This is a genomic window from Sphingobacterium sp. G1-14 (assembly GCF_002196555.1).
Lineage (GTDB): Bacteria > Bacteroidota > Bacteroidia > Sphingobacteriales > Sphingobacteriaceae > Sphingobacterium > Sphingobacterium siyangense.
In genome coordinates this window covers 1,211,101-1,268,771 of record NZ_CP021381.1, presented here as the reverse complement: position 1 = coordinate 1,268,771, position 57,671 = coordinate 1,211,101, and the positions used below count along the sequence as shown (strand labels likewise).

Annotated in this window: 48 protein-coding genes and 1 tRNA gene (2 of these 49 only partly in view); 19 read left to right on the top strand and 30 right to left on the bottom strand. The window is 39.5% G+C overall.

Annotation, left to right across the window (positions count from 1 at the left end; translation table 11 throughout):
• Window positions 1–403, top strand: partial view of an EamA family transporter gene (locus CBM24_RS05380; protein WP_088160442.1) — the final stretch only. 494 nt of this gene lie to the left of the window's left edge; only the last 403 of its 897 coding nucleotides appear in the window; its start codon lies beyond the left edge, outside the window; the stop codon is at window positions 401–403.
• A gap of 117 nt (window positions 404–520) precedes the next feature.
• Here the strand turns inward: CBM24_RS05380 and mtaB are convergent, their stop codons facing one another.
• Window positions 521–1,843 (bottom strand): tRNA (N(6)-L-threonylcarbamoyladenosine(37)-C(2))-methylthiotransferase MtaB, encoded by a 1,323-nt coding sequence (mtaB, locus tag CBM24_RS05375; RefSeq protein WP_075991309.1) that lies wholly within the window; start codon window positions 1,841–1,843, stop codon window positions 521–523.
• A gap of 267 nt (window positions 1,844–2,110) precedes the next feature.
• On the opposite strand from mtaB, the gene CBM24_RS05370 reads away from it, so the two are divergent.
• The 3 genes from CBM24_RS05370 to CBM24_RS05360 all read left to right on the top strand — a co-directional run bounded on the left by CBM24_RS05370 (window position 2,111) and on the right by CBM24_RS05360 (window position 4,869).
• On the top strand, window positions 2,111–2,932 hold the full coding sequence (locus tag CBM24_RS05370; RefSeq protein ID WP_088160441.1) for a thymidylate synthase: 822 nt from the start codon (window positions 2,111–2,113) through the stop codon (window positions 2,930–2,932).
• 65 nt (window positions 2,933–2,997) lie between these two features.
• Window positions 2,998–3,492, top strand: a complete 495-nt coding sequence (locus CBM24_RS05365; RefSeq protein ID WP_088160440.1) for a dihydrofolate reductase — start codon at window positions 2,998–3,000, stop codon at window positions 3,490–3,492.
• 168 nt (window positions 3,493–3,660) lie between these two features.
• The gene (locus CBM24_RS05360) at window positions 3,661–4,869 is read left to right on the top strand and encodes a serine hydrolase (protein WP_232475687.1); all 1,209 of its coding nucleotides are present in this window, start codon (window positions 3,661–3,663) and stop codon (window positions 4,867–4,869) included.
• Window positions 4,870–4,985: 116 nt separating this feature from the next.
• Here CBM24_RS05360 and CBM24_RS05355 read toward each other — a convergent pair whose 3' ends face one another.
• Complete coding sequence (locus CBM24_RS05355; protein WP_088160438.1) at window positions 4,986–5,993, bottom strand: D-alanine--D-alanine ligase family protein; 1,008 nt, start codon at window positions 5,991–5,993, stop codon at window positions 4,986–4,988.
• A gap of 146 nt (window positions 5,994–6,139) precedes the next feature.
• Here CBM24_RS05355 and CBM24_RS05350 point away from each other — a divergent pair, with 146 nt between their 5' ends.
• The 6 genes from CBM24_RS05350 (at window position 6,140) to CBM24_RS05325 (ending at window position 12,784) form a co-directional block, all read left to right on the top strand.
• Window positions 6,140–7,126, top strand: coding sequence for a PASTA domain-containing protein (locus tag CBM24_RS05350; protein WP_088160437.1), 987 nt, complete (start codon window positions 6,140–6,142; stop codon window positions 7,124–7,126).
• 143 nt (window positions 7,127–7,269) lie between these two features.
• Window positions 7,270–8,310: an endolytic transglycosylase MltG gene (gene mltG / locus CBM24_RS05345; RefSeq protein WP_088160436.1), complete on the top strand. Its 1,041-nt coding sequence runs from the start codon at window positions 7,270–7,272 to the stop codon at window positions 8,308–8,310.
• Window positions 8,310–8,717 (top strand): acyl-CoA thioesterase, encoded by a 408-nt coding sequence (locus CBM24_RS05340; protein ID WP_088160435.1) that lies wholly within the window; start codon window positions 8,310–8,312, stop codon window positions 8,715–8,717. Before mltG ends, CBM24_RS05340 begins: the two co-directional genes overlap by 1 nt.
• Before the next feature lies 1 nt (window position 8,718).
• The gene (locus CBM24_RS05335; protein WP_088160434.1) at window positions 8,719–9,684 is read left to right on the top strand and encodes a YihY/virulence factor BrkB family protein; all 966 of its coding nucleotides are present in this window, start codon (window positions 8,719–8,721) and stop codon (window positions 9,682–9,684) included.
• A 228-nt stretch (window positions 9,685–9,912) separates the two neighbouring features.
• The gene (gene rpsA / locus CBM24_RS05330) at window positions 9,913–11,844 is read left to right on the top strand and encodes a 30S ribosomal protein S1 (protein WP_075991301.1); all 1,932 of its coding nucleotides are present in this window, start codon (window positions 9,913–9,915) and stop codon (window positions 11,842–11,844) included.
• A 100-nt stretch (window positions 11,845–11,944) separates the two neighbouring features.
• Window positions 11,945–12,784 (top strand): sulfurtransferase, encoded by an 840-nt coding sequence (locus CBM24_RS05325; RefSeq protein ID WP_088160433.1) that lies wholly within the window; start codon window positions 11,945–11,947, stop codon window positions 12,782–12,784.
• Window position 12,785: 1 nt separating this feature from the next.
• On the opposite strand, the gene CBM24_RS05320 is transcribed toward CBM24_RS05325, so the two are convergent.
• The 4 genes from CBM24_RS05320 to gyrB form a co-directional block, all read right to left on the bottom strand.
• Window positions 12,786–14,687, bottom strand: a complete 1,902-nt coding sequence (locus CBM24_RS05320) for an ATP-dependent DNA helicase RecQ (protein ID WP_088160432.1) — start codon at window positions 14,685–14,687, stop codon at window positions 12,786–12,788.
• On the bottom strand, window positions 14,684–16,669 hold the full coding sequence (locus CBM24_RS05315; RefSeq protein ID WP_198386041.1) for a ComEC/Rec2 family competence protein: 1,986 nt from the start codon (window positions 16,667–16,669) through the stop codon (window positions 14,684–14,686). The genes CBM24_RS05320 and CBM24_RS05315 overlap by 4 nt, the downstream gene beginning before the upstream one ends.
• A 95-nt stretch (window positions 16,670–16,764) precedes the next feature.
• On the bottom strand, window positions 16,765–18,801 hold the full coding sequence (locus tag CBM24_RS05310) for a helix-hairpin-helix domain-containing protein (protein WP_088160430.1): 2,037 nt from the start codon (window positions 18,799–18,801) through the stop codon (window positions 16,765–16,767).
• Window positions 18,802–18,959: 158 nt separating this feature from the next.
• Window positions 18,960–20,918 (bottom strand): DNA topoisomerase (ATP-hydrolyzing) subunit B, encoded by a 1,959-nt coding sequence (gene gyrB / locus CBM24_RS05305; protein WP_088160429.1) that lies wholly within the window; start codon window positions 20,916–20,918, stop codon window positions 18,960–18,962.
• Window positions 20,919–21,109: 191 nt separating this feature from the next.
• On the opposite strand from gyrB, the gene CBM24_RS05300 reads away from it, so the two are divergent.
• Window positions 21,110–21,727, top strand: a complete 618-nt coding sequence (locus tag CBM24_RS05300; RefSeq protein WP_088160428.1) for an OmpH family outer membrane protein — start codon at window positions 21,110–21,112, stop codon at window positions 21,725–21,727.
• Window positions 21,728–21,815: 88 nt separating this feature from the next.
• Window positions 21,816–22,721: a CorA family divalent cation transporter gene (locus CBM24_RS05295; protein WP_088160427.1), complete on the top strand. Its 906-nt coding sequence runs from the start codon at window positions 21,816–21,818 to the stop codon at window positions 22,719–22,721.
• Here CBM24_RS05295 and tsaB read toward each other — a convergent pair.
• The 5 genes from tsaB to mscL all read right to left on the bottom strand — a co-directional run bounded on the left by tsaB (window position 22,716) and on the right by mscL (window position 24,937).
• Window positions 22,716–23,423 (bottom strand): tRNA (adenosine(37)-N6)-threonylcarbamoyltransferase complex dimerization subunit type 1 TsaB, encoded by a 708-nt coding sequence (gene tsaB, locus CBM24_RS05290; RefSeq protein ID WP_088160426.1) that lies wholly within the window; start codon window positions 23,421–23,423, stop codon window positions 22,716–22,718. The genes CBM24_RS05295 and tsaB overlap by 6 nt on opposite strands.
• 14 nt (window positions 23,424–23,437) lie before the next feature.
• Window positions 23,438–23,692 carry a membrane protein insertion efficiency factor YidD gene (yidD, locus tag CBM24_RS05285; RefSeq protein ID WP_075991293.1) on the bottom strand — a complete coding sequence of 85 codons (255 nt, stop codon included), beginning with the start codon at window positions 23,690–23,692 and terminating at the stop codon, window positions 23,438–23,440.
• Window positions 23,655–24,071 carry a ribonuclease P protein component gene (locus CBM24_RS05280; protein WP_088160425.1) on the bottom strand — a complete coding sequence of 139 codons (417 nt, stop codon included), beginning with the start codon at window positions 24,069–24,071 and terminating at the stop codon, window positions 23,655–23,657. The genes yidD and CBM24_RS05280 overlap by 38 nt, the downstream gene beginning before the upstream one ends.
• 60 nt (window positions 24,072–24,131) lie before the next feature.
• Complete coding sequence (gene rpmH / locus CBM24_RS05275; RefSeq protein WP_075991291.1) at window positions 24,132–24,290, bottom strand: 50S ribosomal protein L34; 159 nt, start codon at window positions 24,288–24,290, stop codon at window positions 24,132–24,134.
• Window positions 24,291–24,529: 239 nt separating this feature from the next.
• Window positions 24,530–24,937, bottom strand: coding sequence for a large-conductance mechanosensitive channel protein MscL (gene mscL, locus CBM24_RS05270; RefSeq protein WP_046673978.1), 408 nt, complete (start codon window positions 24,935–24,937; stop codon window positions 24,530–24,532).
• 277 nt (window positions 24,938–25,214) lie between these two features.
• Between mscL and CBM24_RS05265 the strand changes: the two genes are divergently transcribed.
• Entirely contained in the window at window positions 25,215–25,856 is a 642-nt protein-coding gene (locus CBM24_RS05265; protein ID WP_088160424.1) for a response regulator transcription factor, read from the top strand.
• Between the two features lie 29 nt (window positions 25,857–25,885).
• On the opposite strand, the gene CBM24_RS05260 is transcribed toward CBM24_RS05265, so the two are convergent.
• The 14 genes from CBM24_RS05260 to mraZ all read right to left on the bottom strand — a co-directional run bounded on the left by CBM24_RS05260 (window position 25,886) and on the right by mraZ (window position 42,913).
• Window positions 25,886–27,028: a sugar phosphate isomerase/epimerase family protein gene (locus CBM24_RS05260; RefSeq protein ID WP_088160423.1), complete on the bottom strand. Its 1,143-nt coding sequence runs from the start codon at window positions 27,026–27,028 to the stop codon at window positions 25,886–25,888.
• Window positions 27,029–27,116: 88 nt separating this feature from the next.
• Window positions 27,117–28,814, bottom strand: a complete 1,698-nt coding sequence (gene ftsZ / locus CBM24_RS05255) for a cell division protein FtsZ (protein WP_088160422.1) — start codon at window positions 28,812–28,814, stop codon at window positions 27,117–27,119.
• A gap of 140 nt (window positions 28,815–28,954) precedes the next feature.
• Window positions 28,955–30,331: a cell division protein FtsA gene (ftsA, locus tag CBM24_RS05250; RefSeq protein WP_070564959.1), complete on the bottom strand. Its 1,377-nt coding sequence runs from the start codon at window positions 30,329–30,331 to the stop codon at window positions 28,955–28,957.
• Window positions 30,332–30,356: 25 nt separating this feature from the next.
• Window positions 30,357–31,193, bottom strand: coding sequence for a cell division protein FtsQ/DivIB (locus CBM24_RS05245; RefSeq protein WP_075991288.1), 837 nt, complete (start codon window positions 31,191–31,193; stop codon window positions 30,357–30,359).
• A complete protein-coding gene (gene murC, locus CBM24_RS05240; protein WP_088160421.1) occupies window positions 31,186–32,541 on the bottom strand; it encodes a UDP-N-acetylmuramate--L-alanine ligase in 1,356 nt (451 codons plus the stop codon). The genes CBM24_RS05245 and murC overlap by 8 nt, the downstream gene beginning before the upstream one ends.
• A 7-nt stretch (window positions 32,542–32,548) precedes the next feature.
• Window positions 32,549–33,649 carry an undecaprenyldiphospho-muramoylpentapeptide beta-N-acetylglucosaminyltransferase gene (gene murG, locus CBM24_RS05235; protein WP_088160420.1) on the bottom strand — a complete coding sequence of 367 codons (1,101 nt, stop codon included), beginning with the start codon at window positions 33,647–33,649 and terminating at the stop codon, window positions 32,549–32,551.
• Window positions 33,650–33,662: 13 nt separating this feature from the next.
• Window positions 33,663–34,862 carry an FtsW/RodA/SpoVE family cell cycle protein gene (locus CBM24_RS05230; RefSeq protein WP_088160419.1) on the bottom strand — a complete coding sequence of 400 codons (1,200 nt, stop codon included), beginning with the start codon at window positions 34,860–34,862 and terminating at the stop codon, window positions 33,663–33,665.
• 30 nt (window positions 34,863–34,892) lie between these two features.
• The gene (murD, locus tag CBM24_RS05225) at window positions 34,893–36,266 is read right to left on the bottom strand and encodes a UDP-N-acetylmuramoyl-L-alanine--D-glutamate ligase (protein ID WP_088160418.1); all 1,374 of its coding nucleotides are present in this window, start codon (window positions 36,264–36,266) and stop codon (window positions 34,893–34,895) included.
• A gap of 2 nt (window positions 36,267–36,268) precedes the next feature.
• On the bottom strand, window positions 36,269–37,513 hold the full coding sequence (gene mraY / locus CBM24_RS05220; RefSeq protein WP_075991283.1) for a phospho-N-acetylmuramoyl-pentapeptide-transferase: 1,245 nt from the start codon (window positions 37,511–37,513) through the stop codon (window positions 36,269–36,271).
• A gap of 4 nt (window positions 37,514–37,517) precedes the next feature.
• Window positions 37,518–38,978 (bottom strand): UDP-N-acetylmuramoyl-L-alanyl-D-glutamate--2,6-diaminopimelate ligase, encoded by a 1,461-nt coding sequence (locus tag CBM24_RS05215; RefSeq protein ID WP_088160417.1) that lies wholly within the window; start codon window positions 38,976–38,978, stop codon window positions 37,518–37,520.
• A complete protein-coding gene (locus tag CBM24_RS05210; RefSeq protein ID WP_088160416.1) occupies window positions 38,978–41,095 on the bottom strand; it encodes a penicillin-binding protein in 2,118 nt (705 codons plus the stop codon). Before CBM24_RS05210 ends, CBM24_RS05215 begins: the two co-directional genes overlap by 1 nt.
• A gap of 8 nt (window positions 41,096–41,103) precedes the next feature.
• Entirely contained in the window at window positions 41,104–41,517 is a 414-nt protein-coding gene (locus CBM24_RS05205; RefSeq protein WP_075991280.1) for an FtsL-like putative cell division protein, read from the bottom strand.
• Window positions 41,518–41,532: 15 nt separating this feature from the next.
• On the bottom strand, window positions 41,533–42,447 hold the full coding sequence (rsmH, locus tag CBM24_RS05200) for a 16S rRNA (cytosine(1402)-N(4))-methyltransferase RsmH (RefSeq protein ID WP_088160415.1): 915 nt from the start codon (window positions 42,445–42,447) through the stop codon (window positions 41,533–41,535).
• Window positions 42,448–42,451: 4 nt separating this feature from the next.
• On the bottom strand, window positions 42,452–42,913 hold the full coding sequence (gene mraZ, locus CBM24_RS05195) for a division/cell wall cluster transcriptional repressor MraZ (protein ID WP_070564930.1): 462 nt from the start codon (window positions 42,911–42,913) through the stop codon (window positions 42,452–42,454).
• 435 nt (window positions 42,914–43,348) lie between these two features.
• Between mraZ and aspS the strand changes: the two genes are divergently transcribed.
• From aspS to CBM24_RS05180, 3 genes are all read left to right on the top strand, one after another.
• Window positions 43,349–45,100 carry an aspartate--tRNA ligase gene (aspS, locus tag CBM24_RS05190; RefSeq protein ID WP_088160414.1) on the top strand — a complete coding sequence of 584 codons (1,752 nt, stop codon included), beginning with the start codon at window positions 43,349–43,351 and terminating at the stop codon, window positions 45,098–45,100.
• 96 nt (window positions 45,101–45,196) lie between these two features.
• Window positions 45,197–46,585: a LutB/LldF family L-lactate oxidation iron-sulfur protein gene (locus CBM24_RS05185; protein WP_070564924.1), complete on the top strand. Its 1,389-nt coding sequence runs from the start codon at window positions 45,197–45,199 to the stop codon at window positions 46,583–46,585.
• 7 nt (window positions 46,586–46,592) lie between these two features.
• Window positions 46,593–46,976: an acyltransferase family protein gene (locus tag CBM24_RS05180; protein ID WP_088160413.1), complete on the top strand. Its 384-nt coding sequence runs from the start codon at window positions 46,593–46,595 to the stop codon at window positions 46,974–46,976.
• A 187-nt stretch (window positions 46,977–47,163) separates the two neighbouring features.
• On the opposite strand, the gene CBM24_RS05175 is transcribed toward CBM24_RS05180, so the two are convergent.
• Window positions 47,164–47,700 (bottom strand): hypothetical protein, encoded by a 537-nt coding sequence (locus CBM24_RS05175; protein ID WP_088160412.1) that lies wholly within the window; start codon window positions 47,698–47,700, stop codon window positions 47,164–47,166.
• Window positions 47,701–47,800: 100 nt separating this feature from the next.
• Complete coding sequence (locus CBM24_RS05170; RefSeq protein WP_088160411.1) at window positions 47,801–48,709, bottom strand: energy transducer TonB; 909 nt, start codon at window positions 48,707–48,709, stop codon at window positions 47,801–47,803.
• A gap of 72 nt (window positions 48,710–48,781) precedes the next feature.
• Here CBM24_RS05170 and CBM24_RS05165 point away from each other — a divergent pair, with 72 nt between their 5' ends.
• Complete coding sequence (locus tag CBM24_RS05165) at window positions 48,782–49,603, top strand: hypothetical protein (protein ID WP_088160410.1); 822 nt, start codon at window positions 48,782–48,784, stop codon at window positions 49,601–49,603.
• A gap of 68 nt (window positions 49,604–49,671) precedes the next feature.
• Here CBM24_RS05165 and tsaD read toward each other — a convergent pair whose 3' ends face one another.
• On the bottom strand, window positions 49,672–50,673 hold the full coding sequence (gene tsaD, locus CBM24_RS05160; RefSeq protein ID WP_088160409.1) for a tRNA (adenosine(37)-N6)-threonylcarbamoyltransferase complex transferase subunit TsaD: 1,002 nt from the start codon (window positions 50,671–50,673) through the stop codon (window positions 49,672–49,674).
• A 52-nt stretch (window positions 50,674–50,725) separates the two neighbouring features.
• Here tsaD and CBM24_RS05155 point away from each other — a divergent pair, with 52 nt between their 5' ends.
• Window positions 50,726–55,105, top strand: a complete 4,380-nt coding sequence (locus CBM24_RS05155) for a translocation/assembly module TamB domain-containing protein (protein ID WP_157698374.1) — start codon at window positions 50,726–50,728, stop codon at window positions 55,103–55,105.
• 335 nt (window positions 55,106–55,440) lie between these two features.
• Here CBM24_RS05155 and CBM24_RS05145 read toward each other — a convergent pair whose 3' ends face one another.
• Together CBM24_RS05145 and CBM24_RS05140 are read right to left on the bottom strand one after the other, a co-directional pair.
• On the bottom strand, window positions 55,441–56,766 hold the full coding sequence (locus CBM24_RS05145; RefSeq protein WP_088160406.1) for a trigger factor: 1,326 nt from the start codon (window positions 56,764–56,766) through the stop codon (window positions 55,441–55,443).
• Window positions 56,767–56,834: 68 nt separating this feature from the next.
• Window positions 56,835–56,916 (bottom strand) — tRNA-Leu (locus tag CBM24_RS05140).
• A 149-nt stretch (window positions 56,917–57,065) separates the two neighbouring features.
• Between CBM24_RS05140 and CBM24_RS05135 the strand changes: the two genes are divergently transcribed.
• Window positions 57,066–57,671 carry the 5' portion of a hypothetical protein gene (locus tag CBM24_RS05135; RefSeq protein WP_088160405.1) on the top strand. The gene runs 6 nt beyond the window's last position, so only the first 606 of its 612 coding nucleotides appear in the window; its start codon is at window positions 57,066–57,068; its stop codon lies off the right edge, out of view.

Below are 57,671 nucleotides of genomic sequence, written 5' to 3'. Positions count from 1 at the left end.
GGCGACCGCCTATTCGGTTTTCATGATCGTGAATGGCCGTGTCGGCAATGACTATCACCCCATTCAAAAAAGCGCTATTATGGTAACGGGGGCCTGTATCATGGTCTTTACCTTATTTCCACCTGCTTATTTATGGAATGGTCAATTTGATGGTAACTTCCTCTATTTCGGCTTGATCCTTTCTCTATTTGGCACAGTCATCCCGCCTTTATTGTTTGCCTACGGCTTACCTAAAACAGGCTTCTCCTTAGGCGGAATATTGAGTTCGGCGGAGCTACCTGTAGCCACCTGTATGTCATTTTTTATACTTCATGAAAGTGTATCCACGATACAATGGCTCGGGGTACTTTTGATCTTGGGTACCGTCATATGGTTGAACGCAGCAAAGAGCAGTGCACATTAGGAGGGCAATCAATAGGGAAATTTTGGAATTCCTTTTAACGAAAAAAGGCAATCTTACTAGAGAAGATTGCCTTTTTTATATGTTATAAATCTTAATATGGTATACCCCTTAAAAAGATTAATGTGTCAGTGTCTCCGGAATTTCTTCTACCTCCACTTCACAGGAATCCGTTACGTCCATAAATTTAACCGGCACAACCTCATTCACCAATAATGGATCGTATAAGGTCCGTACTTTGACATAGTTTTTAGAAAAGCCATGCATATATCCATCTTTCTCATCGGCCTCAAACAAGACATCACCAGTCTCGCCAAGCTGTGACTCATAAAAAGCACGGCGCTTCTTCTCCGAAAGGATATGCAACATTTTGCTACGGTCACTACGTTGAGCTCCCGGTACAGCACCGTCCATTTGAGCTGCAATCGTATTCTCTCTTTCTGAATAGGTAAAGACATGCAGATAAGAAATATCCAAATCGTTCAAGAAATTGTACGTGTCGATAAAGTCTTCACGTGTTTCTCCCGGAAATCCGACAATAACGTCAACACCAATACAACAATTAGGCATCAATGACTTGATAAATGCGACGCGCTCTGTGTAAAGTTCTCTTTTGTACCTTCTGCGCATTAAACTCAGAATTTTATTGCTTCCAGACTGCAGTGGCATATGAAAATGTGGAACAAAACGTTTTGATTGCGCCACAAACTCAATAATATCATTGGAAAGAAGATTAGGTTCTATCGAAGAAATCCGAATCCTGTCGATACCTTCGACTTCATCCAAAGCCTTTACCAAATCCAAGAATCGGTCTTCACGCTTACCATCCCGAATACCAAAATCACCAATATTAACTCCCGTTAACACAATTTCTTTTACGCCTGAAGCTGCAATTTCTTCCGCTTGACGCACAATATCTTCGATCTTACCCGAGCGGCTTCCGCCACGTGCCAAAGGAATCGTACAAAATGTACATGAATAATCGCACCCGTCCTGTACTTTTAGGAAGGTACGCGTACGATCGCCAATCGAATAAGCCGAGACAAATTGATTGGTCTCATCGATTGGACCATTATAAACGATCGTTTTTTCCTGTTTCGTCAAATCATTGATATGCTCAATTATATTAAACTTTTCAGCTGCACCTAAGACCATATCCACTCCGGGAATCTCTGCAATCTCTTTTGGTTTTAGCTGCGCATAACAGCCAACAATCGTAATATAGGCGTTGGGAGAGTGCTTTAATGCTTCCTTCACTACTTTTCTACACTTCTTGTCAGCATTATCCGTTACCGAACATGTATTGATTACATAAACGTCTGCACGGCTATTGAACGCTGTAGTATCATAGCCCGCATCTTTAAATAAACGACCAATGGATGATGTCTCCGAATAATTCAGTTTACATCCAAGTGTATAAAAAGCTACTTTTTTATTCTCCATAATATTTTGCAAAATTACATTTTTTTTCAGTAACCGCTCTTATCATTTTAAGTTTTGACTTTCTCGTTATAAGGATTTTCCTTAGTTTTGACTATCTTGAAAGGCTGAATGCACCGGCGGCTTATTACAGGCAAACGAAATTAGTCCGGACATGATGTATTCAAATATTCCCCGATTGAGAATCAGACACATAAAATAGCGCTATTCGTCCCTATCCAGTTCGATTATAGCCTTGATATTTAGTATTTAATAATTACTTTTTTACAGATGAAACAATATTTAGATTTACTCAGACATGTATATACGAATGGTGTTGTAAAGACAGATCGTACTGGCACAGGTACCAAAAGTGTCTTTGGATATCAGATGCGTTTCAACCTTCGGGAAGGTTTCCCTTTGGTAACGACGAAGAAATTACACTTGCGATCCATTATACATGAGCTGATCTGGTTCCTTAAAGGTGAAACCAATATTCAGTATCTCAAAGAAAATGGCGTAAGCATTTGGGACGAGTGGGCTGACGAACAAGGAAATTTAGGCCCTGTATACGGATCACAATGGCGCTCCTGGCCAACACCTGATGGCCGCCATATCGACCAGATCACACAGGTGATCAACCAACTAAAAAATTCACCGGATTCACGCCGCATTATTGTATCGGCATGGAATGTTGCGGAAATAGAGCATATGGCACTCCCTCCTTGCCATGCTTTTTTCCAATTTTATGTGGCGCCAGCACAGCCCGAAAAAGGCATCATGAAACCACAATTGTCCTGTCAACTGTATCAACGCAGTGCGGATATATTCCTTGGCGTACCTTTCAACATTGCCTCTTATGCTTTGTTAACGATGATGGTCGCACAGGTTTGCGACATGGAAGCCGCAGCGTTTATCCATACTCTGGGCGATGCACACATCTACAGTAATCACTTCGAGCAAACGGAGCTCCAATTGAGCCGCGAGCCAAAAGCGCTACCACAGATGAAGATAAACCCTGAAGTAAAAGATATCTTTGAGTTCAAGTTTGAAGATTTTGAATTGTTAAACTACGAATCACATCCACATATCAAAGCTCCGGTTGCCGTTTAACAATGAAGGCACCTAATTTTGTAACAACATTATTTTAGCGGACGAATAATCACATTATATCAAAAATGAGCAACCCAACGATCACATTAATCGTAGCAGCGTCGGAAAACAATGCCATCGGAATCGACAACCAGATGCCTTGGCATTTACCCAACGACTTTAAATATTTTAAGAAAAATACCATTGCGCATTCTGTCCTAATGGGCAGAAAGACTTTTGAGGCCATAAGCAAAGCTTTACCGGACAGAAGGAATATTGTCATCACGCGTAATGCGAATTTCCAGGGAGAAGATATTGATGTAGCCAATAGTATTCAAGAGGCACTTTTATATTGCCGGGATGAACGCGAAGTGTTTATCATTGGTGGCGCAAACATTTATCAGCAAGCGCTACCCTTGGCAAACAAAGTGCTTTTGACACGGGTACACACAACCCTAAAAGGAGATGCTTTCTTCCCTGAATTGCCTTCCGAAGAATGGGAATTAATTTCCTCAGATTCGCATCAGGCAGATGAGAAACATGCATTTGCTTATACCTTTGAAGTTTATTCGAGAAAATAACTCCATGTTTACGAATATCAAAGCGCAATATCATGGGGCAAAAAGCTCCATGATATTGCGCTTTGATATTGAAAGCTATAGAAGAGCTTAATCTACAGGACTAAACAAGCGCAACACTTTGATCTAAAGCACATGCACAAATACTTCATCTTAATTTTCACCCTATTCATGTCAGACGCATACGCTCAGCAGATAGATACTGTTTACCTGGAAAAATTACTCCAAAGTCATCCTGATCTATTTCAAAACATATTAAGTCATCCGACGAAAAATGAGGTGCAGATTCTGTATACACAAATTGATCGTGACAAATCCAATAGGCCACATTTCAGATCTTATAGCTATCGACTGAATCCGAACTGGTATTTTTATCCCGCAAGTACAGTAAAGTTGCCGACAGCAATTCTGGCCTTAGAAAAAATCAACGACCTCCATCTAGCCGGTTTAACCAAAGATACTCCCCTCCGCATTGATTCTGCATTTGAAAAGCAGACTAAGGTTCTTGTGGACGAGTCGGCAGCCAATGGTCTTCCCTCTGTTGCACAATACGTAAAAAAAATACTGTTGACCAGCGACAATGATGCACAAAATAGACTGTTTGAATTTATTGGCCGTGCTGAACTGAATGCAAAACTAAAAAAATACGGCACCAAATACAGCCGTATCGTCAACCGTCTTGCCATTGGCGACAAAGGAATATGGGCCAAACACACCAATCCCATTACCTTTTACAATGGAAAAGATATCATCTACCAACAAGCGGCCCAATTCGACCCAAAAGACTATACCCTGAAGCTGGCCAATACATTTCAGGGGAAAGGTTATATGAACGATAAAGATGAACTTATTCATGAGCCCTGGAGTTTTGAGGGGCTTAATGTCTACGCACTCGAAGATCAACAGTTCATATTGAAGAAATTACTCTTTCCGGAAGCATTTCAGCCTAAAGAACGATTTAATCTAAAAAAGGAGGATTATGACCTACTCTATGACTATATGTCGCGCTATCCCTTTGAATCGGATTTCCCGAAATATGATCCAACAGAATTTTGGCCAACGTATAGCAAGCTCCTTTTTTATGGCCGTGAAAAAAATGCGACCTTAAATCCCAACATCCGGATCTTCAACAAGTATGGAGATTCTTATGGCTATAATATTGATAATGCTTATATCGTCGACTTTGAACATGGGGTAGAATTTATGCTCGCCGTTGTTGTGCAGTCCAATGAAAATGGCATCTACAACGATGGCCGCTATGAATACGACACAGTAACCTACCCTTTTTTAAAGAATATTGGGCAGGTAATTTATCAGGAGGAATTGAAAAGGGTTAAGAAGTTTAAACCCGATCTATCCAAATTTGATTACAGAAAATAAAACACACAAAAACGGCTTTCAATGTATGAAAGCCGTTTTTGTGTGTCGCTATTGCGGCATATTTTTATCTACTTTGGGCAGAAGGCTGCTTGCTTCAAGGTATTTTTGAAATAGAACTATTTCGATTGTAAGGCTGTTTCAATCAACTCGCCGTAAAAATCCCCCTCCTTCATTCCAAAAGCCCGTACCTGCTGCGGAATAAAGCTTTGTGGAGTCTGCCCGGGAATGGTATTAATTTCGATAAAATAAAATTTATCGGTATCGTTTTCCAAAAAGAAGTCCACGCGAACCATACCTTTACAGTTCAATCTAACATAGATTTCCCTTAAAATACGCGCAGCACGCTCCTGCTGTCCGATCGTCAGGTCTGCCGGCGTAATCTCCTCGGTTAATCCAGGTACATACTTGGCTTCATAATCAAAAAATTCGCGTGTAGTCCGAACTTCTGTAGCGGGCAAAACAACAAGCTCGCCTTTTGAATTCCGAAAAATTCCCTCAGAAAATTCGCGTCCTGTCACAAATTCTTCAACAATAACCTGTTTTCCTGTATTTTCCGCATCAAAAGCTTTGTCAATCGCTTCCTGCAGTTGTGCAGATTCCTTTACTTTGGTCATTCCGATACTACTTCCACCGGCATTAGGTTTCACAAAATAAGGGAGTGAAAGATTACTTTCGACGATTTTGAGTGCCTCCGGGCGTTGCGATTCAAACAGTAGGACCGATTTTGCCAAATGCAACTCGGGAATATCCGATAAGATCGCTTTTGTATACCCTTTATTCATAGTTAATGCGGACGTCAAGGCATCACATGAGGTATATGGAATATCTAATAAATCAAAATAGCTCTGAAGTCTTCCATCTTCTCCAGGCACACCATGCACCATAATAAAAGCTAAGTCAAAAGTCAAGATATCCCCATGCAATGGAAGGGTAAAATCAGCTTTTGAAATCGGATGACGCTTTCCGTCTAAATCTTCATAGTACCATGCTTCTTTGGTCACTGTAATCAAATATATATCGTATTTGTCGTGATCAAGTTGAGAATTGACGAAGGCAGAACTTTTAAAAGAAACTTCAGCTTCTCCTGTATAACCTCCAGTTATTAATGCTATTTTTGCTTTCATAAATTTTAGCGATTCGAATAGCAAATATAATTTGCTATACACGGAAAAACGAATAATTTTGTGAGGAATAATTTTATTTAATCATTCTGCAAACTTGGCTTTAATATTGCGGTTCTATGCAGAATTAATTTTTATCAAACAGAGAAATGTCCAAAGTCGTACAATATCTTCAGACCCCCACTTTTAGGAAAAATCTTATTGCCGCTCTTATTGCGATAGTATGTCTATTCCTTTTCGTTTATATTGGACTGAAAATATATACCAAACATGATGAATCTATCGCCGTTCCTAAAGTGAAAGGCCTTCATATCAGTGCTGCCATCCAAGCTTTGGAGGACGCCGGGCTGGAATATCAAATTGACTCTGTCTATCAGATGGATGCCAAACCTGGCATGGTCATAGAGCAGGATCCCGAACAAGGATTTCATGTAAAATCGGGTCGGACTATTTATTTGACCATTATCACACAGGTTGCACCTGAAGTTGCTTTTCCGAATATAAAAGATAAAACATTGATTGAAGCAACAGCCATCTTGAAAAACCATAACCTTCGAATCGGTGACACTTCTTATGTCGCAGACATCGCCAGGGATATCGTATTGGATGCTCAATTTGCAGGACAATCTATCCGCAACGGACGCATGATTCCTAAAGGTTCACGTATAGATCTGGTTTTGGGAAATGGATTGGGAGCAAATGAGGTGGAGATACCTAATTTAGTTGGGCTTCCATTAAACGAAGCAAAGTTCGCCTTGTCTGGAGCTGGCTTAGGTCTAGGTACTGTAACCTACGATCCAAGCGTAACGGATACAGCCACTGCAGTAATCAGTGTGCAGTCACCAGGAATAGAAAAGGGCCTGACCAGTTTAGGGGCTAAAATTGACGTAACACTTTCACTCACGGCACCAACAGCAACAACAGGTGCTCCGACTGGAGGTACAACAACACCTAAACCACAGGCAAACCAAACACAGGTTACTCCGCCAGCGGCAAAACCTCCGGTTCAGTCAAAGCCTGTTGCTCCAGCAAAAAGTAACACAACAAATACCCCTGCAGCTAAACCGACAACGACAAATCCTGCAGCAGGGCAAAAAAAGGAAAAGGAAAATAAAGGGAATAGTTTAGGCTTTTAAGTTTATTTACTCAAAAATGAAGCTGCGTCGAATGATCTCCATCGTAATAGATTAGAGTTCTTGGCAGATTCATCAACCACTGATCGCTAAGGGTTATATAAACGCCATGAATAGCGAACAACAGATGAATAAAAAATTTTAGAATGGAAAATAAAAAAGGAATACCAAGTTGGTTAAAAATTATTGCGCTAATCGTTATCGTTGTTGGAGGTTATTTTGCCTGGACATTTTATAAAGCATTTTATGCTTCGAATGTATCGGGAGAGAAAAAGTACCTGTACATACACGAGGGTGAAAAATATGAGGATGTACTGAAATCAATCAAGGATTCAAATCTAGTGGATGATATCGCTTCCTTTGAGCGTGCAGCACAATATAAAAAATATGAAGAAAGTGTAAAACCCGGACGTTATCTGTTAACCCCAGGGATGAACAATAGACGCTTAGTCGGCAATTTGATTGGCGGTTACCAAGAACCTGTAAAATTCAGATTTTCCAATGTGCGACTGAAAGAAAATATGGCCGCACTTCTTGGAAAAAGTTTTGAGGCAGATTCTGCCCAATTTATTGCTGTACTGAATGATGAGGCTACCGCACAGAAATATGGATTTACAAAAGAAAATCTCATTTCAATGTTCATCCCTAATACCTACGAAATTTACTGGAACACCAATCCGGAAAAAGTAATTGCTCGTTTTGATGATGAATGGAAAAAGTTTTGGAATACGGATCGCACGGCAAAAGCAAAAGCACTTAATCTGACACCACAACAGGTTAGCACATTGGCGTCGATTGTGAAAGGTGAAGCTTTACACCAGGATGAAATGCCCATGATAGCCGGCTTATATTTAAACCGTCTCAAAAAAGGTATGTTATTGCAAGCAGATCCTACGGTGATCTTTGCTAATAATGACTTTACCATTAGAAGGGTATTGAACAAGCACCTCAGAACAGACAATCCTTACAATACTTACATCTATAGAGGATTGCCTCCAGGCCCTATATCAATTCCAAGCATCGCTGCAATTGATGCGGTTTTAAACTTTAAGCAACATGATTATATTTACATGTGTGCCAAAGATGATTTTTCTGGTTACCATAATTTTGCAAAAACAGAGGCTGAGCATTTGATCAATGCACGTAAATTCCAACAGGCTCTGGACGCTAGAAATATTAAAAAATAATGTTTGTATTTGACCACCAGATTCGCGTCCGCTATGCAGAAACAGACCAAATGGGCTATGTCTATTATGGAAACTATGCTGCGTTTTATGAAATAGCGAGAACTGAAATGCTGCGGAGCACGGGGATATCGTATAAGGAGCTGGAAGAAATGGGTGTCATGCTCCCCGTTACGGAGATGAAGACCAAATATCTGAAACCAGGCAAATACGATGACTTGATCACGATACGGGTAACAATCCGCAAGAAACCTGCCGTTCGCATCATTTTCGAATATGAGCTTTTCAATGAAAATGGGGAACTACTCAACCAGGGAGAAACAACCTTGGTCTTTGTCAATATGGAGAAAAATAGACCTTGTATGCCGCCACAGGTTTTCCTGGATAAGATGAGTAAATATTTTAATTGATATGGGGAAAATCCACCAATGGCTATTAAATTTTGAACCTTATTTTAGATTAATCGAATGGAGTAAACGTGTCGTACTACCTGGCTTTGGCTCACTACCACTTTATACTGTGGCGGTATTTTTCTTTCAGGAGCTTTCCAGAGATTCCATTGTCAGCAAGGCTTCTTCCCTTTCCTATAGCTTTCTATTGGCCATTTTTCCGGGAATCATTTTTCTATTTACATTAATCCCTTATATTCCGATTAATAATTTTCAGGAACAGTTGTTGGATTTCCTTGCAGTAGTAATTCCTAAAAATGCATTTCTCGTTGTTGAAACGACATTGGAGGATATTATCAAAAACCAAAATGGTGGATTGCTGTCTTTTGGTTTTGTGTTTGCGGCCTATTTTGCGACCAATGGCATGGCCTCCCTAATGAATGCCTTCAATAAAGCTTCCCTGATGACGGAGAGAAGACCTTGGATCAGAAAACGACTGCTTGCCTTAGCCTTGGCTTTTCTGATTATTTTTGCTTTAACAGCGGGGATGACGATATTTACCATAGCTGGCATTACGATAGACTACCTCAAGGAAACGACAGGGATTAAATCCAGCTTCTGGGCTATTCTACTTAAAGTAGCCCGATGGTTGATCATATTTGCTATTTACTTTTTCACCGTAAGTTGTATTTACAAATTTGGTCCCTCCAACTCCAATAAATGGAAACTCTTCAGTCCAGGAGCTTCTATGGCTACCATTTTAGCGATATTGACGTTTTCAATATTTACCTTTTATATCAATCATTTTGGTGCATATAACAAACTGTATGGATCCATTGGGACATTGATCGTCATCATGCTCTGGATTTACCTGAATACGCTTATTTTATTATTGGGATATGAGCTTAATGCGGCAATAGCGCTGTCCAAACAAACCATTGTTATTGCCAAGCCACGCATTTTCAACTCTTTTAAGAGAGAAGACTAAGTCGTCTTAAGCCACTTAAAATCTATTTTATCGGAAAAGGATTTCCGCAAATAAAGTCGAGAATTAGCAATAGTACAATTCAAATACCATCCCTTGCAGGGTTGGCATGTAAAAAGTCCCCTATAACTGAAAGTCTTTCAATAAAATAAGAAAAATAAAATTTTGCATTTAAAGTTTTTTTGTACCTTTGCAACTCCTACAAAGTAGGAAAAAGGAGAAAATTAATTAATGGCAAAAAAACAAGAAGCAGAAAAAGAATTAGCAGCGAAAAACGCAGAGCTACAAGGTGCTGACACTAAAGTAGTGAAAGACACTGAAAAAATTGAATCAGAAGCTGATTCAAACTTAATCGACGAAATCAAATCAAACACTTGGATCACACCAGAAGGTGAATTTGACTGGGATGCAAATGATAAAGGTTTCGGAAATTATAGCGATGCTGAACGCGCTAAACTTGAAGCACAATACGCAGATACTTTCAACCAAGTTAACCAAGGTGAAATTATTGAAGGTACTGTAGTTTCTATCAACAACAAAGACGTAGTCTTAAATGTTGGTTTCAAATCTGACGGTTTAGTTTCTTTATCAGAATTCCGTGACTTACCAGAATTAAAAGTTGGTGACAAAGTTGACGTATTCGTTGAATCTCAAGAAGATGCTAACGGTCAATTAGTACTTTCTCGCAAACGTGCTAAAACTCAAAAATCTTGGGAAGCTATCAATGAGGCATTGGAAAATGATGCAATCATTACTGGTTTCGTTAAGAGCCGTACTAAAGGTGGTCTTATCGTTGATATCAAAGGTGTTGAAGCATTCTTACCTGGATCTCAAATCGATATCAAACCTATCCGTGACTACGATGTATACGTAGGTAAAACAATGGAATTCAAAGTTGTGAAAATCAACCACGAATTCAAAAACGTTGTCGTATCACACAAAGTATTAATTGAAAACGACTTAGAAAACCAAAAATCTGAAATCGTTGCTAAATTAGAAAAAGGTCAAGTATTAGAAGGAACAGTTAAAAATATCACTGACTTCGGTGTGTTCATCGACTTAGGTGGTGTTGACGGTTTATTGCATATCACAGATATCTCTTGGGGTCGTATCGAGCATCCAAAAGAAGTTTTATCGCTAGATCAAACAATCAACGTTGTTGTATTAGACTTTGATGATGAGAAAAAACGTATCGCTTTAGGCTTGAAACAATTATCTGAGCATCCTTGGGAATCTTTAGATACTGCATTAGAAGTTGGTTCTAAAGTTAAAGGTAAAATCGTAACAGTTGCTGATTACGGTGCTTTCTTAGAAATCATCCCTGGTGTTGAAGGTTTGATCCACGTTTCTGAAATGTCTTGGTCACAAAACTTACGTTCTCCACAAGAGTTCTTGAAAGTTGGTGATGAGATCGAAGCGCAAATCTTAACATTAGATCGCGATGAGCGTAAAATGAGCTTAGGTATCAAACAATTGACTCCAGATCCTTGGAAAAACATCACTGAGCGTTACCCTGTAGGTTCTAAACAAACAGCTGTTGTTAAAAACATGACTAACTTCGGTGTATTTGTTGAGTTAGAAGAAGGTATCGACGGTTTGATCCACATCTCTGATTTATCTTGGTCTAAAAAAATCAACCACCCTAACGAATTCACTAAAGTTGGTGAAACATTAGACGTAGTTGTTTTAGAATTAGATGAAGAAAACCGCAAATTATCTTTAGGTCACAAACAATTGGAAGAAAACCCTTGGGATACTTTCGAAACGATCTTTACTGAAGGTTCTATCCACGAAGGTACTGTGATCAAAGTTGGTGACAAAGGTGATATCGTAGCTTTACAATACGGTGTTGAAGGTTTCTGTCCTTCTAAACACTCTGTTAAAGAAGACGGTTCTTCATTGAAAGTTGATGAAGTTACTTCATTCAAAATCATCGAGTTCAACAAAGAGAACAAACGTTTGGTAATTTCTCACTCTCGTATCTGGGAAGAAGAGAAAGAAGAAGCTCGCAAAGAAGAGTCTAACAACCGTAAAAAAGACGCTAAAGCTGAGTCTTCAGCTGTGAAAAAAGTAAAAGATTCTGTTGAAAAATCTACTTTAGGCGACTTAGACGTATTAGCTCAATTGAAAGAGCAAATGGAAAATGATAAAAACGCTAAGTAATTAGCAATTTCAATCCATAAAAAGCGGCTGTTCCAAAAGGACAGCCGCTTTGTTTTTATAGGGATGCTTTTGTAATTTTGTATCAATAAACGTTATTGTTATGTCATTCAAATCAGCCTTAATTAACCCCACCGAACTTCAGGAATCACTGGGACAGCATACAGACATTGTCCTCCTCGATTGCACCATCGACAAAGTTGGTCAATCCATCAAGGATACCAAGTTCGAAGTTCTTCCCCATTCTCAATTTTTTGACATCGAAGGGAAACTTTCGGATGCTACTTCCAAATTACCGCATACCCTCGTTTCTGCAGCGGTATTCGAAAGGGAAATGCAAAGCCTGGGAATAAATCAGGATAGTACGGTCGTATTATATGACAGATGGGGCGTTTATTCAAGCCCAAGGGCCTGGTGGATGTTTAAGGTCATGGGATTTGAACAGGTCTTTATTTTAAATGGCGGTGTTCCTGCTTGGAAAAATAACAAACTGCCCGTCGTAGACCAGTATACAACCGCTGCAAGTCCCGGTAATTTTAAAGCCCAATTTCAAGCAAACCTTTATGCCGATAAAGAGTATATCTTAACACATTATCGGGATACTCAAGTGAATATTTTTGACGCCAGAAGTAAAGGTCGATTTAGTGGTTTAGTAGCTGAACCCCGGAAAGGCCTTCATGGTGGGCATATCCCCCATTCCAAAAATCTCCCTTTCGAAGAATTATTTGACGGAATCGTTTATAAACCCGTTGATGAATTGAAACAGCAATTTGATCATTTTAATGCGACCGGAAATGAATATGTATTCTCCTGTGGATCGGGTATCACGGCCTCAGTCTTAGCATTTGCTTGTCATCTCGCTGGTCATGAGCAAATCCGTGTATACGATGGTTCTTGGTCAGAGTGGGGCCGTGAAGAGCTCAATCTACCCATCGAGAAATAGTTTAAAACAAGGTATTCCAAGAATAGAGATTATCCTCCAAGCGGATTTTTTCGGCATCTAGGAGATTACGGATGATCTCTATTCTTTTCTTTTCTGTGCCTATCGTCAAACTCGCCACCAAATCATGAATGTTTTTGGCTTCAGCAAGTAAACTGCTTTTGATTTCTGCTTTTATATTTGCCCGCTGCTTTTCCTGATGATTGCGGATCAGACATAAATCGCATACTTCACAGAATCCCGCATTTTTCTCTCCAAAATATAACAACAGCGATTGACTGCGGCAATTGCTCTGTTCAATATAACCGATCATGCCATTGACTTCCTCTTCCTTCACCTGATGGCGATCGCGAATAAAAATATGATCGATATGCAGGTGTTTGTAATCGACTCGGTTCTGCAAAAAGGTCAATTGTGGCGCATCTGTAGAAGGCAGATAGCTCGCTATTTCCAGTGTCTCCAACGACTTCAACAGCTCGACAACACGATCATAAGGCAGACCTAACTTACGTGCAAATTCATATTCATTGATGAGGATATAGTTTTCAAATACACCACCATAGCTGCGCAAAATAGCCTTAATAAGCTTATCATATTTGACATACTGCACCTGAACTTTATACAATTCGGCGCTATCAATTTCAAACTTAAAGCGTGAAGGTATTGTAACAGCTTCTGACAAAACCAACCAAGTGTCCCGCTCCAGAAACTTCAGCGCATTCATAACAGGAACCAACGGTAGCTGATATTTTTTTGCAAATGCAACAACATCAAAATCTACAGTCACTCCTTCTCCAGAACCATAGGGAATCTGAAAATGATTACAAAGGTAATGATAGGTCTGTTGAATAAATGGAATATCAGGAAAGCTAGCTTGCAAATTATCGACAAGTTTCCGCTCATCTGCCTTTTGATAAAGAATAACGGGATAGGCCTTCTTGCCATCTCTTCCTGCCCTACCGGCTTCTTGATAATAGGCCTCCAGCGAATCGGGCAAATCGAGATGAATGACAAACCGTACATCGGGTTTATCAATTCCCATCCCAAACGCATTTGTAGCTACAATAACGCGAACAACATTTGTCATCCACCCTTGCTGTTTCTGATCCCGTTCCTGCCCCGTGAGCCCGGCATGGTAATAATCTGCCGAAATGCCATTATTGACTAAAATACGGGCTATCTCCTGTGTTTCCCGCCGGTTTCTGACATAAACAATACCGGATCCACCCAACTTGTGTATGATGCGGACCATACGTCCCATCTTATCCTCTTCCTCAATGGCCATATAAGCCAAATTGTCGCGGAGAAAGCTTTTGACAAATACATTTTCTTTTGGAAAATTCAGCTTCTGCTGTATATCGCTAATGACACGCTCAGTTGCTGTCGCTGTAAGGGCCAGAAAAGGAACCTTGGGATGCAGTTCCCGTAACTTAGCGAGTTCTAAATAGGGAGGTCTGAAATCATACCCCCATTGAGAAATACAATGTGCTTCGTCTATCGCAAAAAGATTTACATTCATAAATCGTATGCGCTCCCTTACGATATCATTGTATAATCTTTCAGGAGAAAGATAGAGAAATTTTATTTGCCCATAGACGCAATTGTCCAACGTAATATCCACCTCCCTCTTCCGCATTCCAGCATAAATCGCGACCGCTTGAATTCCATTTTTTTTCAAATGCTCAACCTGATCTTTCATCAATGCTATAAGCGGTGTAACGACAATACAAATCCCTTCTCGCATCAAGGCAGGTACCTGAAAACAAATCGACTTTCCGCCGCCAGTCGGCAATAAAGCCAGTGTATCTTTACCTGAAATGACCGATTGAATAATTTCTTCCTGCAGGGGTCTAAATGAATCGAAACCCCAGTATTGCCTTAAGATTGATATACTATCTTGCGTCATAAGTTCTCCTTATCCCAAACATACGCAAAATTATCTTTCATGAGATAATTCTGTATTCCCAAACTATCCAATATACGTTTTGTATGCTTAGATTTCTCCATTGAATTGGATCCATCCAGTATAACAAGTTTTGGTCTAATTTGCTTCAATAAACGAGGTAAACCATTTAGTAAATTTTTTCTGACAATGACAAGGTCGGCAGGTGTCATTGTTCCCCCTGCATGCGATAAAATAGCAATTCTACCTAAAGGGAGCGTGACAAGGTAGTTTTTCCGCTCCCGACCATTCAAAGTTACAAACTGAACTTTTTCCCTCGTCAGTAATTGGATCTCTCTTCCACATGCATATTGCAAGCCTCGGGATTGCAAAGAATCAAATGTGCTGTAAACGATACCGCGCCCACCTTTGAAATACCCGATCGTCAACTCATATTTCGTATTATAGACCCGAAACCGTTCTACATCTTTATTTTCCAGGTATTTTTGCGCAGTGATCAATAGTATTCCAATTGCACAGCATCCCCCTAGCCAAACGTATTTTTTATCTTTCCATTGAAAAGCATATAAAAAAGAAAATAGTGCAAAATAGGTCAAAAATAGAAGCTCCAGCCCCATAGGTTCAACTTTTATTGTTGAAAAAGCCAAATGGTCAATAAATTTCAAGCAGTATAAGATGAAAGCGATGAGATGCTCCAAAAGAAAGCCCAATAAATCGTTGAGCCCCTGCATTGGATTGATTGTCATAATAAAACCGAGATACATCGCTAATGTTGAAGGGAAATCGACTAATACATTGGCTACCAGAAAATAAGTTGGAAATTGTCCAAAATAATAAAGGCTCAGTGGCGTTGTCAATAGCTGCGCAGCAATAGAAACAGCCAATGCATCTCTCAAAAGCCGTAATATCGGTCTTTTAACCGGAAGGAATCCTTCGACAAGCGGCGAACATATCGTCATACCCAAAACGGCTAAAAAAGACAGCTGAAAACCCACATCAACAACAGCCCGGGGAACGGCCAGTAAAATCAATAATGCGGCAATAATAAGCGAATTCAGTGTTGAAAAGCTTCGTTTAAAATGCTGTGCACACAGCACAAAACTAATCATAATAGCTGCCCGCGTAATCGGCGGATCAAGCCCTGCAATAAAAGCATATATCCAGATCATACTCCATAACAAAATTAGTGGCAGCCATCTGAGATAGAAAGGCCAGGCAATTCGCTTGAAAATAAGGGATAAAAAACTGAATAAAACAGCAACATGCATTCCCGAAACACTTAATACGTGTATCGTTCCCGTATTGGTGAAGGCCTGGATGCTTTCGGCACTGATATCGCTCCGGGAACCATATAATAAAGCTGAAGCAATAGCAAAGTGCTCATCCTTTTTGATATGGGGACGAAGCTTAACCAAAAAATATCTCCTCGTTTGTAAAGCGAGCCCAGTTAATGAAAAAGCCGTTGTTTCTTTCCTACTGATCAGCTTATACCGACCAAAGACTGCGAAAATTTCATGATAGATATGCTGTCTTTTCAAATACTGTCTATAGTCAAATTCCATTGGATTGAATGGCGGAGCTATTTCCTTTACTTGACCTTTTAACCACAATAGATCACCAAACTGCAGTGGGTTCTTCTGGCTGGATTTTAAAGATAACATCAGTCGACCTGTAGTTTCAACAAATTCACCTTTTTGGTAAGCCCCTACTACTTCCGCCGAAAAACGAATGATATCCCGCTTCACCTTGGGCTCTTCAATAATTTTGACTACATAACTATCGGTCACTATATGGGAGAAATGACTGATTGTAACCAAAGGGGCTTCGCGCCAAAATTGGAAAATCCCAAATAATACAACAGACACATAATACCCGTAGCTATAGCCATACTGGCGGATTCTTCCCTTTAATAAATAACAACAAAACGTTATCAAAACCAGCACAACCAATAGCTGCTGAACGCATTGGAAAATGTGGAACGACATAGGTAATTTAGGGGCGAAAAGAAGCGTCACAATATATAGGATCGCTATCTTAAGAATAGGCAGCCGCTCTAATCTTTGTATAAAACTAAGCTCTTTCATAACTGCCACCGCAACTGTATCTTAACCTCTGACTTTCTATTACCCTCAATTTGGTCCAGTCCAGTCCCAATACTCTCTCGCCCCGGATAATAATAGACCGCATATTTGGTCCATACCTGAAGATGGCGGCTTAACCGATACTGCAGATTGAAATACATTCTCCATCCCCTTGTATTGTACATTCCAAAACCAGATGCATATAATACATCCTGCTCATAAGCATAGATCCGATTATCATAACTTGCCGCATCGAAATACGCAACGCGTATATTCGACTGAAATTTTCCCGCGCTAGACTTCCAGAGCAAATCTTGATAAAGCATATAACCGAAACTATTTTCCTGATACTCTTTTTGGAATAAATTAGCTTCTACACGGGAGCGAATCGTCCATATTGAACTTAGGCGGTAATGAAATTCTACCCTGAACTGCTGTTTGCTGGTATTTACAAGCCCGTGCTCGGTTTGTCCCTCTCCCTGATAATTAACTTGTTTCAATCGGTTACGATAGCGCAATGAAAGTTGGCCTTTTTTGTACCACATGTAACTCAGCTGGCTAAAAAAATCAGCGCCTGTAGATAGCGTATCAGCCTGATACTTTGCTCCCGGGAAACGAAATATATCCGCATAATTGGACCAGAGCAATTTTCTCCCCAATTGATACGTTAGTCCCAAATAAGCTCCCTGTTCGTTGGAGCTGTTATCCGATTCACCAAATCCCTGTCCATAAAAAGTATGAAAATTCTTTTTATAGTCCCGCAGCAATACAACCGATGATAAACGTGGATGCAAACTTATCATAGATCCTGCTAACAGTGCTGAACCGCCATCCATGCTGCTTGCATACTCACCAAATAAATAAGCATTCCGAATCGTATAGTTTCCATATAGACTTATATTTCGCAAAAAATCACCTTCAAAGTCCGCCTTTTGCCGTATACCATTGCCTTTTGTTTTAAAGACATTTAATTGTGTCTGATTGAAATGAACACCCATTTTGAACCGCTTATAGCGCCACAACAGATTCAATCCATAGGCCAGTTGAGATGCGGCATGACGGTATTGCTGTTCGGTTGCAGTCCGATGCAAGCCTGAGCTTGCGATCGTTGAAATCGTAGGCGGAGAAGTTGTACGGTTAACTTTTCCATCTATGGATTGGTAGGAGAAATAAGGTGTAATTTCAATGTGCCTAATCTGTAATGTTCCTGCAATGCCACGCATAAAATTAGCCTCATTTAATGACGTATATGACTTTACACCGATCCCTTGTCTTGCAGTATGCTGTACCAATCCCCCTTTTCCAAAATTCAGACCATTCCACATACTGAGTCCCTGGCCAAATTGCAACGCGTAATCGCCGATCACGATATTTTTGAAACGGCCTAAAGACTTTATTGATATACTTAAGCTATAGAAATCAAATCCCATTTTTTGCCTGTCTCTAAAAAATGGTTCCCCCGCATCTTTCTCCATATTAACTGCGAGATGAAACCCATCGTTTAACTGGGCTCTATACCTAACAGCATATCGATTGGCATCGCCAAGATAATGGGATTTCGTCGTATCGATTATACGGTATCCCTTTGCTTTTTCGAGTATCCGGGCGTACCGTATTATAAATTCCTGTTTAAAATTTCTCGATTTCAGGGTTTCAAGGGGAGATCCCGGACCTACCCTTACGAAGGGTAACAACAAACTGACTATCCGCTCATTAAATCCTTCAATGGACTGTAGTTCGAGTACGTTGATAAAATTCCCTGAAATGGTCCTATGGGCCAATAGGTGCTCGATTAATAAAGGGTTCAAAAATTGTAATTCAGTGAGTTCTCTACCATCAGTTTTGTTGAGATCGATCGGGTGTTTGAGATAATGAGACCACTTTTCAGTGAATTCACTCAAATCAGCATCCTCAGGAAGCTCTTCCGATAAGCTTTCAAATAAATCTTGGAGATCGATTTTTTCATTTGTTTGCGCCGTACAGGTTAGTCCAATAAAACAACCTATAAAGAGCAAAATTTTGCTACAATATTTCATAATAGGTTTTAATTAATATTGGCTAAATGCTAGGCGATGAACCTTTTATCCCGGCAGAAAAACGGTTCACTGGTATGAAATTAGGAAATATAAAAGAATAAAAAAAGCCTGATGAAAAATTTCATCAGGCTTTTTTTATTCTTTTATGATCAGATCAATTAAATATCAATTTTAGCATAACGTGCATTTTTTTCGATAAATTCACGACGCGGAGCAACTTCATCACCCATCAACATCGAGAAGATACGGTCACATTCTGCCGCGTTTTCAATAGTTACTTGTCTTAAAGTACGCGTTTCAGGATTCATGGTTGTATCCCATAACTGTTCTGCATTCATCTCTCCAAGACCTTTATAACGTTGTACGTGTACGCTATCCTCTTTACCACTTCCTTTCAAACGTTGAATTGCATTGATACGTTGGTCTTCATTCCAAGCGTACTCATGCTCTTTCCCTTTTTTCACCAAGTATAGCGGCGGTGTAGCGATATATACATATCCTCTTTCGATCAATTCCTTCATGTATCTGAAATAGAACGTCAAGATCAATGTTGTAATGTGGGACCCATCCACATCGGCATCGGTCATGATGATGATGCGGTGATAACGTAATTTTTCAATATTCAATGCCTTAGCATCTTCGGCAGTACCTACACTCACGCCCAAAGCTGTAAACATATTTTTGATCTCCTCATTTTCGTAGATCTTATGTTCCATCGCTTTTTCAACGTTCAGGATCTTACCACGTAAAGGCATGATCGCCTGATGCTTTCTATCACGACCAGACTTGGCAGTACCACCCGCAGAATCCCCCTCGACAAAATAAATCTCACATTTGGTAGGATCGTTGTCTTGACAGTCGGCTAATTTACCAGGAAGTCCGGAGCCCCCCATAACGGTTTTACGTTGGACCAAATCACGGGCCTTACGTGCAGCAGCACGTGCTTGAGCTGCAATGACAACCTTTTGAACAATAGATTTTGCCTCACGTGGATTCTCTTCCAGATAAACACCTAAGATCTCACCAACAGCAACATCTACAGCCCCCATCACCTCGGAGTTACCTAATTTCGTCTTCGTTTGTCCCTCAAATTGAGGTTCTGCAACCTTCACCGAAATTACAGCTGTCAATCCCTCACGGAAGTCATCACCGGTAATTTCCACTTTTAAGTTTTTAAGCAAACCTGACTTGTCCGCATATGCTTTCAAAGTACGTGTCAAACCACGACGGAAACCCGCAACGTGAGAACCACCTTCAATCGTATTGATGTTATTCACATAAGAATGGACATTCTCCGAATACGTATCGTTATATTGTAAAGCCAGTTCAACAGGGATACCTTGTTTCACGCCTTCAACATAAATTGGTTCAGGAATCAACGACTGACGGTTACCATCTAAAAATTTCACAAACTCTTTCAGACCACCCTCTGAATAGAATGTTTCTTTCTTTTCAGAACCGTCTTCATTAGTCTCCCGCTCATCATTCAACGTCAAACTCACACCTTTATTTAAAAATGCAAGTTCACGAAGACGATTTGCCAATGTATCGTAATTATAAACGGTAGTCTGCGTGAAAATTGTCGCATCTGGATGGAACGTTACAATAGTACCCGTCTTATCCGAAACACCAACTTCTTTCACATCATACAAGGGCTTACCAATTTGGTATTCTTGCTGGAAAATCTTTCCATCGCGATGAACCTCAGCCTTCAAAAGGGTAGATAGTGCATTCACACAGGAAACACCGACACCATGCAGACCACCAGAAACCTTGTATGTATCTTTATCAAATTTACCTCCGGCGTGCAATACAGTCATTACAAGCTCTAAGGCTGATTTATTCTCTTTTTTGTTGATTCCTGTAGGAATACCACGACCGTTATCCCGGACAGAAATCGAATTATCTTTATGGATAGTAACAAAGATATCTGTACAATATCCTGCTACAGCTTCATCGATTGAATTGTCAACAACCTCGTATACCAAATGGTGCAATCCTTTTACACCGGTGTCACCAATATACATGGATGGACGCTTACGAACCGCCTCTAAACCCTCTAATACCTGAATATTATCGGCCGAATAGGTGGATGCATTTTTATTTTCTTCGCTCATTGAAAACCTCTTAAATGTAATATTCAAAAATACGAAATTTTGGCCGATTTATCAAGTCCGTGAACAAGTATTGAACCTATATTCCGAATTATAATACACAGGATAATTTTACTTTTTTATTACTAAAAACTAGAATTTCGATTTTTTTATGTTAGGTTTGTTTTCAGTAATAATTTGCAAATAACAAAAAAATGAACACTATATTTTCAATTGTATCGAAAGTTTCCTTTGGCCTTTTATTGGTTGGAACTATTGCATCATGTAACCAAGGTGCAAAAACAACAAACGAACCTGCAAAAAATGATTCCAATACGGTAAGCAAGGAGAGCCAGGGAAGTAACAAAGATAAAATCGTCTATTTAAACTCGGATTCACTTTCTGAAAAATATCAATATTTTAAGGACATTAAATCAAAGCTTGAAAACAAAGTAAAGAAAGCACAAACGGATCTGCAATCTAAAAGCACTGCATTCCAACGGGAAGTTGCCGAATATCAAAAAAATGCAGCTACAATGTCTGCCCCTGATAGACAAGCTACTGAACAAAAACTAGCACGTAAACAAGATGAGCTTGCACGTTTAGATCAAACAGCTTCTTCCTCTATTGCAAAAGACGAGTCTGAAGAATTCAACAATGTTTATAATAAAATTACCGAATTCCTGAAAAAACATGCTGCAGAAAATGGCTACAAACTGGTGCTGACCTATTCAAAAAGCAACCCAACTGTATTGTATGCTGACCCATCTCTGGAAATCACGAATGAGGTAATCAAACAGTTAAACGAAGAATATAAATCTTCAAACAAATAGAAGGTTATAATAATTTAGGAAAGCCATCAACTGAGTTGATGGCTTTTTTTATTTTCTTTCTTATCTTGTCCTTACTAAAATTGGATTTATGGTCAGAACGATTGTTGAAAAGGAAATCGCAAACTACGAATGGATAGATATAGCTGAGCCAACCTCAGAAGACTTCACCTTTATCAAAGAGCGCTTCAATTTGAATGAAGCTTCGATCAAGGATTCCAAAGAACCAGAACATCTACCGAAAATTGAAGAATTTGAGAATTATACCTTTGTTATTCTCCGTGTCATGTCGGACAATTTCAAGGAAAATTCAGACAGCATCGGGGAAATCACCGATCGCCTGACCATCTTCTACGGAAGTGATTTTGTGATTACTGTACACAAACGTCGTATCGAGTTTTTAGAAAAACTTAAGAATATTGAATTCACGTCCATCAAGACAAAAAATAGCCGTAAACTGGCTGTATTTATCACGACTGCGGCTGTATTCACCTTTAGTCAAACCTTAGAGCAACTTTCAACACGCATCGATGCATACGAAGAATTGATTTTCCTCAAACGCATGAAACAACAGCCAATACTGAAAAACCTCTATTTTATCAAAAGGCAGATTGATGTTGCACGAAAGGTCATCTTTCTCTACAGAGAGGTCGTTGAGCATTTTCATTCCTCGTCCAAAAAAGATGTCTATACCCGCGATTTAAAAGATCTCCAGGTCCGGACATCAACCTTGTACGAAAACTTATCGGAAAATGTAGCACAGCTACTGAATGTATATTTCAACATCTCGTCTAATCACACCAATGAGATTATGCGCATCCTGACGATTTTCTCCGTATTTTTTATGCCAATCACTTTTGTGGCAGGAATTTATGGAATGAATTTTAAAAATATGCCCGAATTAGAATGGTACTATGGATATCCAGTGGCCATGGGAATCATGGTTGCCATATCCCTTGCGATTTATTTGTGGTTCAAAAGAAAAGGTTGGCTATAATAAGCCAACCTTTTTCTTTGCAGGGGTAACCACAAAATCTTTAAGATAGAATGGCTCGAAATAAGCAACATCCTCAAACTCTTTCCGCTGAAATTTATCAAAGGCCAACAGCGATAGAAAAGCCGCGGAAACATTAAATCCGCTCAGCACATCCACGCGATCCGTTGCACTGAACAAATCCTGGAATTTATCGGCTCCCGAACCAAATAAATGGACACGATGATAGTTCAGCAATAATTCATTGAAATACTCAACATCGATGATTTCCGCAGATGTCGCTCTCTCCAATATAGCGTTATGATTATAAACTGCTGTATAGACTTCCATCCGACGGGCATCGAGCATAGGAAGGTAAGCTTCATCTTCTGTTAAACCGAATTGCCCTTTATAGCCTAAAAACAACGCTTCTAACGTGTTAATAGCGATTAAAGGTACATCTAAGGCATAACAGAGACCTTTGGCCGTAGACACTCCTATCCGCAAGCCTGTATACGAGCCTGGCCCCATACTCACCGCAACAGCGTTCAAATCCTGCATCTTTCGGCCTGTCTGTTTAAGAATTTCCGCAATCAAAATAGTCAATTTAGCCGCATGAGCATTTGGTTCATCGAGATCGATGACTTGCAACGTTTGACCATTTTCACTCAAGGCAACCGAACATACAGCGGTTGATGTATCAATTTGTAAAATTAAATTATTCATCGTCGTTATAGAAATCAAGGTACAGGATCATGCCCATGGCCACCCCAAGGGTTGCAACGTGCGATTCGTTTCAAAGCCATCCAGCCACCTTTAAAAGGACCATATTTCAAAATAGCTTCCTTACCGTACTGAGAACAGGTAGGTGTATATCTACAATTGGCGCCTAAAAATGGTGAGATAAAAACTTGGTAGAAACGAATAATAGCCAAGAAAATAAAACTAAACAAGGGTCTAATCCCCTTTTTCCAAATAAGCTTCAGCACATTCATCCTGCAATTTTTTCAGCATTTTATTCATTGCGGTGCTAAACACATCATACGCTAAGATCTGCTTGCCTACATATTGAATAGCTAAATACAAAGTTACATTATGTTTCAACAAAAACGGAATCAAATCATTCGATTTTTGTAAACGGTAACTCTCACGCATCATTCGCTTAATCGAATTGCGATCAACTGCTCTTTTGAACCTACGTTTGGATACGGAAATGATAGACTGACTGGAGGGAATATGGTCAGTCAAGTTGTTTTTCTCGAAGATAAAAACAACCCTAAACGGATACAAAACAAAAGAAGAACCGCTTTTAAAAAGCGCATCAATACGCCTTTTCGCACATAACCGTTCTTCTTTTGTAAATGTATTTTTCATACGATGACTTAATCTTACTAGAAAAAGCTCTTATAAGTGGCCACCGATCCTTGTCAAAGATTAACCTTTGTGACGGTATTCGTCAGACACTGTAAGACGTTTTCTACCTTTAGCTCTACGTGAAGCTAATACTCTTCTACCGTTTGCAGAGCTCATACGCTCTCTAAAACCGTGTTTGTTTCTTCTTTTTCTTTGCGATGGCTGAAATGTTCTTTTCATGACGCTATTATGCTAATTTGTTCTTACTTCAATTAATACAAAACTCCCCAAGAGGAATGCAAAAGTAAAGTTTATTTTAGACAAAAACAAACAATATTACGAACATTTAAAGTTAATGTGAAGCAGACAAGCTAATTTATTCAGCTACAGCTTCAAAAAACAATTTTTCAACTACCATAAAATAAAAATCAGCACAGTTTGACTGTGCTGATTTTTATAAATGAAGTATATACCTTACACTATTTATTTTTCAGAATATCCCTGATCTCAGTCAAAAGTGTTTCTTCTTTCGTCGGTGCTGCAGGTGCCGCAGGAGCTGCTTCCTCTTTACGTTTCAATGAATTTAAAGCTTTGATAACACAAAAAATACAGAATGCTACAATTAAAAATTGAATAACCACATTAATAAAGTTTCCATAATTAATGGATACTTCAGCTTGTTTAGTAGCCTCATCAGCGGCCTTCAGAATCAATTTTTTGGATGAAAAATCAACACCCCCTGTTAAATAACCAATGGGCGGCATGATAATATCGTCAACCAATGAGGTGACAATTTTACCAAAGGCTCCACCGATAACAACACCGACAGCTAGATCGACCACGCTGCCGCGCATTGCAAACTCTTTAAACTCTTTTAAAAATCCCATATTTAAATTTTTTAGTCCATAAATTATGACAAAACTAGTAATTGTCACATAAATCTAATTAAAATATGCCAATTTTTTATCGTTAAACTCATATTGTGCTATATTTTCTACCCTATGTCCTGTTTATATGAAAAGACACGCAACTCGCACCGCCCCAATTTTTATTAACTTAATTTCTTATATTTGCGCGTTAACTAGTAAAATATCAAGATATATTGTATATTGTTAGTACTTTATTTCATACGGTAATTAAAGCCCAGCATCAGATAGCATATCTATGAAAAAGATTCTTATAGCAGACGACCACGGTATTGTACGGTTAGGAGCCTCCGTTATTATTAAAGAAACTCTTCAAAAGGCAGAAATATTCCAAGCTGAAACCTTTGACGAGGTTCTTGAAAAAATAAAGGTAGAGGATTTCGACCTGTTATTGTTGGACATTAATATGCCGGGAGGAAATAATATACGGGTCGTTGAGGAGATCCTTCAAATTCGACCAAGCATCAAAATTTTGATTTTCTCGTCTTATGACGAATCACTATATGCGCTACGCTATATCGAAGCAGGAGCGGTAGGCTACCTCAACAAAACAACAGCAATGGCTGAACTTTCCAATGCCATTCTGGCTATTCAGGATAGAGGGAAGTATATGTCGAGCAATGTACAGGATCTATATATTCAGAAATTAACACAGAGCAAGTGTGAACTGACGAAGCTAAATCCGTTGGCACGTCTGTCAAATAGAGAGGTGGACGTTGCTAAACAATTAATAAAGGGACTGGGGATTATTGAAGTATCTAGCTTGTTGGAGTTAAGCCCTTCAACAGTGAGCACGTATAAAAGCAGAATCTTTGAAAAACTCAATGTTTCTAATATTCCTGAACTTATTGAACTTTTCAGAATACACTCCAACAACTAGTCATTTTGTTGGAGTGCATTTTTATCCTACTAAATTAACTCATCCATCGTAACAACTGGAACATATTTTACGTTCAGGTCTTCTAAAGGGTGAGATTTCTTATAAGAATACCCCACCTCTGCTTCTAAATCCCATAACATCGGTGCTAAAAAGTTGAGGCAGGTCGTAAATCCTTGAACCGTTGCAGAAAAATCACCTGTATCTTTCGAATTCTTAGCTTCGTTTTCGATCTCAAAGGGACCACTGAAACCACGTTCTTGCAATAAGTCAACAAAGCCTCGCCAATCCATGCTATCGGATCCACCAAAGCCTGGTAACATTGCTTCATAGTGATGTCTATCCCAGTCATGCCCAGGAATAGTTACGTTGGCCTTTTTAGCCAATTCAGCATCAACATGCTGCATAGGGTACATTCCACCCCAATCAATACGTGCAGCGGTCTGTAAATTACGTGTAGTCTTCACATGTATACGCTGTAAGCGGCTGATGTCTGTATTACGAATAACTTCAATCGGATTTGTATTTTGCCAAACATCATGCGAAGGATCATAAATCTCGCCATGAGCTTTACTCGGAATCATCGCATACATTAATTTACGAGCGGCCAGCACAGCGGGAAGATTGTTATAGGTAGAGCTATAACGTGATGAGCGCCATCCTTCCATTGGGCAATTCTCATAGAGGATGGTTACACCTAAACTCTCTGCATAATTAACAATGGGAGCAAATACACGTTTGTATTCTTCAAGATTTTTTTGAAATCCATCAATTTGATTGCCCAATTCGTGATTATATCCAACGAATGTTCCTACCTTGACGTTATTTGCATCACCACCAAGCAAATGTGCAATACGGATCAATTTCAATAAATGATTTTGATTCTTCACACGTTGCTCAGGATCACCACCAATCATATTTTCAAAAGCACCAAGCGAAAGTTTTAAATCAGCCTGATTGAACAGCTCAATTATTTCCCTCGCTTTTGCAGGAGTAAAATCATCATAATCCAAATGTGTTGCAGTATGATCTTCTCGGGTACCATCTTTTCTAAACACACAGAGGTCTATCCCCCCCGCCCCGATTCTTTTGGTCGTCTGAATCAACTCCGGTAAGGATAATTTATCAAATGCAGAACTCATTACCCATACAGGGTTATTTAATTTTGTCGTCATAGCTTGTATAATTGTCTTATTTCGGTATTTAAAGATACTAAAAAAGCCATCCGATTGGATGGCTTTTTGTTATTTTATGGTGAATCAACTAGTCTACATTGTCATGTAGAAAAGAATTGTTCGGTCTGATTTCAGTATTTCCATCTTCAAAAGAAAGTGTAAAACGAGACACCTGAGATTGTGAAGAATGCGGTGTATCTTCCAATGACATTTGTTTTCTCTTATAAGCAGGCTCATTTTCCAACTCATGTAGCCCATTAGAAGATTTTAATTTCATGCTTAATTCTTTAAGACGCAAAATACGTTCTTTCGTACGAACGAGCTGATCTTCAAACGACACCTGTTCTTCTTCCACTTGCGGGACTTCTACTTGTTCATTTGTTGTACTTGATGAAAAAGTAGGTTTCTCCTCATATGCTGAAGCTGAAGGTGCTGTATAAGAATCGAAGACTGTTGGCATCTGGAATTGAAACACAGATGGCGAAGTTTTCAATTGAAAATCATTGTCTCCAAATGAAGTTTCCTCTTCATAACCACCATCAAAACCTAAATCATGACGTATAACTTGAGGTTCCTCAACAGCCACCTGTTGTTGCACAGCATTTCTTGGTGAAGTGAACAAATCAGATTGCAAATTATTTGGAGTTGGCGTATTTGAAGAAGGGACTGGTGTATCCACACGTTGAACCGGAGTCACGAAACTATTCGTAGCTGGAACTTCTCTTGGTGCTACCTGAGAAACAGGTTTGATAAAAGAATTAGCCGGTTCAGCAGTTAAGGGCATAGACACCTTTGTATTTTCACGTTCTTTATCGCGTTCTTCAGATGTTTGAAAACCGGTAGCAATAATTGTTACTGACAACTCATCTTCAAAGTTCTCGTCAATACAGTTACCCCAGATCAAATCAGCTGACAAACCAGCTTTTTCCTGAATGTAATCCGTAATGATTGCCACCTCATCCATTGTTACTTCTTTTGTTCCAGAAGTAATATTCAATAAAATATAGCGAGCGCCTTCGATCTCATTGTCTTTCAATAAAGGCGAAGCCAAAGCACCTTCTACAGCGCGTAATGCACGGTCTTCACCTTCAGCTATTGCGTTACCCATAATAGCAACACCGCTATCATTCATGACGGTACGTACATCTTTAAAATCGACGTTTACATAACCAGGGATCGTAATAATTTCGGCAATACCTTTTGCAGCGGTAGTTAAAATATCATCCGCTTTCGCGAAAGCAGCTGTCATCGTTAGATTCCCGAAGATTTCACGCAAACGATCGTTAGAAATAACAAGATAAGAGTCTACATATTTACGTAATTCCGAAAGTCCTTCCTCCGCTTGAGAACGACGGCGTTTACCTTCAAATGTAAATGGTGTCGTAATAATCGCAACAGTTAAAATACCCAATTCTTTGGCAGCTTTCGCCAATACCGGGCTAGCACCAGTACCAGTACCACCGCCCATACCAGCTGTAATAAACAACATCTTGGTATTGGTACCCAACATACGTTTGATATCTTCAATACTTTCGATTGCTGAATTTTCACCTACATCAGGATCTGCTCCTGCTCCCATACCTTCGGTTAGACTTATTCCCAATTGAACTTTATTTGGGATCGGGCTCAATTCCAATGCTTGCGCATCAGTATTACACACGATAAAATCTACCCCACTAATTCCTTGTTTATACATGTGGTTTACGGCATTGCCGCCACCACCACCAACCCCAATAACCTTGATTATTGAAGATTGTTCTTTTAACATTTCAAACTGTATTGACATAACTTATCCCTATTTAACTTACAATGAAGATGATATCAGAACGAATCAAACCCACTATATGTAATGTAATAATAATATAATTTCAACAAAAGTTTTCCACATTTGTTAAATTGTGGAAAACTTCAACTATTGTGGAAAACTTACTTCTTATCTAAAAAACTTGCGTCATCGATTTCGTTACCGTCTTTGATAAAACGTTTGAACCATGACAATAATCCTTGCTCTTTTTGTTGTTGTTCAGAAACCTCTTTTGTTGTCACCGTAGCAGCCTGCACTTTTTTCGATGGGGCGTGCATTTCTCTACGGCTATCTTCTTCTTCCTCATGGGATTGAATTCCCTTAATCAACAAGCCAATACTTGTTGCATACAAAGGGCTTTTCAATTCTTCGAACAACGGTTTTGGTAAAACCTCATTCTTAGAAAGATATTCATTCGGAAATCCGATACGACAATCTATTCCAGTAATATACTCAACAAGTTGTACCAAATGTTTTAATTGAGCACCACCACCGGTAATAACAATACCACCGATCAGTTTATTTTCATATCCAGAAGATTTGATTTCATAGTACACGTGCTCAATAATTTCTTCCATTCTAGCTTGAATAATATAAGCCAAATTTTTAACGGAAATTTCCTTTGGTTCACGACCTTTCAATCCTGGCACACAAATCACCTCATTTTCTTTATTTTCATCAGCTAGAGCCGATCCGAAACGAGTTTTCAACAATTCAGCCTGAGAACGCAAAACAGAACATCCTTGACGGATATCTTCCGTTACAATATTACCGCCTAAAGGAATCACAGCAGTGTGACGAATAATTCCTTCATGGAAGATGGCAACATCCGTGGTTCCACCACCGATATCCACTAATACAACGCCAGCATTTTTTTCGTCTTCATCCAATACAGCTTCGGAAGACGCTAAAGGCTCGAGAATTAATTCAGCAACTTCCAGATTGGAATTATCAATACATTTCTTGATATTTTTAATATCCGTCACACGTCCCGATATAATATGAAAATTTGCTTCAATACGACGACCAGCCATACCGATTGGTTCGCGAATTCCGGGTTCGTTATCTACCGTAAACTCTTGTGGTAAAACATGTATAATTTCTTCTCCTGGAGGCAGTACCAGTTTATACATATCCGAAATCAGTCGTTCGATATCGCGTCGAATGATTTCATCATCACCATCAGTTTTGGTAAATATTCCACGGTGTTGAATACTTTTGATGTGTTGGCCAGCAATTCCCACATTCACCACTTTAATATCCACATTGGACTGTGCTTCGGCTATCTCGACAGCCTCTAAAATGCTTCCCACAGTTTTCTGGATATTAGCAACCACCCCCCTGCTTACACCTGCAGAGTCAGCTTTGCCCACACCTAATAATTCAATTTTGTTTCCTGAGCTACGTCTCCCAACCGTAACACAAATTTTGGTAGTACCAATATCGAGTCCCACGATAATTGGGTTTTCTCTTTCAATTTCTGCTGCCTTTGAGTTCATAATTTCCTGTATTGTTGCTGTATTACTATAATGTATTATTTGCTACTTTTTTTGTTTGATCATCTGAAAAACTCCAGTTTCCCCGCTTTTCACAGATAATCTGACCTCCATATTTTACGTTGACAACACCGTAAGCATTTATACCCACTTTTGGCATGATCTGCGTATAAAAGGTCTTTAATAATTCAAATTTTTGTTCCAATGAATCTGCCGATCCAACAATCAACTGCTGTGTCCCTATACGAGGCACAAGTTCAATATCCTTATCCCCGTTGACATAGATCTGCACAACTTGATTACTCCATAATTCATCGTTTTTGATAAACTCAATAACCTTCACCAAATCTTTAACCAAGGGCGTTGATATGGTATCCAGTGCTTCATTATATCCTTCTGCGATGTTACCCGTTGCAACCATGATATGCGGTATATACTTCAACGTTGTCGGTATCTTCAACCCATTGGGGTCCACATAAAATTCTTTTCCATTTTTGTTGATGACCCGCATGACAGCCTCGCGCTGACTAATATTAATTCTGATCGTACCATCCATATCGGCATGTATACTGGCATCGGAAACATACGGTAATTTGCGCAAGGTTTTTTCAACCTTTTGAAAAGGAATTCCATTGACTTTCTTTCCCGCAAAACTACCATAGTTTTGTTCTATCAGTTTGGAGATATCAGCCTGATCAATAAAAGCTTCTGTGCCTTCAATGACAATTTTAATCTCTTTACAAACCTGCTGCTCATCACGTTTCCCCACAATAGTCATAATCACGACGACAACTATTACGCCGATAAAAAACAGCGTAAAGTAGAGTACACGATTCCATTGTATGTTACGTAATTTTTTAAGCATGCCCTAAAATTTCCTGTAACGGTTTAACCAATTTGTCAATATCACCTGCCCCAACTGTAACAATCAGTTCCGGCTTTTCATCGCGTGCGAATTCCAAGACTTCTTCTGCAGTTACAAGCTGTTTTTTCTCTGCCGTAATTTTATCCAATAACCAACTCGAATTGATCCCTTCAATTGGAAGTTCCCGAGCTGGATAAATTTCCATTAACAACAGATTGTCTGCCATGGACAACACCTCTGCGAAACCATCCACAAAATCCCGTGTACGGGTAAATAAATGCGGCTGAAAGACCACATTTAGTTTTGTTGTGGGATACAATTTGCGCATCGAAGTTAAAAATGCACGCAGTTCCTCTGGATGGTGCGCATAGTCATCGATATACACCGCTCCAGGTTTACGGACAATATATTCAAACCTTCTTTTTACTCCTTTGAATGTTGTCAATGCTCTCTTGATCGCTTCATTTTCAATCCCAAGTAAACGGGCTACTGCAATCGCGGCTACCGCATTTTCAACATTATGGGTACCAGGAATACCTAAATGGATATCGTCTATCCGCCCGTTGGTATCTTGGTAGTCAAAAAAGAACTCTCCGTCGCGTACATGCACATTGGAAGCATATGCATCAGCGATTTCATGGCCTGAATAACTTATTTGCCCCGCAAACTCGAGGCCTTTTTTTATAATACGTGTACCTCCTTCAACTACTTTATCCAAGAACAATTGGAATGATTCGAGCAGATGGCTGCGATCTCCATAAATGTCCAAATGATCCGCATCAGAAGAAGTTACTATTGCGATATTGGGGTGAAGCGTCAGAAATGAGCGATCAAACTCATCAGCCTCAACCACAACTGTATTATTATTTCCATAAAGCACATTGGTACCGTAATTAGAACTGATTCCGCCCAAAAAGGCAGAACAGTCGTAACCCGAATCTTTCAATACATGTGCCACCATTGTAGAAGTTGTCGTTTTACCATGTGTACCGGCAACAGCGACCGTAAATCTACTCTCGCTAATGATCCCCAAAACCTGCGATCTCTTATATAGTATATGTCCTTGAGATTCCAAAAAAGCTTTAATCTTCGAATCTTTAGGAATGGCTGGTGTAAAAATGACCAATGTCTCCGCTGTAGGTACGTGAAAAATAGCATCAATCGTATTGATATCATCCTGATATGAGATCGCGATTCCTTCCTTGACTAAGTTTTTAGTCAGCTCAGTTTCTGTACGGTCATATCCATTCACCTCACAGCCCAAATGCTTAAAATAGCGCGCAAGACCACTCATGCCTATACCACCTATTCCGATCAAGTAAACTTGTTTTATTGCATCTAGATTCATACTTCGTCTATTTTTTATTAACCAATTTATACACCTCCTCGGCAATCGCCACGTCAGCATTCAACTTACCGAGTTTTTTAATATTTTCACTTAATTGTGCGACATGAGCTGCATCTTTTAATAAAGTTAAAGCAGCAGGCACCAGGTCTTTTTTTGCATCACTATCCTTAACCAATAACGCAGCCCCCTTATTGACCAATGCCATAGCATTTTTGGTCTGATGGTCTTCGGCCACATTGGGCGAAGGCACAAGAATAACAGGCTTCCCGACTACACAGAGCTCAGAAATCGTACCCGCTCCGGCGCGGCTAATAATTAAATCTGCCGCTGCATAAGCATAGTCCATACGCTGTAAAAAGGCCAACATCTTAATGTTGTCGGGCAGCTGACCTGTTAACTTCTCCCGTAACTTTTCAACGTAGAAACTACCGCATTGCCAAATCACCTGCACTTCTTCCTTCAGCTCATTAAGGTAAGCAACGACACTTTCATTTAATGTTTTAGCCCCCAAACTACCGCCGAGTACCAAAATTGTCTTTTTGTGTGGATCTAACCCAAAGAACGTTAAAGCTTCTTCTCTTTTCCCCGCTATTGCAATGGACTCGCGTCTTATTGGGTTCCCAGTTAGTAATACTTTCTCAGCAGGAAAAAATTGCTCCATCCCCTCATAGGCGACACATATCTTTGCTGCCTTTGCCCCAACTTTTTTATTGGTCACACCTGCATAGGAATTTTGTTCCTGTACAACAGTTGGCACGCCCAATTTATTCGCCATCATTAACAAAGGTCCGGAGGCAAAGCCGCCTACACCTACAGCCACATCCGGTCTAAAATCCTTAATTACACTTTTTGCCATATTCAAGCTTTTCATAAGTTTAAATGGCAAAAAGATATTTTTCCACAGCTGTTTTCTATTGATCCCCTGGATATCAAGTCCAATAATTTGATAACCGGCAGCTGGCACTTTATCCATTTCCATCCGGCCATTGGCACCCACAAATAGAATTTCATTTGCAGGATCCATTGCCTTCAGTGCATTTGCAATTGAAATCGCCGGAAAGATATGTCCTCCGGTTCCACCACCACTAATAATTACACGAATTGCCATGCTCAATTTTTTATTATGCTGGAATTGATCCTATAACCACTTTTTTTGGTTTAGGCTTTTCATCCAGCTCTTCTTTACCTTTTAATTCTTCAATATTTCTGCTCACACTCAGGATAATTCCTAAAGCGACACTCGTAAATAAAATAGATGTTCCTCCCATACTCACGAGTGGAAGCGGAACCCCCGTAACTGGTCCTAAGCCTACAGCAACAGCCATATTTGCAAGGGCCTGAATCGTCAAACTAAATCCCAAGCCCGCTGCCAGAAAAGTACCGAAAGCTTTGGGACTCATCGTGACAATACGTATACATCGATACATAAAGGCCAGATATAGAAATAGCAGGATTACCCCACCGACTGTCCCGTACTCCTCTATAATAATAGCATATATAAAATCTGAGTAAGGATGCGGCAACACATTACGCTGTACGCTATTTCCAGGTCCTTTTCCAAAAAGCCCACCCGTTGCTATCGCAATTTTCGCATTGTTTGCCTGATAATTTTTATCATCCTGGAAGGATACCGATTTCTCCACTTTTTCAGTGTGAAAAAAAGATTTTACCCGACTGATATAGGTTGCCCTACGTGGACCAAAAAAGATAACCATCATCAGGAGAATACCACCACCACAGCAGACAATAGCAATTTGTTTAAAACTAATTCGACCGATCAACAGCAATAAAACACTAACTCCAAACAACATTAATGCCGTAGATAAGTTGGCCAAGGCAATCAGAATAAATACACCACATACCGAGCCCATAATAGGTAAGAACGACTTTTTTACATCTTTAATCTCTTCCTGTTTCCGGGATAACATCCGTGCTAGAAAAACGATGAGAGACAACTTTGCTAAATCTGAAGTCTGAAAAGTTAAACCGATACCTGGAATAGTCAACCAACGACTAGCCTCGTTAACTTTGCTACCAAACAATAAGGTAAACAGCAATAGGGGGATTGTAATACCCATCATTATTTTGGATATACCAGCGTAATACCGATAATCCAATTTATGGGAAAGATACATAAGGATAAACCCAATGGCGATAATAGAGAAGTGCTTTAACAAATACATTTCTGTTCCCTTCCCTTCTTTATACGCCAACGTACCCACCGAACTGTATACAGCCAAGAGTGACCATCCCGATAAGATAATCACAATGATCCATATCCATCGATCACCCTTCAATTTAGACATTATATTCTGTAGCATATCCTTCCTCCTCTTATTGGGTTACACCATTTATAATTCCATTACAGCAGCTTTAAATTTATCGCCGCGATCTTCATAGTTTTTGAACCAATCAAAACTAGCACAAGCAGGAGACAATAAGACGGTATCACCTTTTTGGGCCAGGTGTGAAGACAATACCACGGCATCTTGCATGGAGGTACTGTTGACAATAATCTCCACATCTTGTTCAAATGCTTTATGAATTGCAGCCGTATCTTTTCCCAAACAAACGATAGCACGCACTTTGTCTTTGACCAAATCAGCAAGCATACTGTAATCGTTTCCTTTATCTACACCTCCTAATAACAATACGATTGGTGTAGAGAAACTTTCCAAAGCATACCATACCGAATTTACATTCGTTGCCTTTGAATCGTTAATGTAATTCACACCGCCGATACAGGCTACATGTTCCAGGCGATGTGGAATATTCACATACGAGCCCATGCTCTCTTTCATCACTTGATTTCTCAATTCCTGCACTTTCGCAATTAACCCAGAAGCCATGCTATTATAAATATTATGCTTCCCCTGCAATGACAATTCCTCAGCTCTCATAGTGAATGTATCGTTATTTGGTGTATTAATAATTATTGTTTTATTGGCATTTAAATAAGCGCCCAATTCAACAAGTTGTTCCTGTGTAAAAGGCAAATAGGTCCCTTTACTATGATGTCTTTCCAATCCTTTAATTGTTTCTGGATCGTCCATGCAGTATATAAAATAATCTTTCTCCGTTTGATTCTGAATCATCCTGAATTTTGAATCCACATAATTTTCCATTTTATGGTCATAGCGATCCAAATGATCAGGCGTAATATTCAATATAACAGCAACATCTGCTCTAAAATGGTACATATCGTCCAGCATAAAGCTTGATATTTCCAAGACATAGCAATCAAACTGTTCTTTAGCTACCTGAAGCGCAAAGCTCTTTCCAATATTACCGGCCAATCCAACATTTAAGCCGCCATGCTTAAGCATTTCATAAGTCAACATCGTCGTCGTAGACTTTCCGTTTGATCCTGTAATACAGATTAACTTTGCGTCTGTATATTGGGCAGCAAATTCAATTTCTGCAATCACGGGTATATTCTTTGCTTTCAGAGCGACCACCAAAGGCACCGTCTCTGGAATACCGGGGCTCTTCACAACCAAAGCGGCATTCAAAATCCGTTCTTCATCGTGATTACCTTCTTCAAAAGCTATTCCCTCGACTTTCAATTGTTCCTTATAGTGGTCCGCAATCAGTCCCTTATCTGATACAAATACATCAAATCCCTTTTCTTTTCCAAGAATAGCTGTTCCAACACCGCTTTCGCCGGCGCCTAAAATGACCAAACGCCCAGATTGAGGATAATATGTTGTTGCAATGTTTGACATCATTATCTAATTTTCAATGTTACAATAGTAAGAATGGCCAATATGATTCCTACAATAACAAAACGTGTTACAATTTTCGCTTCGTGATACCCCTTCTTCTGAAAATGGTGATGTAATGGCGACATCAAAAAGATCCGTCTACCCTCACCATATTTCTTCTTCGTGTATTTGAAATACGACACTTGAAGAATGACCGAAAGGTTTTCCAACAGAAATACACCACATAAAATCGGAATCAAAAGTTCTTTCCGAATCAGGATAGCAAAAGCAGCAATTATACCTCCTATTGCCAAACTTCCCGTATCACCCATAAAAACTTGGGCAGGATACGTGTTATACCATAAGAAACCTACGCAAGCCCCCACAAATGCCCCGGCGAAAATCACGAGTTCTCCGGAATTGGGGATATACATAATATTGAGGTAATCTGAAAAGATTACGTTACCTGACACGTACGCCAAAATGGCTAAAGTAACACCAATGATAGCGGATGTACTCGTGGCTAAACCATCGATACCGTCCGTAATATTTGCGCCGTTTGAAACTGCCGTAACGATAAAAATAACGACAACTAAAAAGACAACGAAAGTCAGATAATCGCTCTGTAGTCCGAATATTTTAAACACCTTAGCATAATCAAATTCGTTATTTTTATAAAACGGAATATTTGTCTTAGATGATTTCACGTTTTCAGCATAGGTCTTCTCACCTGTACCTTCATTGATAACCACTTCAACGGGCTTGGTAGAGGTTGGTTTATCCACCCCTTTTCGAACAACGATATCCGGATGAAAGTACATCGTACAAGCAATTATGGCTCCCAAGCCAACTTGTCCAACAACCTTAAACTTACCAGCTAAGCCCTCTTTATTATGTCTAAAAACCTTTATATAATCATCTAAAAATCCAATTGCACCCATCCAAAGTGTTGTCACGATCATGATAATCACATAGATATTCGTCAATTTTGCAAATAACAAGGTCGGGATAAGGATACCTGCAATAATGATGATCCCACCCATCGTTGGCGTACCAGCTTTCTTTTTTTCTCCTTCAAGCCCCAAATCACGAATTGTCTCTCCAACTTGCTTATTATGCAAAAATTGAATCAATTTTCCCCCAAAAACCGTGGTAATAATCAATGAAGCGATTACAGCCATAGATGTCCGAAAGGAGATGTATTGAAACAAACCTCCTCCAGGTATATGAATATATTCGCTAAGCCACGTAAAAAGATGGTACAACATATTTCTATTGTTCGTTAAATGTATTCTCTAAAACTTCTTTATCATCAAAATGATGCTTCACACCATTTACATCTTGATATTTCTCATGCCCTTTTCCTGCCACTAGGATAATATCCCCCGGATTAGCCAGCTGATATGCTGTGCGTATGGCCTCCTTACGATCCGCTATAGAAAGCGTCTTCGCCTTTTGGTCTGCTGCCACACCAGCTTCGATATCTCTAATAATCTGATAAGGATCTTCCGTCCGCGGATTATCAGATGTAATTAAAAAACGGTCACTATAACGCAGAGCCGCCTCTGCCATTTCAGGTCTTTTGGTCTTATCCCGATCGCCGCCGCATCCTAACACCGTAATGATTTTTTGCTCTGGACGTCGCAATGAACTTATAGTCTTCAACACATTTTCAACCGCATCAGGTGTATGCGCGTAGTCTACAATTCCAAAAACACCCGAAGCCGATTTCATCGTTTCAAATCGTCCTTCTGCTCCTTTCAAGGTACTGAGTGCGGTCAACACTTTCACCGTTTCCTGCTCAAGCAAGATAGCGGCAGCATAAACCGCCAAAAGGTTATATGCATTGAAATCGCCGATCAATTTCACCCATACTTCCTGTCCGTCAACACTCATCAACATACCATCGAAATGGCTTTCGATCACCTTTGCTTTAAAATCTGCACCAGAACGCAAGCCATAGCTTTTCCGGTGTGCCACTGTATTTTGAAGCATGACCTGACCATTTCTATCATCAGCATTCGTCAAAGCAAAAGCATTCGCATCCAAATCATCAAAAAACTTCTTTTTCGCTTTAATATAGTTATCAAAAGTTTTATGAAAATCAAGGTGATCATGCGTAATATTCGTGAATATTGCACCCGCAAACACCAAGCCTGCAATACGTTCCTGAACGACAGCATGTGAACTAACCTCCATAAATGCATAGTCACAGCCATCATCAACCATATCCCGTAACAATTTATTCAATTGAATAGGGTCTGGTGTTGTATGCGTTGCTGGTATAATCTTCGTTCCAATCTGGTTTTGCACCGTAGATAATAAACCTACATGGTAGCCCAACTCAGTAAACAGCTGAAACAACAATGTAGCTACTGTCGTTTTACCATTTGTGCCTGTCACACCGACCAACTTCAGCTGTTCCGAAGGATTTCCGTAAAAATTAGCGGCAGCCACACCCAAAGCATATGCCGAATCAGCTACTAATATATAGGCAACAGAGTCTAACGTCTCTTTTGGCAACTCCTCTACAATAACGGCTCTTGCTCCCGAAGTAATTGCCTTGTCTACAAACAAATGACCATCTGTTTGAACACCCCGCACTGCGATAAACAAACTTCCCAACTCCACTTTTCTGGAATCAAAGCACAAAGAGTGCACATCGACCTCTTCAAGGTTCCCTACAACCTGCTGTACAGGAATAGCATGCAATACTTTTTTTAAATCCATCATTACTTAAGTTCTAAATTTATCGCCGTTCCAAAAGCCAGTTTCTGTCCTGCAGCTAACGACTGCATTCCAACTCTTCCTTTTCCTGTCACGTGCGCTTTAAATCCTGCATTCTCCACAACATATAAAGCATCCATCAATCCCATTCCGACAACATTCGGAACGATTCCTTCTTTATATTTTAAATCTATGAATGGTACGCCTCGTGTCGAGGTATCCACCTCTCCCCGTGCAATCGTATCCCAATTCACGGTATTAATTCCCAACTTATCGTACACTTTTTTACTAGCTTCCTTCGACCCCTGCAAAGTCAATGGCATTCTTCCGCCCACATTGACTGCTTTAAACGTCTTTTTCCCCTCCATCTCCATATCGTTTGCATATACCATGTCTGCAAGCTCTTTAAATACAGGACCTGCAATCGATGCCCCATAATATCCATTTCTCGGATTACGAATCACGACAATAATGGAATATTTTGGATCTTCGGCTGGAAAATACCCAGCGAATGAAGATTGATATCGTCTAGCACCGTACCCTCTCGAGCCATCAGCCATCTGTGCTGTACCTGTTTTACCACCAGAACTATACAATGGACTAGCAACACTTCTACCTGTCCCTTCAGTCATAACACCTTCCATCATTCCCCGCACCTCTGCTAAAGCATGATCCGAGGCGATCTTTTCATTAATGACTTTTGCTTGAAACGTTTGAATTGTATTTCCTAAATGCCGAATTTCTTTAACAAATAGCGGCGCTATCAACTTACCATTATTTGCGACAGCATTATAAAATGTCAACGTTTGCAATGGCGTAATTTTCATTTCATAGCCGTAAGCCATCTGTACCAGCGACAACCCACTCCAGCTTTTACTTTTCGAAGATTTCACCAAGGGCACCCCTTCACCCGGAATTTGCAGATCTAGCGTTTTTCCAAAACCAAAAGAATGCAGTTTTGATGTAAACTGATCTGGGTTATCTTTATAAGCCTGATAAACAAACTTAGTAACACCCACATTCGACGATTCCTCAAAGGCCCTTTTCGCAGAAATTATAGACTTCTTAGGCGCATGTGAATCACGAATGGTATGCTTGTAAATTGGCCAATTACCATTACCAATATTCACTGTTGTACTCGAGTCTATTTTCTTATCATCAATCAATGCCAAATAAGAAGCCAACTTAAATGTTGAACCTGGATCTGCACTTTGCGCAATTGCAAGATTGAACTTTTCACGATAGACCCCATCTTTATCACGCATAAAATTGGCCACCGCACGCACCTCTCCTGTTTTCACCTCCATCATCACAACACAGCCCTCATCCGCGTTACTTGTAATCATCTGCTTCTCCAGGGCCCTTTGCGCCATATCCTGCATATTCACATCAATGGTCGAGATAATATCAGACCCATCAACCGGAGCAACCTCAATATCTTTGTTGACAGGAATCCATACCCCACCGGCAATACGCTGCATTAACCTCTTCCCGCTTTTTCCGTCGATATATTCTCCATACGCACCTTCCAGTCCAACATGAATATCTTCTTTCACATTTTTATAACCGATGGTTCTCGCAGCGAGATTGACAAAAGGTAAGATGCGCTTATTCTGCCTATCAGTAATCAAACAACTTGGAAAACGTTCCTTGTTGACACGAGCAGATTTAAGTAAAGGAAATTGTTTTACCCGTTTTAAATCCTGATGTGACACATTACGTTTGAGCAACAAGTAGCGTTGTTTTTTATTGCGCGCCTGTTTTAATAATGTCAAATACTGCCGCGATGATTTATCTTTAAAAAAATCAGCAAGTTTAATAGCCAAGGAATCAACTTTCAAATTGAAATACTCTTCACCCTCTTCCGGAATAGCCATTGCATCAAAACGAAGCTCATATTCAGGCACTGATGTTGCCAACAAGCTTCCGTCATTTGAATAGATATTACCACGAGCAGCCTCAACCTCTCGTTCCTGAATAGAAAGGCTATCCGCTAAAGCTTTCCAATGCTCTCCATCGACATACTGCAACTTTGTCATTTTTCCAAATACCAAAAACGCAAGTAGTACGATAAGCCCAAAAGCAAAATAGACACGAACAAGAATCGTATTTCTGATACTCATAACTCTTCCTATTTATCTTCCTTATTCTCTATAACTTCAACTTTGATCGGTGGCTCCACACGCTCTTTCAATCCCAGCGAATCTACACGTTTGGCAATTTCTGTCTGTGTAGACATTTTCATCAGTTCGGCGGAGAGCGATTTATGATCCCAGCCCAATTCCTTCACCTCTTTACTCACTTTATCGATACTCCGAATAGTTCGCTCTGCAAAATGACGATTGGAAATATACAACAACATCAGAAAAGCGATAAAGGCTCCAAACGGCAAGTACTGCAATATTTTATTTAACGAAAGGTCTCCAACGGTAAAAAGCGTTTTAATAAACGCTTCTGTTTGTTCCGCCTTTTCTTCGACAGTTTCTTGTAGTTCCTCCTGAACTTCTTCACTCAATTCTTTCTGTCTTATCGTATTTCTGCTCATCCTCTCGCTCCATTTTTAAGACAAATCCAACTTTTCAGCAATACGCAGTTTCGCACTGCGCGATCTATTATTTAACGCCAACTCTTGCGCAGATGCCGTAATTGCTTTACGGCTCAACACATGAAATGGCTTAATTTCATTTCCAAAAAAATCCTTTTCAACTTCTCCTTTAAACTTCCCTTTGGCCATAAAATTTTTGACCAAACGATCCTCCAGAGAGTGATAGGACATCACCGCCAATCGACCTTCAACATGTAGCACATCAACTGTTTGCAATAAAAATTCCTGTAAGGCTTCCAGCTCGCGATTCACTTCTATACGAAGCGCCTGAAACACCTGCGCATGATACTTATGTTCTTTACCTTTGGGAACCATCCGTTGAATCACCTCTTTCAATTCGGCAACAGTCTGGATTGGCTGTGTCAAACGCGCAGTAACAATTGTTTTCGCAAGCGACTTGGCATTCATGATTTCACCATACATCCCAAAAATGCGGTGAAGATCCTCCTCCGAATAAGTCGCCAAAAGCGACTTCGCATCTAAATCACCAACTTGATCCATACGCATATCCAGATCCGCGTCAAAGCGAATAGAAAACCCACGATCAGCCGCATCAAATTGATGCGAGGAAACACCTAAATCTGCCAAAATACCATCTACAGAACGCACTCCTTCCAACCGAAGGCTATTCTTTAAAAACCTAAAATTTTGATGTATCAATGTAAAACGAGGATCGTCAATTGCATTCTCCAATGCATCCGGATCCTGATCAAAAGCAAACAGTTTCCCTTTTGGCCCCAATCTCTTCAAAATCTCCCGAGAATGACCACCACCACCAAAAGTTACATCCACGTAGATACCATCCGGCTTAATAGCCAAAGCATCCATGCATTCTTGCAACATTACCGGAACATGATATACATTCTCCATACGCTTATAGTCCAAAATTAATATCCCCCATTACCTCTGCCGCCAAAGATGATATATCCTCTACTCCGCCATCACCCATCAATTCCTCATATCCTTCTTTTGACCAAACCTCAATCTTATTAAACTGACAAGCCAAAACCAATTCAGTGCTTATGCCCGCAAATTCCAACAAACTTTTTGGTAACAAAACACGCCCCGCAGCATCCAACGTTAATTCCGTAGCGCCACGCGTAAAAGCACGAACAAACGCCCGTACTTTAGGATCGAATTGATTCAATTTCGCCAGCTTAGCCGTCATCAAATCCCACTCTTCTCTTGGATAGAATACCAGATGTTTCTCAAAACCGCGATTCACTACAAGGCCATCCCGCTCTACATGAGGCATTTGCCTCTTGAGCGCAGCTGGCAACACCATTCTTCCTTTGGCGTCTAACTTGCATTCGAATTCTCCGATCAACTGAGTCATGTCGTCAATTATCCTATTCTAATTTAAATGTAAAAGTATACACTTTCTCCCACTTTCCCCCACTTTATCACATAAAAAAGTTTTCCACATCGACAAATAGCTACAACAAACAGAAGTACTCTTGGAATGAAACACATGTAAAACCTTATTTACAAGCAGTTAAACCCCAATTTATCAGCAAAACAAACTATTACACGAGACACGATTTTTCGCTCTTTTTTTTATCAAAATCAGAAATGAATTGTAAAAATTTCCTCTTTAGAAATTTAATTTTACCCAATTTTTCTCTCAAAAGGGGGCAAAGTGGGAGACAACAAAAACAGAAAGAAAAGATGTGGAAGAAAGTGGGAGAACGCTACTCAAATAACCTAAACAGAATTCGTTATTGTCGAGTAAAACCAATAATTTTGCGTCAAATATAATTTTCATAACGATATGCACAGAACACACACTTGTGGAGAATTAACACTAGCTGACTTAGGGAAAACGGTTACCCTAAGTGGATGGGTTCAAAAATCGCGCGATTTGGGCGGTATGACTTTCATCGATGTTAGAGACCGATATGGTATCACACAATTAACGTTCAATGCAGATGATGATGCTTCCTTGCGCGCAAGTGCCCGTGAGCTCGGAAGAGAATATGTCATCAAGGTAACCGGAGAAGTTATCGAACGCTCTAATAAAAATGCTAAAATCTCCACTGGAGACATTGAAATCAAGGTTTCAAATCTTGAAATATTAAATGCCGCTAAATTACCCCCTTTTACAATAGAAGATGAAACAGATGGTGGTGATGACATCAGAATGAAGTTCAGATACCTGGATTTGCGTCGTAACCCCGTACGTGAAAACCTTATTTTACGTCATAAGACCTCACAAGAGGTACGCCGTTATCTTGACTCCCAAAACTTCCTGGAAGTAGAAACTCCATACCTGATTAAATCAACTCCGGAGGGAGCACGCGACTTTGTCGTACCTTCCCGTATGAATCCTGGAGAATTTTATGCGTTACCACAATCCCCACAGACCTTCAAACAATTATTGATGGTTTCAGGATTTGATCGCTATTTTCAAATTGTAAAATGTTTTCGTGATGAAGATTTGCGTGCAGACCGCCAACCAGAATTCACGCAAATAGACTGTGAAATGTCTTTTGTAGAACAGGAAGATGTATTAAATATCTTTGAAGGACTTGCAAAACATATCTTCAAAACAATCAAAGGTATCGACTTAGGCAATGTTCCGCGTATGACTTACGCAGATGCGATGCGCCTTTACGGATCAGACAAACCGGATATCCGTTTCGGAATGCAGTTTGTTGAACTAAACGAGGTTGCCAAAGGAAAAGGTTTCCCTGTATTTGATGCAGCAGAGTTAGTGGTTGGTATCAATGCGGAAAATTGTGCACATTATACCAGAAAACAACTGGATGCTTTGACCGATTTTATCAAACGTCCACAGATTGGTGCAACGGGCTTGGTATATGCGCGCGTGAATGAAGATGGTTCAGTGAAGTCGTCCGTTGATAAATTTTTCACGCCAGAACAACTGTCGGCAATTGCAGAAGCGTTCCACGCGAAACCTGGCGACTTATTGTTAATTATGGCTGGTGGAACAGACAAAGTTCGCAAACAACTCAATGAATTACGCCTTGAAGTTGCGTCACAACTTGGTTTCCGCAACAAAGAAACCTTTGCTCCATTATGGGTCGTTGATTTCCCACTATTGGAATGGGACGAAGAAAGTGGCCGTTTCCATGCAATGCACCACCCATTCACTTCACCAAAACCGGAAGATATACCGCTTTTAGATACCAATCCCGGAGAAGTAAGGGCAAATGCCTATGACTTTGTTTTAAACGGTGTAGAAGTAGGTGGTGGATCAATCCGTATCCATGACAGAGAGCTTCAATCGCTCATGTTCAAACATTTAGGATTCAGTCCTGAAGAAGCAAAAAAACAATTTGGATTCCTTATGGAGGCCTTTACCTTCGGTGCTCCTCCACATGGCGGATTGGCTTTTGGTTTTGACCGACTAGTATCCTTATTGGCAGGTTTAGATTCTATCCGTGACGTCATTGCCTTCCCAAAAAACAACTCGGGAAGAGATGTTATGATTGACGCACCGTCAACCATTCACCAAGAGCAGCTGGACGAGCTAAGCTTAAATATTGCGATAAAAGCATAAATTATTTAACTCGATTTTCGAGAAACAATTTATTAACAGTATATTTAAAAGTTGGTAATTTTTACCAACTTTTTTTGTGAAAAATTAGCAGATTAGATGGCAGAGAGTACCGCTAATACGTTTATTAAGGAAAGTGCGCAAAAAGCATTTGACACCAAACACCGCGATATTATCAATTACAATATCGACAAATACAGCATGGCTTTCGAAAAAGGCAAGAGCAAATTTGCGGACCTTGAAAATAGCAAGATAAAAGCGAACCTGATAAAATGGAAGGTCATGGAAAATCTCGATCGCTATTTGTTGCAATTTGAAGCAAACTTCACGGCTCGAGGCGGAAAAGTAATCTGGGCCAATGATGCTACGGAAGCCTTGGACGAAATCTATTCGATCATTGCGCGTAAAAAAGCAAAATCTGTCGTAAAGTCAAAATCGATGGCGACAGAAGAGATCGAGCTTAATCATTTTCTGGCCTCCAAAAACATTGAAGCCATAGAAACTGATCTTGGCGAATATATCATTCAGCTGCTGGATCAAAAACCTTATCATTTTGTTACGCCGGCCATGCATTTGAGCCTGGAAGATATCGCCAAGCTTTTTCACGAGAAATTTGACACACCGCTAGATGCATCTGCGGAGCAACTTACAATGAAGGCCCGTGAATTACTTCGAGATCGCTACCTATCGGCAGAAATTGGGATTACCGGAGCCAATTTCTTAATTGCCGAAACTGGAAGTATAGCAATTACCGAAAATGAAGGAAACGCCCGATTGACATCGACCTTCCCCAAAACACATATCGCCGTCGTTGGAATAGAAAAAATCATTCCCAACGTACAAGATTTAGAAGTCTTTTGGCCACTCCTATCCACACATGGCACGGGTCAAAATCTAACGGTATACAATACGCTACTCACTGGGCCAAAACAGCCTTATGAATCAGATGGCCCCGAAGAAATGTATGTTATACTGCTTGACAATGGCCGCAGCAAGCTATTAGCCCAAAAAGAACAACGTCAGGGTTTGTACTGCATCCGTTGTGGCGCCTGTCTGAATGTATGCCCAATCTACCAGAACATCGGTGGACACACCTATGAAACGACTTATCAGGGCCCAATTGGATCGCTCATATCGCCACATTTAAATGGCATGAAAGAATTCAAACACCTAAGCTACGCTTCCACACTCTGTGGAAAATGTACAGAGGTCTGCCCCGTTGGTATTGACATACAGCGCATGCTTCTCGTCAACAGAAAAGATTCAGTTGATCAGGGGCTGGCAACAAAAACGGAACAAAAAGTATGGCAGTGGTTCACCTACGGGATAATGCGAAGAAAACTAATCGATTTTTTTGGTGGGAAATTCAAAAATTTCTTCCTCAAAAAACTCTTTCAGAAAACCTGGGGAGATCAACGGGAACTACCCAAATTGGCAGACAAATCTTTCTCTAAACAATGGAAAGAACATCAAAAAAATAAAGAATAACAAAAAAGTGGCATTAGACGATCAAACGAATGCCACATTTTTTGGCTTCTTGGCGACTCAAAAGTACTATCCAGGAAATTATGCCAATCTCGAGGTTATTTGGTATTTCTGTAATATCAACGTAGCGTTGATGACCATTTCTATTTTTCTTGTCGTTCAAAAACTGAAGATACCCGAATCTAAATGGATAAAACGCCTTTCATCAGCCACGTTTGGTATTTACTTAGCGCATTTTATCATTGTTCAAGCATTGACAGACATCTTCTTGACTATTCCTAATCTTCCAGCCACACTGAAAATCCTCTCCATAGCGCTCCTAGGTTTTAGCTTAAGTTTTCTGATCACCAAGCTGATGGATAGTAATTCAATAACAAGAAGGTTTATCAAATAAGCGTATCCTAATGGGAGTACCGAAGCATTTTGCAATCATGTAACCTTGAGCTAGACAAAACACTTCGAATAAATGACGAACTTAGGTAATAAGGATGAGCTTACATAATAAGAAAGAGGGAACCAATGGTTCCCTCCTCTACTAACACTCACCAATATTTAATATGAAAACTATCCTTGTTTAATTTTTATGATGCTTTTACCTCTGCATCATTTGTTTTAGTTACTTCACCTTTTTTAAAGTCCTTTCTTTTTAGCTGTCTGTCTTTTTTCCAATGTTCTTTGTGCATTTTACGATTTTCAGCGTAGGAATCCTTTAACGTTTTTTGTTGCTCTGGAGTTAACATTCCCATCATTTTTTCATGTTCTGCCACACGTTGCTTTTTCATTTTTGATCGATGTTCCTGATGTTCGGCAGCCATTTTTTGATGGTCTTTTGCTTGCTTCAAATTAAAGGCATAGATATCTTTACGCTGTTTATCTGTAAATTTCAATTTTTGATCCATGCGATCAGTTTTCATCTTAGCAACTTCCTCTGGAGTTTTATTTTTAAAACCATCGTGCATTCTTCCCATTTTATGTTTATGCACGGAAGTTTGCATTTCTTTCATTTCTGGTTTAACATCTTTTTTTTCTTGAGCGAAACCGGCTAACATCAATCCAGATAACGCCAAACTTAACATCAACTTTTTCATTTCTTTATTTTTTATAAAACCAACAATCATTCTTTTTAATAAGTACCCTTTTTCAACTTATTTATCAGTAAGAGTCTTCTCGGCTATCGAAAGTTTAATTGATGATCTGTTAAATAAAGTTAAGAAGCATTTATTGTGAGACAGCACTTAAACGGATCGGTAATGTATACGCTACACGCACTTTAAGTCCATTTTGTACTCCAGGTTTCCATTTTTTCGCTTTCTTCAATAAGTTTATCGCAGCATCTCCCGTACCAAATTTCATATCACGTTTAACAGCAATATCTGTTAGTGACCCATCTTTTTCAACGACAAAAGAAACCTCTATAACACCAGATACCCCTTGATCCAAAGCCTGTTGTGGAAAGTTATAATTCTCGGCGATCCACTTCATAAACGCAGGTAGTCCCCCTACAGGTGTTGGCATAATTTCTACTGATGTAAATGTATTGTTAGAATTATCATCAGTTCCACCTCCGGATAATGAACCATCTTTAGAACCTGTAATATCACCATCCCTTTTTGAAGAACCAAATTCACCACGCGCAATATATGTACCCGATGGACTTGCCTTCAATGTGATCCTTGAGGTCATTGTATTGGGATTTTTCAACTCATCCTGACTCACAAGTTCTTCCGTAACTTGATTTGCTTTGGCCACTTTTATATCGGGCATTCTAACCAAATCAAATTTGGACACATCTTGGGCAACCTGCTGCGGGGCTTTCTCCTGCATCATGACAGGTTCTTCAGGAACCTCCTCTTTTTCCTCTACCTTCTTTTGAATTTCTTCCAGCATGTCGGGCCCAATATCTTGTACCGTATAAATCACGGCCGGAACAGTTTGCTTAAAATATTTATTATATGCATAGGATCCTGCGATCAGCAAAACTGCAAAAGAAACAACAATTCCCAAACCCACATTTGTTGCTTTATCAGAGAGATTTCGCAACTCATAAGCACCGTACATTTTGTTGCGACCCGCAAAAATAACGTCCAGCCATTCTTTGCGGTAGATATTCAATTTAGAGTTCATCATAACATTAAAGTTTAAATCTTTTCATTATGATGAGGGAAAGCCTTATATTTCACAAAAAAATTCAAAATACTTATGAAGTCACTTTTTTCAGCTATTTTTCTACTTACATTATATGCTTGTGGTAACAATCAAAATCAATCCAAGACTGCAATTAAGCATGAAAATAAGGAAGAGACAATTTCGCCATATTTTGGTTTTTTAAACCAGCAAAAGGACTCACTAATCGCTCTTCCTATGGATCAAGCAATGGAGGGTCCCGAAAAATATAATTATGTCATTGTGGAAAATCAGGTCAGTCCGCTTGAATTTGTTCAAAATAAAATGGATAATAAAGAGAGTAACGGAAGACAGACCGCTCAGAACTTCGCAAATAGCGAAGGTTCATTATTTAAAATTAGCGATGCGATTAAATCTGGCGAATTTGGTATGCTTGTCAATAAAGCTTTTATAGACCAGTATAAAATTGAGAAGTTTACAAAAATTCAAAAAGAAACTTCTCCAGAAATTAGGGAGCAGCTTGAGAAGAAATACAATAGGAAGATTAATAAAAGTACAACAGTTGCCATCCTCAGTGATCAGTCCGAGTTTAATCTTACTGTGTTTGAAAATCAACAAGACTCTGCTTTAGCTGTATTTTCCTACGCAAAGGATGAACAGCTGATCAATTTGGATTTCCCGGCTTTATACGATGATATCAGCACTTGGCGTGTTGATGATGGCGGTCAGTTTGACAACGAGGCTTTTCAGATACTAACAGTATTACGTTCTGAGCAAGGAATTAGTTTTATCAGTATCTTTTGGGGTGCTGAGGGTTATGAACTGAACTTTTACCAGCCAAAGAAAAACTTATTTACCTCTACGGCACAGGCCTATGGGTACAGTTCCCCCTTATAAAATAAACCATTTTAAGTTTCCCCAGTACAAAAGGATAGTGCCCGGGGAAACTCAAATACCCGTATTAACTACAGATGCATCCTAGCCATAGGAGCGACGTCCTGTCCTACGAAATCTTTCTTTAAAAATTTGTGATAACCTGCAATAGCAATCATCGCGGCATTGTCGGTGCAGTATTCAAATTTTGGAATAAACACCCTCCAATTGTATTTCTCACCCATTTCAATTAAGCTTTGTCTCAGGCCAGAATTAGCCGAAACGCCGCCTGCGATGGCAATATCCTTTACCCCTGTCTCCTTTGCCGCTTTCTTTAGTTTATTCAACAGGATGGATACAATACGCGATTGTACACTAGCACATAAGTCGGCCATATTGTGGGTCAGAAAATCCGGGTTCTGTTTCAATTGATCTTGAACCAAATATAATATCGCGGTTTTCAATCCTGAAAAGCTGAAATTTAAACCAGGGATCTGGGGTTCAGGAAGCCGATAAGCTGCCGGATTACCTTCTTTTGCAAATTTATCAATAAGCGGTCCACCAGGATAAGGAAGATTCAGGATTTTAGCTGTTTTATCAAAAGCCTCCCCTGCAGCGTCATCCAATGTTTCTCCCAAAAGTTCCATTTCAAAATAATCCTTTACCAACACAATTTGCGTATGACCACCAGAAACAGTAAGACATAAAAACGGAAAACTAGGCTTCGGATCCTCAATAAAATGAGCCAGAATATGCGCCTGCATATGGTTTATATCAATTAAAGGGATATTCTGTGCGAGTGCAAATGATTTGGCAAAAGATGTTCCCACCAAAAGTGCACCTAATAATCCAGGTCCCCGCGTAAAACTCACTGCATCTATTTGATTTTTGCTTACTTTTGCTTGGCGAATGGCTTCTTCCACCGTTGGAATAATATTTTGTTGATGAGCACGTGAAGCGAGCTCGGGAATCACTCCACCATATTTTGCGTGGATTGCCTGAGTTGCAATAACATTTGAACGTATTTCACCGTTAATACAGATAGAAGCGGAGGTTTCATCACAAGAGGATTCAATCCCTAAAATAATAGCCATAGCTTGAGGTAATAAATTTTAATACAAAAGTATCAAAAAAATAATTAAAATAGTGTCAATAGTCCTTGGTAGTATATTCATTATACTGCTTGCATTGGCGTTATCCCTACAGTTGAAACCGGTACAAAATTATGTTGCCCAAAAAGCTGTCGACTATTTATCCAACGAACTAAACACCAAAATAAGCCTCAAAAGTATCTATTTCAAACCTTTTAAATCTATTGTAGTAGAAGATTTTCAACTCTATAGTCCACAGGGAAAAGAAATATTAAAATCAGGAAGGTTAGAAGCCAACGTCAACCTTTCTCAGTTCATTGAACTGAACAAGATTGTGATCAACAAACTAACCATTGAGGGTACCCAAGCTACTTTTGAGCAATTTCAGGACAGCTCAAACATCTCATTTTTAATTCGTTATTTCAACCCACCTAAGAAAAAGAAAAAGAAAAGTTCAAAAAAAATCATCTTCGATTTAAAGGAACTTGTTATTAAGAACAATGCGTTTAACTATGTTAACCATAGACGTAAACATTACAATAAAGTCGTCGATTTTGGAGATTTAGGGATTTCCAAACTTAACGCCCATTTTGATAAGATAAAAATCGATTCTAATCAAATTTCAGCGAACATCAAGACATTCAATCTTCGCGAAAAGAAGGGTTTAGAGATCAAGGGCCTTCTTGCCCAAACGAAGGTAAGCAATACAAGTATCGAGCTCAGTGAGCTTATGCTAGCCACCAACCGTTCTACATTCAAAAATTACATCAAACTTAGCTACAACAACTTTGACGATTTTTCGGACTTCATCAATAAAGTTCATGTAAAACTTCTTGCACGGGACTCCCGTATTCACTCCGAGGATATTGCTTTCTTTTCCTCGCCTATGCACCAAGTCAAATTTGACGTCAATATCAAGCGGGCAAATCTAGAAGGAACTGTATCTTCCATCAACGCATCACAGGTCGATTTAACAATTGGAAAAAAAACTAGTTTAGCAGGCGACCTCCAGATTATCGGTCTACCAGATATCGACAAAACTAAATTTATTGTTCCCAGCATAGCAATTTCTTCTGAGCACAAAGACTTAAATGCAGTTATTACAGATCTCGGAAATCTAAAAAATTTCAAACTCCCTGAAATTGTCCAGATCTTCGACAAATTTTCATTCAAAGGCAGCCTAAATGGATTATACAATAAATTTAAGACAAAGGGAGTTTTCACGACTGCGATCGGTAATGTTGAGGCTGATGCCTTACTGGATATCCAGAAGGAAATAAAATATGCGGGCAATTTTCAATCTAAAAAATTCGATGTAGGTACGATAACAAAATTAAAAGATCTGGGAGCAACAGGCTTCAATTTACAGGTTGACGGAACAGGTACCGATCCTAAGAAAATGAGCCTAAAGATAAAAGGAGATCTTAGTAATTTCAATTACAAGAATTACAGTTATCAACGTATACAAATTGAAGGAAATACAGAGAAACAGTTAATTCTTGCTTCAGGGCAAATATATGATCCAAATTTAAAACTACAGTTTACCACAGATATCGATTGGTCTGTCAAACCCAACTATCACCTGGATGCTGATATCCAACGAGCCAATCTAAAAAAACTCAACTTCTTTCAAGGGGATTCCATCAACATTATTAACACGAAATTCCACACCAGTTTAATTGGGGACAACATCAATAATATTACCGGCGAATTTAAATCAGACAGTGTCAATTTCACTTCCTCTAAGGGCCAATTCGTCATCCGCAACATCAATTTCCTTGCCGAAGGAGATGAAAATGCACGCTCCCTAACCTTGCAGTCGGCTATCGGACACATTGATCTCAAAGGAAGAATAGACCTCAATACAATTGTTCCTTATTTTAAAGCTTTAGCCATGCGCTACGCTCCGGCAATCGGGTTTGAAAACAACATTTTTAATCGCCAGGACTTTGACCTGAATATTAATATAACTTCTTTTAAGCCGATCGCAACATTCTTTCGAAAGGACATTGCGTTAGACAGCGGTGCAACGCTCAATGCAAAATTTGAAAGTGAAAAACAAACGGCCAGTTTTAATTTTTACGCACCCGAATTCAAGTACAATGGCATTCGGCTAACTCACCTGATTGTCGATCAAAATGCCAACTTGAAGAATATGGAATTGCAGACCTCCATCGATCGCATAAATTTTACCGACAGTACCTATATTAAAAACGTCAATATTTCAAACACCTTGGCAAACGATAGTTTACAATTCAACATCAAAATGTCGGAACTTGAAGCAAGCAATAGTCTGGATCTTAATGGCGTCATACGCTTTGCCCATGCCAAACCTGCCTATATCAATTTCTATCCATCGAATATCTTAATCAATAGAGAGCGATGGCTTGTCAATAATGATGCACAATTGAAAATATCGAAAGGAAAATGGTACTTTGAAAAACTAACACTGAGTCACGACGAACAAAAAGTTCATATCGATGGCATCCTGTCCAACGAAGTCAGTGATCAGATCAATCTCAAATTTCAGGACTTTAATCTTACATCCCTAAATGGGATCACCAAACCCCATGGCATCAATCTCTCCGGAAATTTAAATGGAAATATTGAAGTTAATTCCGTATTCAAAGCACCCTTTATTGTCGCCAATATAAAAACATCTCCTATCCTGTATAACAATATTCCGATCGGCTCATTAGCACTGAATGCCAACTACGATCCCGAAAATCAATTGGTTAAACTAGACAGCAAGATAGAGGAAGGAAATAAATTAATTCAGTTACAAGGTTCCTATAACCACCTAAGCGAAAACAATAAGCTTAATCTGAAAGCTAAACTGGAAAATACAGATGTATTTGTTTTTCAGCCATTTTTACGAAGCTTAGTATCCAATATGCAGGGCAAGGTCACTGCAGATCTTGCTATTGAAGGAGACATCCTGAATCCCAAAATTACGGGTTCTGGAAAATTGGATAACGCTTCGATGGTCATCAATTACCTAAAAACGCCATACCGCCTTTCCGACGAAATTGCGGTTACCAATAACCGAATTTTTCTCACAGGGCTAAAAGTATACGATCCCAAAAACAATGTAGCAACCATTGATGGCGTTGTAGATCTCAACAAATTGAGTGATCCCGATATCGATGTAACTGCCGAAACCAAGAATTTCATGGTATTAAATACCACAATAAAGGACAATAATGTATATTATGGCACTGCTTACGCTTCAGGCACCTTTCAGTTTAAAGGACTAACTTCGGCCATGAACATCAATATCCGTGCTAAATCCGAAGAAAATACGATTATCAATATTCCCTTCAATAGTGCCAGTACAATCTCAGATACCGACTTTATCTACTTTATTGAGAAAGACTCGACCAAAACGAAGAAAAACACTAAAAAACGAGATTTCAACGGTCTGACGATGAATATGGACCTCTTGATCAACCCGAATGCAGAAATAAATCTATTCTCCAGTATGGGCGAATTATCAGGAAGGGGAAATAGCAATCTCAACATGCGGATATCTTCATTGGGGGATTTTGAAATGTTTGGGGATTTTATCATAAACAGTGGAAAATTCAATTTCACTGCCCAAGACTATATCAACAAGATTTTTGATCTCAAAGAGGGCGGAACAGTGCGATGGGCAGGAAACCCAACCGAAGCGAATATCAATATCAATGCCATCTATCAACAAAGAACAAGCTTAGCGCCTTTGTATAATGCAGCAGGCCGGGAAGAAAATCCCGAGCGTGTATTGGCACAGGCCGACATGATCCTAAAAGGGCAGTTAAGTCAGCCGGAAATCACGTTTGATATCAACTTTCCACAAAACCCCGGGGTTAAGGATGAACTGCAAGGATACTTTTCAGATGCCAACAATGTCAATCAACAAGCGCTTAGCCTAATCGTGAGACGAAGTTTTACACCTGGTACACAGACAGACTTCGGTAAAGAAGTAAATAACACCTTGCTATCCGCAGGCACAGAAATAGCATTCAACCAAATCAACAACATCATAGCCCAATCGCTAAACATCAATTTCTTTGATATTAATATCAAATCTTTAAATGATGCATCTGCCTCACTGCGTCTATTCAACGACAGGCTTGTTTTGACAGGAGGTATCTCCGACCGTAGAAGTCAGGCTCTAACGGATTTGAATGTATTTTCAGATCGGGTCTCAACCGATGCCGAGGCTATGTTTTATTTAAGAAAAGACGGACGTTTGGTCCTACGTGCTTCCAATCGCCTAAATACACGTAACTTTCTTCTTAGCCCCAATGACGGCGAATATATTAGTGCTTTCGGATTACTCTATCGGCAGGAATTCAACACCTTCTCGGAGTTCTTGAAAAGGCTATTCCCTTTTGGCAAGAAGACGACTACGACAACTCCTGCTGAAACAAAGAAAAGCAAAGTCAATTAACGTTTTCGTTTAGACCCTTGGCTATTTCAACAGGTCTTTTTTCAATTCTGGCTGAGCTCGTTCAACTCAAGTGGACCATTCCAACTCAAGCAGACCTCTTTCAATTCTGGCAGCCCAACTCCTATTCCAACCGCATTGTCCCTATTCTGGGAGTCCGTCTCGATTCCACCAGCAGAGCTTTTTTTCAGCTCCATATAACGGCCGACACAGGCGATCTTTGGATGATATGAACAACAAAAAAAAGAATAGTGTAAAAGCTGCGACCACACTGCGCTGAAAATAAAAAAGTCCCTCCAAATAGATTGGAGGGACTTTCTTTTTATTTTAAAAATCGCTTATGCTAATTTCTCGAATTCTTTGAATTCAATATCACTAGCATTCAATTTCACTAAACCTTTCAAGTGATCAAATACTTTTAAAGCTTTAGCTTCTTCGAACAAACGATTACCTTGTTCTCTGTCTTGCAACAATTGAATTGCAAATTGGTTCAACTGCTCATCAGAAGGTTCTTCGTTGATGTTGTACATCTTAATTTGCGCGTAGATACGTTCTTTTGCTAAATTGATAACTTCATCATATTTAACTTCAAGACCATTTTCAGTAACAACGCGATTTTCGATGATTGTCCATTTCAAGTTATTCAAGAAATCAGCAAAACCTTCGTTCAATTCTTCTTCAGAAATGCTTGGGTTAGTTGCTTTCAACCATCTTTTCAAGAATTCTTCAGGGAAAGATACATCAACCTTCTCCATACCAAAAGTATACATATCATTACGTAATCTTTGATCTGAATTTTGTTTGAATAAATTCTCAACTTCTTCTTTCACTTTTTCTGTGAATTGAGCTTCTTCTGTTACTTCACCTTCCGCGAATAATTTATCGAAAAATTCTTGGTTAAGATCAGCTTCTTCTAAGCGGTTGATATTCTTAACAGTCAATTCAAATTTAGTGACGTCTAAAGCAGTTGCTTCTTCCTCAGTGATACCTAAGATACGTGCTAAATCTTCAGTTTTGAACGCTTTTTTAACATCAATCTTAACAACATCGTCTTTTTTAAGACCAACTAATGATTTTTTGATCTTAGCATCTTCTACGATATCTGTGCGGATAGAAGTTGTTTTTTCTAGACCTTCCTCTTTATCTTGTTTCAATGTTGCATACAATACATCACCTTCTTCAGATACTTCTGGATTAGTCATTTTTCCATAGCTACGACGCAAGTTCTTGATACGATCTGCCAATGTCTCTTCATCAGCTTTGATTTCGTACGAAGTAAATTCAGTCTCAGCAGTAAAAGGTAATTCAAAAGCAGGAGCAAGACCAATTTCATATTTGAAGTTGAAATTGTCTTTATAATCCCAGCTGTATTGTGCATCATCTTCCAAAGGAAGTGGTTGACCTAAAACTTCTAATTTATTTTCAGCAATATAATTGGTGATTTTCTCATTCACTAATTTATTGATCTCATCAAATAAAATAGATTTACCATAAGTACGTCTGATATGTCCCACTGGAACTTGACCTGGACGGAACCCTGGTAATTTTGCTTTTTTAGCTTGCGCTTTAATCTCTTTGTCGACTTGAGGATTATAATCTTCAGGTGCTAATGCGACGTTGACTACCGCATTGATTGCATCTACATTCTCGTGTGAAATATTCATACTCTTTTTAGCTATATCGCATTCATAAAAAAATCCTCCCGAGGTTTTAAGTTCGGGAGGACATCAAGTGCGGAAGAAGGGACTCGAACCCCCACGCCTTGCGGCGCCAGATCCTAAGTCTGGTGCGGCTACCAATTACGCCACTTCCGCATTAGGATTTCTTTTGATGCCACAAAGATAGAAACCAAACCTATATCCTGCAAGTATTTTCTACTCTTTTTTTTATTTTTTTTCAATATTCTCCCAACCCCTTGCATAATTCATTATTATTCATTTACTTTGAATATCAAAGTACTTTTATGGAACAGAAAGATTTATTTAGAGAACTTGGGCAGATCAGATCATTAATGGAAAAATCGTCCAAATTTGTTTCAATAAGCGGATTATCAGGTGTACTCATGGGCTGTTATGCTTTGGTCGGAACGCTATTGGGATACTATATTATACATCAACCCGAAAGTACCGCTCTACTATTGGGCAAAAATCTGAATGAGCCCCTACTGTTTTTAATGATTGCGCTGATCGTCCTGTTATCATCCCTAGTGACCGGCTGGCTAATGGCACGTAAAAAGGCGAGAAAAAATAAGCAGTCGATTTGGAACATTACAAGCAAATCTCTTTTATTTGCAGTTTCAATCCCTTTACTAACAGGTGGCATGATATCCTTGTTGTTTTTTGTCCAAGGCTACTACCAGCTGATTGCTGCTATGCTGCTGATCTTTTATGGACTGGCACTGACTGCGGGTAGTATCTATACCTTTGCCGAAGCAAAAGGCTTGGGTATACTGGAAATCTGTCTGGGTTTGATTGGTATATGTTTCCCGGACAACGGATTACTATTGTGGGGATTGGGATTTGGTGTGCTACACATCATCTATGGTTTTATCGTTTACAAAAAGTACGAA

Bases quoted from the DNA above. Each gene is read 5' to 3' on its own strand.
- CBM24_RS05340 (WP_088160435.1), top strand. From the start codon at position 8,310: ATGTTTGTATTTGACCACCAGATTCGCGTCCGCTATGCAGAAACAGAC.
- CBM24_RS05265 (WP_088160424.1), top strand. From the start codon at position 25,215: ATGAAAAAGATTCTTATAGCAGACGACCACGGTATTGTACGGTTAGGA.
- CBM24_RS05170 (WP_088160411.1), bottom strand. From the start codon at position 48,709: ATGATGAACTCTAAATTGAATATCTACCGCAAAGAATGGCTGGACGTT.
- mraZ (WP_070564930.1), bottom strand. From the start codon at position 42,913: ATGACTCAGTTGATCGGAGAATTCGAATGCAAGTTAGACGCCAAAGGA.
- mscL (WP_046673978.1), bottom strand. From the start codon at position 24,937: ATGGGATTTTTAAAAGAGTTTAAAGAGTTTGCAATGCGCGGCAGCGTG.
- tsaB (WP_088160426.1), bottom strand. From the start codon at position 23,423: ATGAATAATTTAATTTTACAAATTGATACATCAACCGCTGTATGTTCG.
- CBM24_RS05245 (WP_075991288.1), bottom strand. From the start codon at position 31,193: ATGCTTAAAAAATTACGTAACATACAATGGAATCGTGTACTCTACTTT.
- CBM24_RS05210 (WP_088160416.1), bottom strand. From the start codon at position 41,095: ATGAGTATCAGAAATACGATTCTTGTTCGTGTCTATTTTGCTTTTGGG.
- yidD (WP_075991293.1), bottom strand. From the start codon at position 23,692: ATGAATGTGCTGAAGCTTATTTGGAAAAAGGGGATTAGACCCTTGTTT.
- CBM24_RS05280 (WP_088160425.1), bottom strand. From the start codon at position 24,071: ATGAAAAATACATTTACAAAAGAAGAACGGTTATGTGCGAAAAGGCGT.
- CBM24_RS05260 (WP_088160423.1), bottom strand. From the start codon at position 27,028: ATGACGACAAAATTAAATAACCCTGTATGGGTAATGAGTTCTGCATTT.
- CBM24_RS05230 (WP_088160419.1), bottom strand. From the start codon at position 34,862: ATGCTACAGAATATAATGTCTAAATTGAAGGGTGATCGATGGATATGG.
- CBM24_RS05350 (WP_088160437.1), top strand. From the start codon at position 6,140: ATGTCCAAAGTCGTACAATATCTTCAGACCCCCACTTTTAGGAAAAAT.
- ftsA (WP_070564959.1), bottom strand. From the start codon at position 30,331: ATGAACTCAAAGGCAGCAGAAATTGAAAGAGAAAACCCAATTATCGTG.
- CBM24_RS05320 (WP_088160432.1), bottom strand. From the start codon at position 14,687: ATGACGCAAGATAGTATATCAATCTTAAGGCAATACTGGGGTTTCGAT.
- CBM24_RS05300 (WP_088160428.1), top strand. From the start codon at position 21,110: ATGAACACTATATTTTCAATTGTATCGAAAGTTTCCTTTGGCCTTTTA.
- rpmH (WP_075991291.1), bottom strand. From the start codon at position 24,290: ATGAAAAGAACATTTCAGCCATCGCAAAGAAAAAGAAGAAACAAACAC.
- CBM24_RS05145 (WP_088160406.1), bottom strand. From the start codon at position 56,766: ATGAATATTTCACACGAGAATGTAGATGCAATCAATGCGGTAGTCAAC.
- CBM24_RS05355 (WP_088160438.1), bottom strand. From the start codon at position 5,993: ATGAAAGCAAAAATAGCATTAATAACTGGAGGTTATACAGGAGAAGCT.
- rpsA (WP_075991301.1), top strand. From the start codon at position 9,913: ATGGCAAAAAAACAAGAAGCAGAAAAAGAATTAGCAGCGAAAAACGCA.
- CBM24_RS05360 (WP_232475687.1), top strand. From the start codon at position 3,661: ATGTCAGACGCATACGCTCAGCAGATAGATACTGTTTACCTGGAAAAA.
- mraY (WP_075991283.1), bottom strand. From the start codon at position 37,513: ATGTTGTACCATCTTTTTACGTGGCTTAGCGAATATATTCATATACCT.
- CBM24_RS05205 (WP_075991280.1), bottom strand. From the start codon at position 41,517: ATGAGCAGAAATACGATAAGACAGAAAGAATTGAGTGAAGAAGTTCAG.
- CBM24_RS05325 (WP_088160433.1), top strand. From the start codon at position 11,945: ATGTCATTCAAATCAGCCTTAATTAACCCCACCGAACTTCAGGAATCA.
- murC (WP_088160421.1), bottom strand. From the start codon at position 32,541: ATGAATCTAGATGCAATAAAACAAGTTTACTTGATCGGAATAGGTGGT.
- murD (WP_088160418.1), bottom strand. From the start codon at position 36,266: ATGTCAAACATTGCAACAACATATTATCCTCAATCTGGGCGTTTGGTC.
- tsaD (WP_088160409.1), bottom strand. From the start codon at position 50,673: ATGGCTATTATTTTAGGGATTGAATCCTCTTGTGATGAAACCTCCGCT.
- rsmH (WP_088160415.1), bottom strand. From the start codon at position 42,447: ATGGAGAATGTATATCATGTTCCGGTAATGTTGCAAGAATGCATGGAT.
- CBM24_RS05175 (WP_088160412.1), bottom strand. From the start codon at position 47,700: ATGATTGTTGGTTTTATAAAAAATAAAGAAATGAAAAAGTTGATGTTA.
- CBM24_RS05310 (WP_088160430.1), bottom strand. From the start codon at position 18,801: ATGAAATATTGTAGCAAAATTTTGCTCTTTATAGGTTGTTTTATTGGA.
- CBM24_RS05315 (WP_198386041.1), bottom strand. From the start codon at position 16,669: ATGTCGTTCCACATTTTCCAATGCGTTCAGCAGCTATTGGTTGTGCTG.
- ftsZ (WP_088160422.1), bottom strand. From the start codon at position 28,814: ATGTCAATACAGTTTGAAATGTTAAAAGAACAATCTTCAATAATCAAG.
- aspS (WP_088160414.1), top strand. From the start codon at position 43,349: ATGCACAGAACACACACTTGTGGAGAATTAACACTAGCTGACTTAGGG.
- mltG (WP_088160436.1), top strand. From the start codon at position 7,270: ATGGAAAATAAAAAAGGAATACCAAGTTGGTTAAAAATTATTGCGCTA.
- CBM24_RS05370 (WP_088160441.1), top strand. From the start codon at position 2,111: ATGAAACAATATTTAGATTTACTCAGACATGTATATACGAATGGTGTT.
- CBM24_RS05295 (WP_088160427.1), top strand. From the start codon at position 21,816: ATGGTCAGAACGATTGTTGAAAAGGAAATCGCAAACTACGAATGGATA.
- mtaB (WP_075991309.1), bottom strand. From the start codon at position 1,843: ATGGAGAATAAAAAAGTAGCTTTTTATACACTTGGATGTAAACTGAAT.
- gyrB (WP_088160429.1), bottom strand. From the start codon at position 20,918: ATGAGCGAAGAAAATAAAAATGCATCCACCTATTCGGCCGATAATATT.
- CBM24_RS05335 (WP_088160434.1), top strand. From the start codon at position 8,719: ATGGGGAAAATCCACCAATGGCTATTAAATTTTGAACCTTATTTTAGA.
- CBM24_RS05215 (WP_088160417.1), bottom strand. From the start codon at position 38,978: ATGATGGATTTAAAAAAAGTATTGCATGCTATTCCTGTACAGCAGGTT.
- CBM24_RS05365 (WP_088160440.1), top strand. From the start codon at position 2,998: ATGAGCAACCCAACGATCACATTAATCGTAGCAGCGTCGGAAAACAAT.
- CBM24_RS05185 (WP_070564924.1), top strand. From the start codon at position 45,197: ATGGCAGAGAGTACCGCTAATACGTTTATTAAGGAAAGTGCGCAAAAA.
- murG (WP_088160420.1), bottom strand. From the start codon at position 33,649: ATGGCAATTCGTGTAATTATTAGTGGTGGTGGAACCGGAGGACATATC.
- CBM24_RS05165 (WP_088160410.1), top strand. From the start codon at position 48,782: ATGAAGTCACTTTTTTCAGCTATTTTTCTACTTACATTATATGCTTGT.